Annotated in this window: 64 protein-coding genes and 1 tRNA gene (2 of these 65 only partly in view); 30 read left to right on the forward strand and 35 right to left on the reverse strand. The window is 69.2% G+C overall.

What is annotated here, in order from left to right; genetic code table 11:
- From pheA to OG841_RS23885, 7 genes are all read right to left on the reverse strand, one after another.
- Positions 1–660: the 5' portion of a prephenate dehydratase gene (gene pheA / locus OG841_RS23855; protein WP_328639635.1), read on the reverse strand. 273 nt of this gene lie to the left of the window's left edge; the window shows 660 of its 933 coding nt (coding positions 1–660); its start codon is at positions 658–660; its stop codon lies beyond the left edge, outside the window.
- A 124-nt stretch (positions 661–784) separates the two neighbouring features.
- Positions 785–2086 (reverse strand): iron uptake transporter deferrochelatase/peroxidase subunit, encoded by a 1302-nt coding sequence (gene efeB, locus OG841_RS23860; RefSeq protein WP_328639634.1) that lies wholly within the window; start codon positions 2084–2086, stop codon positions 785–787.
- An 8-nt stretch (positions 2087–2094) separates the two neighbouring features.
- Positions 2095–4026 (reverse strand): copper resistance CopC/CopD family protein, encoded by a 1932-nt coding sequence (locus tag OG841_RS23865; RefSeq protein ID WP_371566814.1) that lies wholly within the window; start codon positions 4024–4026, stop codon positions 2095–2097.
- A 13-nt stretch (positions 4027–4039) separates the two neighbouring features.
- A complete protein-coding gene (locus OG841_RS23870; RefSeq protein WP_328639632.1) occupies positions 4040–4492 on the reverse strand; it encodes a copper chaperone PCu(A)C in 453 nt (150 codons plus the stop codon).
- Positions 4489–5145, reverse strand: coding sequence for an SCO family protein (locus OG841_RS23875; RefSeq protein WP_365116379.1), 657 nt, complete (start codon positions 5143–5145; stop codon positions 4489–4491). The genes OG841_RS23870 and OG841_RS23875 overlap by 4 nt, the downstream gene beginning before the upstream one ends.
- A gap of 77 nt (positions 5146–5222) precedes the next feature.
- Entirely contained in the window at positions 5223–5960 is a 738-nt protein-coding gene (locus OG841_RS23880) for a YcnI family protein (RefSeq protein ID WP_371566815.1), read from the reverse strand.
- 149 nt (positions 5961–6109) lie between these two features.
- On the reverse strand, positions 6110–6940 hold the full coding sequence (locus tag OG841_RS23885) for a hypothetical protein (RefSeq protein WP_328639629.1): 831 nt from the start codon (positions 6938–6940) through the stop codon (positions 6110–6112).
- Between the two features lie 230 nt (positions 6941–7170).
- Here OG841_RS23885 and OG841_RS23890 point away from each other — a divergent pair, with 230 nt between their 5' ends.
- From OG841_RS23890 to OG841_RS23900, 3 genes are all read left to right on the forward strand, one after another.
- Positions 7171–7611: an ATP-binding protein gene (locus OG841_RS23890; RefSeq protein ID WP_328639628.1), complete on the forward strand. Its 441-nt coding sequence runs from the start codon at positions 7171–7173 to the stop codon at positions 7609–7611.
- 88 nt (positions 7612–7699) lie between these two features.
- Positions 7700–8638 carry an intradiol ring-cleavage dioxygenase gene (locus OG841_RS23895; protein WP_371566816.1) on the forward strand — a complete coding sequence of 313 codons (939 nt, stop codon included), beginning with the start codon at positions 7700–7702 and terminating at the stop codon, positions 8636–8638.
- A 9-nt stretch (positions 8639–8647) separates the two neighbouring features.
- Positions 8648–9490, forward strand: a complete 843-nt coding sequence (locus tag OG841_RS23900) for a triphosphoribosyl-dephospho-CoA synthase (RefSeq protein ID WP_328639626.1) — start codon at positions 8648–8650, stop codon at positions 9488–9490.
- Here the strand turns inward: OG841_RS23900 and OG841_RS23905 are convergent.
- The 4 genes from OG841_RS23905 to OG841_RS23920 form a co-directional block, all read right to left on the reverse strand.
- A complete protein-coding gene (locus tag OG841_RS23905; RefSeq protein WP_371566817.1) occupies positions 9487–10713 on the reverse strand; it encodes an MFS transporter in 1227 nt (408 codons plus the stop codon). The two genes, OG841_RS23900 and OG841_RS23905, sit on opposite strands and share 4 nt — an antisense overlap.
- 43 nt (positions 10714–10756) lie before the next feature.
- Positions 10757–12106, reverse strand: a complete 1350-nt coding sequence (gene pdxR / locus OG841_RS23910; protein WP_371566818.1) for a MocR-like pyridoxine biosynthesis transcription factor PdxR — start codon at positions 12104–12106, stop codon at positions 10757–10759.
- A 49-nt stretch (positions 12107–12155) separates the two neighbouring features.
- Positions 12156–13622, reverse strand: coding sequence for an aminopeptidase P family protein (locus tag OG841_RS23915; protein WP_328639623.1), 1467 nt, complete (start codon positions 13620–13622; stop codon positions 12156–12158).
- 82 nt (positions 13623–13704) lie between these two features.
- Positions 13705–15216 carry a PP2C family protein-serine/threonine phosphatase gene (locus tag OG841_RS23920; RefSeq protein ID WP_328639622.1) on the reverse strand — a complete coding sequence of 504 codons (1512 nt, stop codon included), beginning with the start codon at positions 15214–15216 and terminating at the stop codon, positions 13705–13707.
- 452 nt (positions 15217–15668) lie between these two features.
- Here OG841_RS23920 and OG841_RS23925 point away from each other — a divergent pair, with 452 nt between their 5' ends.
- Together OG841_RS23925 and OG841_RS23930 are read left to right on the forward strand one after the other, a co-directional pair.
- Positions 15669–16334 (forward strand): bifunctional DNA primase/polymerase, encoded by a 666-nt coding sequence (locus OG841_RS23925; protein ID WP_326666927.1) that lies wholly within the window; start codon positions 15669–15671, stop codon positions 16332–16334.
- A 56-nt stretch (positions 16335–16390) separates the two neighbouring features.
- Positions 16391–17041: a hypothetical protein gene (locus OG841_RS23930; protein ID WP_371566819.1), complete on the forward strand. Its 651-nt coding sequence runs from the start codon at positions 16391–16393 to the stop codon at positions 17039–17041.
- A gap of 244 nt (positions 17042–17285) precedes the next feature.
- Here OG841_RS23930 and OG841_RS23935 read toward each other — a convergent pair whose 3' ends face one another.
- The 3 genes from OG841_RS23935 to OG841_RS23945 all read right to left on the reverse strand — a co-directional run bounded on the left by OG841_RS23935 (position 17286) and on the right by OG841_RS23945 (position 19896).
- Positions 17286–18251 carry a DUF5926 family protein gene (locus tag OG841_RS23935; protein ID WP_328639620.1) on the reverse strand — a complete coding sequence of 322 codons (966 nt, stop codon included), beginning with the start codon at positions 18249–18251 and terminating at the stop codon, positions 17286–17288.
- A 123-nt stretch (positions 18252–18374) separates the two neighbouring features.
- Positions 18375–19010 carry an ATP-binding protein gene (locus OG841_RS23940; RefSeq protein ID WP_328639619.1) on the reverse strand — a complete coding sequence of 212 codons (636 nt, stop codon included), beginning with the start codon at positions 19008–19010 and terminating at the stop codon, positions 18375–18377.
- A 58-nt stretch (positions 19011–19068) separates the two neighbouring features.
- Positions 19069–19896, reverse strand: coding sequence for a glycerophosphodiester phosphodiesterase (locus OG841_RS23945; protein ID WP_365116357.1), 828 nt, complete (start codon positions 19894–19896; stop codon positions 19069–19071).
- A 257-nt stretch (positions 19897–20153) separates the two neighbouring features.
- On the opposite strand from OG841_RS23945, the gene OG841_RS23950 reads away from it, so the two are divergent.
- Together OG841_RS23950 and OG841_RS23955 are read left to right on the forward strand one after the other, a co-directional pair.
- Complete coding sequence (locus OG841_RS23950) at positions 20154–21659, forward strand: S1C family serine protease (protein ID WP_365116354.1); 1506 nt, start codon at positions 20154–20156, stop codon at positions 21657–21659.
- Positions 21660–21722: 63 nt separating this feature from the next.
- A tRNA-Ser gene (locus OG841_RS23955) sits at positions 21723–21807 on the forward strand.
- A 137-nt stretch (positions 21808–21944) separates the two neighbouring features.
- On the opposite strand, the gene OG841_RS23960 is transcribed toward OG841_RS23955, so the two are convergent.
- From OG841_RS23960 to OG841_RS24025, 14 genes are all read right to left on the reverse strand, one after another.
- On the reverse strand, positions 21945–23321 hold the full coding sequence (locus OG841_RS23960) for a tyrosine-type recombinase/integrase (protein ID WP_371566820.1): 1377 nt from the start codon (positions 23319–23321) through the stop codon (positions 21945–21947).
- Between the two features lie 60 nt (positions 23322–23381).
- Positions 23382–23567 carry a helix-turn-helix transcriptional regulator gene (locus OG841_RS23965; protein ID WP_371566821.1) on the reverse strand — a complete coding sequence of 62 codons (186 nt, stop codon included), beginning with the start codon at positions 23565–23567 and terminating at the stop codon, positions 23382–23384.
- Between the two features lie 164 nt (positions 23568–23731).
- Positions 23732–24961: a DUF3631 domain-containing protein gene (locus OG841_RS23970; protein ID WP_371566822.1), complete on the reverse strand. Its 1230-nt coding sequence runs from the start codon at positions 24959–24961 to the stop codon at positions 23732–23734.
- A complete protein-coding gene (locus OG841_RS23975) occupies positions 24958–25293 on the reverse strand; it encodes a hypothetical protein (protein ID WP_371566823.1) in 336 nt (111 codons plus the stop codon). The genes OG841_RS23970 and OG841_RS23975 overlap by 4 nt, the downstream gene beginning before the upstream one ends.
- Before the next feature lie 83 nt (positions 25294–25376).
- Positions 25377–26282 (reverse strand): bifunctional DNA primase/polymerase, encoded by a 906-nt coding sequence (locus OG841_RS23980; RefSeq protein ID WP_371566824.1) that lies wholly within the window; start codon positions 26280–26282, stop codon positions 25377–25379.
- 89 nt (positions 26283–26371) lie between these two features.
- Positions 26372–26674 carry a hypothetical protein gene (locus OG841_RS23985; protein WP_371566825.1) on the reverse strand — a complete coding sequence of 101 codons (303 nt, stop codon included), beginning with the start codon at positions 26672–26674 and terminating at the stop codon, positions 26372–26374.
- A 233-nt stretch (positions 26675–26907) separates the two neighbouring features.
- Complete coding sequence (locus OG841_RS23990; protein WP_371566826.1) at positions 26908–29001, reverse strand: hypothetical protein; 2094 nt, start codon at positions 28999–29001, stop codon at positions 26908–26910.
- 1 nt (position 29002) lies between these two features.
- Positions 29003–30562 carry a hypothetical protein gene (locus tag OG841_RS23995; RefSeq protein ID WP_371566827.1) on the reverse strand — a complete coding sequence of 520 codons (1560 nt, stop codon included), beginning with the start codon at positions 30560–30562 and terminating at the stop codon, positions 29003–29005.
- Positions 30563–30653: 91 nt separating this feature from the next.
- Complete coding sequence (locus tag OG841_RS24000; RefSeq protein WP_371566828.1) at positions 30654–30884, reverse strand: hypothetical protein; 231 nt, start codon at positions 30882–30884, stop codon at positions 30654–30656.
- Between the two features lie 14 nt (positions 30885–30898).
- Positions 30899–31204 (reverse strand): hypothetical protein, encoded by a 306-nt coding sequence (locus tag OG841_RS24005; protein WP_371566829.1) that lies wholly within the window; start codon positions 31202–31204, stop codon positions 30899–30901.
- A gap of 27 nt (positions 31205–31231) precedes the next feature.
- Positions 31232–31615 carry an RRQRL motif-containing zinc-binding protein gene (locus OG841_RS24010; protein ID WP_371566830.1) on the reverse strand — a complete coding sequence of 128 codons (384 nt, stop codon included), beginning with the start codon at positions 31613–31615 and terminating at the stop codon, positions 31232–31234.
- Positions 31615–32622: a DUF2637 domain-containing protein gene (locus OG841_RS24015; RefSeq protein ID WP_371566831.1), complete on the reverse strand. Its 1008-nt coding sequence runs from the start codon at positions 32620–32622 to the stop codon at positions 31615–31617. Before OG841_RS24015 ends, OG841_RS24010 begins: the two co-directional genes overlap by 1 nt.
- On the reverse strand, positions 32619–32909 hold the full coding sequence (locus OG841_RS24020; protein WP_371566832.1) for a DUF6303 family protein: 291 nt from the start codon (positions 32907–32909) through the stop codon (positions 32619–32621). Before OG841_RS24020 ends, OG841_RS24015 begins: the two co-directional genes overlap by 4 nt.
- Positions 32906–33169, reverse strand: coding sequence for a DUF6284 family protein (locus OG841_RS24025; protein WP_371566833.1), 264 nt, complete (start codon positions 33167–33169; stop codon positions 32906–32908). Before OG841_RS24025 ends, OG841_RS24020 begins: the two co-directional genes overlap by 4 nt.
- A gap of 777 nt (positions 33170–33946) precedes the next feature.
- Here OG841_RS24025 and OG841_RS24030 point away from each other — a divergent pair.
- Both OG841_RS24030 and OG841_RS24035 read left to right on the forward strand, forming a co-directional pair.
- Positions 33947–34714 carry a GntR family transcriptional regulator gene (locus tag OG841_RS24030; RefSeq protein ID WP_371566834.1) on the forward strand — a complete coding sequence of 256 codons (768 nt, stop codon included), beginning with the start codon at positions 33947–33949 and terminating at the stop codon, positions 34712–34714.
- The gene (locus OG841_RS24035; RefSeq protein WP_371566835.1) at positions 34711–35280 is read left to right on the forward strand and encodes a GNAT family N-acetyltransferase; all 570 of its coding nucleotides are present in this window, start codon (positions 34711–34713) and stop codon (positions 35278–35280) included. Before OG841_RS24030 ends, OG841_RS24035 begins: the two co-directional genes overlap by 4 nt.
- Before the next feature lie 44 nt (positions 35281–35324).
- On the opposite strand, the gene OG841_RS24040 is transcribed toward OG841_RS24035, so the two are convergent.
- From OG841_RS24040 to OG841_RS24060, 5 genes are all read right to left on the reverse strand, one after another.
- On the reverse strand, positions 35325–37070 hold the full coding sequence (locus OG841_RS24040; protein WP_371566836.1) for an ABC-three component system protein: 1746 nt from the start codon (positions 37068–37070) through the stop codon (positions 35325–35327).
- Positions 37060–37311, reverse strand: coding sequence for an ABC-three component system middle component 6 (locus OG841_RS24045; RefSeq protein WP_371566837.1), 252 nt, complete (start codon positions 37309–37311; stop codon positions 37060–37062). Before OG841_RS24045 ends, OG841_RS24040 begins: the two co-directional genes overlap by 11 nt.
- Positions 37295–38266, reverse strand: a complete 972-nt coding sequence (locus OG841_RS24050) for an ABC-three component system protein (protein ID WP_371566838.1) — start codon at positions 38264–38266, stop codon at positions 37295–37297. Before OG841_RS24050 ends, OG841_RS24045 begins: the two co-directional genes overlap by 17 nt.
- A gap of 653 nt (positions 38267–38919) precedes the next feature.
- Positions 38920–39417 carry a GNAT family N-acetyltransferase gene (locus tag OG841_RS24055; RefSeq protein WP_371566839.1) on the reverse strand — a complete coding sequence of 166 codons (498 nt, stop codon included), beginning with the start codon at positions 39415–39417 and terminating at the stop codon, positions 38920–38922.
- 547 nt (positions 39418–39964) lie between these two features.
- Positions 39965–40438 (reverse strand): NUDIX hydrolase, encoded by a 474-nt coding sequence (locus OG841_RS24060; RefSeq protein ID WP_371570805.1) that lies wholly within the window; start codon positions 40436–40438, stop codon positions 39965–39967.
- Positions 40439–40456: 18 nt separating this feature from the next.
- Between OG841_RS24060 and OG841_RS24065 the strand changes: the two genes are divergently transcribed.
- The 16 genes from OG841_RS24065 (at position 40457) to OG841_RS24140 (ending at position 49252) form a co-directional block, all read left to right on the forward strand.
- Positions 40457–41236, forward strand: a complete 780-nt coding sequence (locus OG841_RS24065; RefSeq protein WP_371566840.1) for a GntR family transcriptional regulator — start codon at positions 40457–40459, stop codon at positions 41234–41236.
- Positions 41237–41370: 134 nt separating this feature from the next.
- On the forward strand, positions 41371–41700 hold the full coding sequence (locus tag OG841_RS24070; RefSeq protein ID WP_043433451.1) for an SCO3933 family regulatory protein: 330 nt from the start codon (positions 41371–41373) through the stop codon (positions 41698–41700).
- Between the two features lie 2 nt (positions 41701–41702).
- Complete coding sequence (locus OG841_RS24075; protein ID WP_371566841.1) at positions 41703–43052, forward strand: FtsK/SpoIIIE domain-containing protein; 1350 nt, start codon at positions 41703–41705, stop codon at positions 43050–43052.
- A 77-nt stretch (positions 43053–43129) separates the two neighbouring features.
- Positions 43130–43351 (forward strand): hypothetical protein, encoded by a 222-nt coding sequence (locus OG841_RS24080; RefSeq protein WP_371566842.1) that lies wholly within the window; start codon positions 43130–43132, stop codon positions 43349–43351.
- A gap of 5 nt (positions 43352–43356) precedes the next feature.
- On the forward strand, positions 43357–43530 hold the full coding sequence (locus OG841_RS24085) for a hypothetical protein (RefSeq protein WP_371566843.1): 174 nt from the start codon (positions 43357–43359) through the stop codon (positions 43528–43530).
- Between the two features lie 71 nt (positions 43531–43601).
- Positions 43602–43874: a hypothetical protein gene (locus OG841_RS24090; RefSeq protein WP_371566844.1), complete on the forward strand. Its 273-nt coding sequence runs from the start codon at positions 43602–43604 to the stop codon at positions 43872–43874.
- Positions 43871–44530, forward strand: coding sequence for a DUF2637 domain-containing protein (locus OG841_RS24095; RefSeq protein ID WP_371566845.1), 660 nt, complete (start codon positions 43871–43873; stop codon positions 44528–44530). Before OG841_RS24090 ends, OG841_RS24095 begins: the two co-directional genes overlap by 4 nt.
- A 19-nt stretch (positions 44531–44549) precedes the next feature.
- Positions 44550–44738 carry a mobile element transfer protein gene (locus OG841_RS24100; RefSeq protein WP_371566846.1) on the forward strand — a complete coding sequence of 63 codons (189 nt, stop codon included), beginning with the start codon at positions 44550–44552 and terminating at the stop codon, positions 44736–44738.
- 16 nt (positions 44739–44754) lie between these two features.
- Positions 44755–44910: a hypothetical protein gene (locus OG841_RS24105; RefSeq protein WP_169808255.1), complete on the forward strand. Its 156-nt coding sequence runs from the start codon at positions 44755–44757 to the stop codon at positions 44908–44910.
- 25 nt (positions 44911–44935) lie between these two features.
- The gene (locus OG841_RS24110; RefSeq protein ID WP_280858049.1) at positions 44936–45247 is read left to right on the forward strand and encodes a SpdD protein; all 312 of its coding nucleotides are present in this window, start codon (positions 44936–44938) and stop codon (positions 45245–45247) included.
- A gap of 92 nt (positions 45248–45339) precedes the next feature.
- Complete coding sequence (locus tag OG841_RS24115; protein WP_371566847.1) at positions 45340–45522, forward strand: hypothetical protein; 183 nt, start codon at positions 45340–45342, stop codon at positions 45520–45522.
- 5 nt (positions 45523–45527) lie between these two features.
- Positions 45528–45743 carry a hypothetical protein gene (locus tag OG841_RS24120; RefSeq protein WP_371566848.1) on the forward strand — a complete coding sequence of 72 codons (216 nt, stop codon included), beginning with the start codon at positions 45528–45530 and terminating at the stop codon, positions 45741–45743.
- Between the two features lie 50 nt (positions 45744–45793).
- Positions 45794–46435, forward strand: coding sequence for a DNA methylase (locus tag OG841_RS24125; protein WP_371570808.1), 642 nt, complete (start codon positions 45794–45796; stop codon positions 46433–46435).
- Complete coding sequence (repSA, locus tag OG841_RS24130; protein ID WP_371566849.1) at positions 46432–47847, forward strand: replication initiator protein RepSA; 1416 nt, start codon at positions 46432–46434, stop codon at positions 47845–47847. The genes OG841_RS24125 and repSA overlap by 4 nt, the downstream gene beginning before the upstream one ends.
- 2 nt (positions 47848–47849) lie before the next feature.
- Complete coding sequence (locus OG841_RS24135; protein WP_371566850.1) at positions 47850–48074, forward strand: excisionase family DNA-binding protein; 225 nt, start codon at positions 47850–47852, stop codon at positions 48072–48074.
- Positions 48074–49252: a tyrosine-type recombinase/integrase gene (locus OG841_RS24140; protein ID WP_371566851.1), complete on the forward strand. Its 1179-nt coding sequence runs from the start codon at positions 48074–48076 to the stop codon at positions 49250–49252. Before OG841_RS24135 ends, OG841_RS24140 begins: the two co-directional genes overlap by 1 nt.
- Before the next feature lie 162 nt (positions 49253–49414).
- On the opposite strand, the gene OG841_RS24145 is transcribed toward OG841_RS24140, so the two are convergent.
- Both OG841_RS24145 and OG841_RS24150 read right to left on the reverse strand, forming a co-directional pair.
- Complete coding sequence (locus OG841_RS24145) at positions 49415–49846, reverse strand: hypothetical protein (RefSeq protein WP_328639597.1); 432 nt, start codon at positions 49844–49846, stop codon at positions 49415–49417.
- Between the two features lie 48 nt (positions 49847–49894).
- Positions 49895–50767 (reverse strand): bifunctional DNA primase/polymerase, encoded by an 873-nt coding sequence (locus tag OG841_RS24150; protein WP_328639596.1) that lies wholly within the window; start codon positions 50765–50767, stop codon positions 49895–49897.
- 347 nt (positions 50768–51114) lie between these two features.
- Between OG841_RS24150 and OG841_RS24155 the strand changes: the two genes are divergently transcribed.
- The 5 genes from OG841_RS24155 to OG841_RS24175 form a co-directional block, all read left to right on the forward strand.
- Entirely contained in the window at positions 51115–51429 is a 315-nt protein-coding gene (locus OG841_RS24155; RefSeq protein WP_328639595.1) for a hypothetical protein, read from the forward strand.
- Between the two features lie 198 nt (positions 51430–51627).
- Entirely contained in the window at positions 51628–52602 is a 975-nt protein-coding gene (locus OG841_RS24160; RefSeq protein ID WP_371566852.1) for a bifunctional MaoC family dehydratase N-terminal/OB-fold nucleic acid binding domain-containing protein, read from the forward strand.
- A complete protein-coding gene (locus OG841_RS24165) occupies positions 52599–52988 on the forward strand; it encodes a MaoC family dehydratase (protein ID WP_328639593.1) in 390 nt (129 codons plus the stop codon). Before OG841_RS24160 ends, OG841_RS24165 begins: the two co-directional genes overlap by 4 nt.
- Positions 52985–54151 carry a lipid-transfer protein gene (locus OG841_RS24170; RefSeq protein WP_328639592.1) on the forward strand — a complete coding sequence of 389 codons (1167 nt, stop codon included), beginning with the start codon at positions 52985–52987 and terminating at the stop codon, positions 54149–54151. The genes OG841_RS24165 and OG841_RS24170 overlap by 4 nt, the downstream gene beginning before the upstream one ends.
- 146 nt (positions 54152–54297) lie before the next feature.
- On the forward strand, positions 54298–54667 hold the 5' portion of the coding sequence (locus OG841_RS24175) for a SigE family RNA polymerase sigma factor (protein WP_328639591.1). The gene runs 188 nt beyond the window's last position; the window shows 370 of its 558 coding nt (coding positions 1–370); the start codon lies at positions 54298–54300; the stop codon falls past the right edge of the window.

A 54667-nucleotide genomic window follows, 5' to 3' on the forward strand; every position in this document is an offset into this window, starting at 1 on the left:
ACCGCGGGTGGCGAACTCGCCCAGCAGGTCACGCAGCCCGCCGGGGTGGTCGTCGCGCTGCCACAGCACGACAGAGGTCTTGTCGGCGCCGGTCGGTGCGGCGGGCCGGGCCGGGCGGCCGACCAGCACGAACCGCGTCTGCGCGTTCTCGGCGTCGTGGATCCCGGTCTCCAGCGCCTGAAGGCCGTACCGGGCGGCCGCGAACTCGCCGGCGAAGGCCGCGTCGTACTGGCCCTCCTGGACCAGCCGGGCGGCGTCCGCGTTCGAGGCGGCCGACTCCCAATGGGCGTCCGGAAGGTGCGTCTTCAGCCAGTTGCGCACCTGAGGCTGGGCGGCAGGGTGCGCCGAGACCGTCTTGATGTCGGTGAGCTTCGTGCCCGGCCTGACCAGCAGCGCGAAGGTGATCGACAGCAGCACCTCGCGGTAGATCATCAACGGGGCGCCCGCGACCAGTTCGTCGAGGGTGGTGGTGATGCCGCCCTCGACGGAGTTCTCGATCGGCACGAACGCGGCCTCGGCCTCACCCACGCGCACCGCGTCCAGCGCGGACTGCACCGACACGTAGGGGATCAGCTCCCGGGTCGCCGCCTCGGGAAGCGTCCGCAGCGCGACTTCGGTGAAGGTGCCCTCAGGGCCGAGATAGGCATAGCTCGCTGGCATGACCTCACCCTAATGGCCCTTGTGGAACAGGGCGCGGGTGTCTCACGACTGCCCCTCCGCTGAGTGAAACGGCGTGACCAAGGGCCGCCCTCGGCCGTTCGCGTGACCCGCCCCACCCGAAACCTCACCCCTCCAGCAGCCCCTGGCCCACGTACTCCCCCTCCGCCGCCCCGCCCGGCACCGCGAACAGACCGCTCGACTCGTGCCGGATGTACTGGGAGAGTGCGTCGCCGCGGTCGAGCTTGCGCTGGATCGGGACGAAGCCGCGCAAGGGATCGGCCTGCCAGCAGACGAACAGGAGCCCGGCGTCCGGCACCCCGTCCGTGCTGATGCCGTCGTGGTACGAGAACGGGCGGCGCAGGATGGCGGCACCCCCGTTCTGGTCGGGCCGGGTGATGCGGGCGTGCGCGTTGATCGGCACCGCCAGATCCCCCTTCGCGTCCGTCTTCTCCAGGTCCATCGCCGTCGTCTCGGTGCCCCCGGACAGCGCCGCGCCGTTCGCCTTCCGGCGCCCGATGACGGCCTCCTGGGCCCCCAGGGACAGCTGCTCCCAGTCGTCCAACAGCATCCGGATCCGTCGTACGACGGCGTAGGAGCCGTTCGCCATCCACGCGGGGGTGCCGGATCCGGGGACGAAGATGCGCTGGTCGAAGTCGGGCTCGCCCGGCTTCGGATTGCGCGTGCCGTCCAGCTGGCCCATGAGGTTGCGGGCCGTCATGGGGTGGGCCGTGGCCCCCGGCGTCCGGTTGAAGCCGTTCATCTGCCAGCGGACCTTCGCCGCGCTGCCCGTGTCCTTCTGGATCGCGCGCAGGGCGTGGAAGGCGACCAGGGCGTCGTCGGCGCCGATCTGCACCCACAGGTCGCCGTTGCTGCGGGTCCTGTCGAGCTGGTCGGAGGAGAAGTCGGGCAGGGGGTCGAGGGCGACCGGCCGCTGCTTCTCCAGCCCGGTGCGGGCGAAGAAGCTGTGGCCGAAGCCGATGGTCAGCGTCAGTGAGGAGGGCCCGGCGTCCCGGGCGACATCCGTGTCGCCGGACCCGGAAGCCTCCCCCGCCATCAGCCGTCGAGCCGTTTCTGACCAGCGGCGCAGCAGCGCGGCGGCCTCCTTACGGCCCGCGCCCGCCGCCAGGTCGAAGGCGACGAGATGGCCGCGGGCCTGGAGGCCTTCGGTGATGCCGGGCTGATGTTTCCCGTGAAACATCACCTCGTCGCTGCCCACCGAGGTCAGCGGAGTCGCCGCGGCGGGCGCGGAGGCGTACCCCACGGCTCCGCCGGCCGCGCCCAGGACGAGTCCGGTGGCACCGGCGGTGCCGAGCAGGGCGCGCCGCGAGATGCCGCTGCCGACCGGGACGCCCCCCTCGGCGGAGGTGCTCCCCTCGGCGGAGCCGCCCTCTTCGGTGCCGGCGACGGGAATGGACTGTTCAGCCATGGTGCGGTTCAGCCGATCTGCGCGTTCTTGGAGACGGTCGTCTGGTCGATGTCGGAGGTCCGTACGGTCACGGCGACCTTCCAGTCACCCGCCATGGGGATCTGCACGTTGCTCGCCGACCAGTGGCCCGTGGCGATGCGGTCCGGGGTGATGGCCAGCGGCCCGATCTTCTTGGCCTCCAGGGTGAGGGCGACCTTCACCTCGGGGATGTCGAAGGCGCGGCCGTTGGGCCGCTGGACGTAGACGTGCATCTCGTTGCCGCCCACGCGCGCGGGGTCGAAGTCGACGGTCACGACCCCCTTGCCGTCCGTGCCGCCGGTGTCGAAGGACATGTCCAGGGTCACCGCCCCGGACCCGGCCGACGCTGAGGAGGACGACGAAGAAGAGGAAGCCGCCTTGGACGCCTTGGCGTCCTGCTCCGTACGGCCGGGCTCGGTCTGCGTCAGCACGGTCGTGACCGCCAGCAGCACGACCGCGACACCGGCCTCGGCGAGCACCGAGCGGCGCAGCCCGAACCGGTTCGGATCCGCGTCCCGCGTCCGCTTCTGCCGCGCGGTGTCCATCGCGGCCTGCTGCCGGGCGAGTTGAGCGGCTCGCTTGGAGCCGGCCCCCTTGGCCTTACCGGACCCGGACCCGGACCCGGATGCCGACCCCGATCCGGAGGCATTCGCCGCGACCCGCTCCTTCTGCTGCACCCGTTTCCCTCGCTGCACCGCGGTGTCCGCGAGCTGCGCGGTCCACCGCCGCGAGATGAACGCGATGCCGACCAGCAGCGCCACCAGCCCGATCTTGACCAGCAGCAGCTGCCCGTACCGGGTCTCGGTGAACGCCGACCAGGAGCCGAGCTGCCGCCAGGACTGGTAGACGCCGGTCGCGACCAGTGCGGCCACGCTGCCGAAGGCGACCTGGGAGAACCGTCGTACGGCGGCCGACTCGATCGGCGCGTCGGAGCGGTACAGCGCGACGAGCAGCGCGGTCAGCCCGCCCAGCCAGGTGGCGACGGCCAGCAGGTGGACGACGTCGACGGGCATCGCGATGCCCGCCTGGAGCCCGACCGAGGCGTGCTCGGCCATCGCCCAGCTCGCCGCGAGTCCGGCCGCGACGACGGTCCCGCCGACCGCGAGCCCGAAGGTGAGGTCCCGCTTCTCCTCGTCCTCACGCTTGTCGTAGGCCCCGAAGAGGACGGAGATGAACAGCGCCGCCGCCGCGAGCAGCAGCAGCCGGGACACGAGGGCCGCGCCCGCCTTGGTCTGGAGCACGTTTCCGAGCAGGTCCAGGTCGAAGATGTCCCCGACCTTCCCGGATCCCGTGTAGGTGCCGCGCAGCAGGAGCAGCAGCAGGGTGGCCGAGGTGAGCGTGAGCCAGCCGCCGACGACGAGCCGCTGCATGGGCTTGACTCCGGCGCCGCGCTGCCAGCAGCCGAGCACGAACGCGGCGCCGCCGACCAGCACGATGAAGCCGGCGTACGACATGTACCGCCCGAAGCCGTACAGCCAGCCGACGACCCCACCGCCCGCCGTGTCCCCGGAGACGGAGACGGAGGTGGTCGAGGGGGCGCCGACGGAGAAGGTGTAGGCGCCGGCGACGGGATGGCTGTCGGCGGAGACGACCTGGTAGGTGACGGTGTACGTGCCGTCCGGCAGGCCGCTGTGGACCTTGATGCCGTACGTCGTGCCGCTCACCTCGAACGGCTTGCCCTGCTGGACGGCCTTGCCCTTGGGGTCGAGGACCCGCAGCGAGTCGTTCGACAGGGCGACCTTCTCGGAGAAGGTCAGCGAGACCTGGTCGGGCGCCTTGTCGACCACCACCCCCTGCTGGGGGTCGCTGCCGGTGAGCGCGGCGTGCGCCGAGGCCGGCCCGGCCGTGGTCAGCAGCAGGCCGCACGCGGCCAGGAGCAGCAGTACCAGGGTCCGGACGCGGGGGGCGATGGTCTGCGTCAAGGTGATCCCTCCCTCAGTGTCCGGTCTTCGGGACGTACGTCGCCGACTTCACCGGCATCTTCACGACGACGGGGTCGGACTGGGCGAAGTGCAGTTCGACGGTGACCGTCTGCCCCTGCTTCGGAGCCTGCTTCAGCTTGTCGAACATCAGATGGTTGGCACCGCTTTTGAACACGAGTTGACCGTGGGCGGGGACGGAGAGGCGGGAGACCTCCTCCATCGCGCCGCCGTTCGTCTCGTGCATGGTGACCTCGCCGTCGTCGCTCGTGACCGAGGTCAGCTCGGCCTTCGACGAGCCGGAGTTGGAGATCGTCATGAACCCGGCGGCCATGTCGGCGGAGACGGGCTGCGGGATGTAGGCGCCGGAGACGGTGAGGCCTCCCGAGGAGCCGTCGGCATCCGAACAGCCGGCCAGCAGCAGGACAGCCCCCGTCAGTACGGCGAGCCCGGTGGAAGAACGCTTCACGGGTTCTGCCCCTTGATGAGCTTGGGCAGGTCCTTGGTGTAGTCGTCGACGGAGGCGTCCTCGCCGTAGAGGACGTACCCCTCGTCGGTCTTCGGGGAGAAGGCGACGACCTGGGTGCCGTGCACCGAGACGGTCTTGCCGGTCTTCTTGTCCTTGTGGGACGGCTCGATGGAGATGCCGAGGGTGCGGGCGCTCGCCTGGATGGTGGCGAAGTCGCCGGTCAGGCCCACGAACGCGGTGTCGATGCCCTTGAGCCACTTGCCGAGTTCGGCCGGGGTGTCGCGGGCCGGGTCGGTGGTGACGAACACGACGGTCAGCTTGTCCTGCTCGGACGTGGGCAGCTGCTTCTTCGCGACGGCGATGTTGTTCATCGTCAGCGGGCAGATGTCGGGGCAGTGGGTGTAGCCGAAGTAGATCAGCGTCGGCTTGCCGGCGGTCTCCTTGCGGAGGTCGTACTTCTCGCCCTTGGTGTCGGTGAGGACCAGGTCCGGCTTCTCGAACGGCTGGTCGAGGACGGTGGCGGCCTTGTCGGAGCCGGCCTCCTCCGAGACCACGGAGACGGGCGAGCTGCTGTCGTCACCGCTGCCGCAGGCGGAGAGGGTCAGGGTGGCGGCGGCGATCAGCGCGGCCGCGGCGAACGTCTTCTTGCGCATATCAAAATGTCCCAGAGGTAAGAATTTCGGTGCGCGCCGGGGCCGTACGACCCCGGCGCGCGTCCCGCGAAACAGGGTCAGGCGTCGCTGCGCCGACGGCCGGCGAGCACCCCGTAGGCCACGCCCAGGGCGCCGACGACGATGCCCACCACGCCGAGGACGCGGGCGGTGGTGTCACTGCTGTCGCCGGCGTCGGCCTCGGTGGTCGCGGCGGCGTTCTCGGTCTTGGCGTCCGCCTCCTCGGCGGCCGTCGAGCCGTGGTGTCCGTCCTCGGAGGCCGCGGACAGGGCGAGCACGGGAGCCGGCGTCTCGGGCTCCTCCGCGCCGTCCTCCTGGACCTCGATCCAGCGCACGACCTCCTTGTTGGAGTACGTCTGGATCGCCTTGAAGACCAGTTCGTCGGCGTTCTCGGGCAGGGCGCCGATCGAGACGGGGAACTTCTCGAAGTAGCCGGTCGGGATGCCGCTGTCCTTGGTGGCGGCGGTCCAGGTGACCTTGGAGACGGCCTCGGTGATCTGCTCGCCGTGCAGTTCGAGCGGCTTGGCGAGCTTGGACTTGGTGACGTCGATCTTCCAGCCGGGCATCGGCTCCGGCATGACCGAGGCCAGCGGGTGGTCGGTCGGGAAGTTGACCTCGAGCTTGGTGGTGGAGGCGTTGTCGCGCTCGTTGGGGACCTTGAAGTCCACGACCGCGTAACCGCCCTTGGCGGCGGTGCCCTCGGCCTGCACGCTGACGTGTGCGAAGGCGGGTGAGGACAAGACGATGACGGCGGTGGCGGCGACGGCACCGGTGGCGGCGAGACGAGAAGCCTTCATGAAGAGCACTCCGCTTCGAAAGGGATTCCGGTGAAGAGGGGTACGCGTGGGTACACGCGCGTGCCGCGCGACGGCGGCCCCTTCCACACGTCCCTCGGGAATGTCCCTCAGGAATGTCCTTCAGGAAGTGGAGTGGTGATCGCGTCGCGTCAGGCGGCGAGAACGAGTCCGGCGGCGGCCGGGGGACCGCGCCTGATCACCGTGTGCTGGAGTGCCGCGGTACGCGGTCGGGGCGGCGCGAGCGACGCCGCCAGCGGGGCGCGTGGTCCGGCCTCGGTCGCCCCCGGCAGCCCCGCACGCAGGGCGCGCACCAGCGCGAGAGCCCCCCGCAGAGACCGTACGAGCGCCCCCTCCGCGACCGAATGCGCCGAGTACGTGGACAGTTCGGCCAGCCGCAGCAGCGCCAGGTCCCCGTGCCGCAGCAGCCACCCGGCGGCGACGGCCGCGAGGACGTGCCCGAGGACCATCGGCAGGGACGGCCAGACGGAGGAGCCGGTCATGGCGTCCGCGGAGTGGTGCACCGCGGTGGTGCCCGTCCCGGGACGGAGCCGGGCGTCGGTGAGGATCTTCTGCGCCTGCGCCGGGCTGATCGCCGCGGCGGTGGTCCCGCACAGCAGCCGTGCGGCCTGCTGGACCAGCGTGGCGTCGGACGCCGGCTGCGCGGACGACATCGACGACATGGACGACGACATCGACGACATCGCCGTCGTGCCGTGCTGCCCGAGCCCGAACAGCACATGCAGCACGGTCTGTCCGACCGTCAGCAGCGTCGCGATCCCCGCCAGTGAGCGCTCGCGCCCGGCAAGAGGTGCCACGACGAGAACGGCCCCGGCGAACCCCGCACCGAGCGTCCACCACGGCACCGTGGCGCAGGAGGCGATCGAGTGACCGGCCGCGGCCAGCACGACGCAGACCGCGGCGAACACCGCGGCCCGCAGAACCCGGAGATCCCCTCCGGAGCGCGCGTGGGGGGCAGTCATGGCGGGCTCATCATCGCACTGGGCCGATGAGCGCCATACGGCAGGTCCACAAGATGACGTACGGGGGGTACGACCGAAAGGTCACTTCTGACCCGGGCTGCCCCACATACACCGGTCATTGCCCCCGGCGCATCCCCCGTATGGGCGGCATCACGTCAACGATGTGCTTACAGCGGGGCATGGGCGGCAATACGTAACGGTATGTCGAGCCGCGGCCAGGAGGCTGGAGCATGAGCATCTGGTGGTCACTCCATCTGCGGCGCGAGGCTGCGAGCGTTCCGCTCGCCCGGCGCCTGCTGCTCGGCACCATGGAGACCGCGGGCGTCGACCCGGACGTCTCCTACGACCTCTCCCTCGCCCTCAGCGAGGCCTGCGCCAACGCCGTGGAGCACGGCGGGGAGAGCGGGGTGCCGGACTCCTCGGCGGCGTACCGGGTCACCGCCTACCTCGACGGCGAGAAGTGCCGAATCGAAGTCACCGACTCCGGCCCGGGCTTCCCGCCCGTGCGGCCCCGCCCCACGCCCATGGAGGCGGAGAACGGCCGCGGCCTCTGTCTCATCCGCGAACTCGCCGACCACGTCCAGATCGGCAACACACCGGGCCGGGGCGCCGTGGTGAGCTTCGACAAGATCCTCAAGTGGAGGAAGGACGCGCCGCTGATGGCGGTGTGAACAGGAGACTTCAGCTTTTTCAGCATCCTCAGGCTGCGCACAGCGTCCCCTCAAGGTCCTGACGGACAGGATTCCTACGGTCCTGGTCATGACGGGAAACCACAGGAACTCCAGCATCACGCGGCGCCGCGCCCTCGCGGTGACCGGCGGAACGGTCGCGGCCGGCGGGCTCGCCGTCACCGGGTACCAGTCGGCCTTCGCCGACACCACCGACACCGCCGAGGCGACGGCCACCGCCTCGGCGACGAGCACCGGCGCGTGCATGACGCTCATGTCGAGCGTCACCGAAGGTCCGTACTACCTCGACGGCGCCCTGGTCAGAAAGGACATCACCGAGGGCAAGAGCGGCGTCCCGCTGACGCTGCGGCTGACCGTCGTGGACGCCACCGACGGCTGCACCCCGGTCAAGGGCGCGGCCGTGGAGATCTGGCACTGCGACGCCTGGGGCTACTACTCCGGCTACACCACCGCCAATCCCGGCGGCTCCGCGCCCGCGGAGAGCGAGGACGGCTCGACCGCGAACGACAACACCTACCTGCGCGGCTACCAGATCGCGAACGCCAACGGGGTCGTGAAGTTCGAGACGATCTTCCCGGGCTGGTACACCCCCCGCACCTGCCACATCCACGTCAAGGTGCACACCGGCGGCGAGAAGGAGGACGGCACCTACGAGGGCGGCACGGTCAATTACACCGGCCAGCTGTTCTTCGACGACACGATCACCGAGGAGATCTTCGCTCTGGAGCCCTACTCCCGGCACTCCGGCAGCTACACGGCCCTCGACGACGACATGGTCTACGACGGCGGCGGCGCCTCCAGCGGCCTGCTCACCCTCAAGGCCGTGCACAAGGCCGACCCGTCCCGGGGCTACAAGGGCTCCCTGAGCCTCGCCGTCGGCCCGGACGCCGAGAACACGGGCGCGGGCAGCGGCGGTGGCGGCACGCCTCCCAGCGGGGCCCCGTCGGGCGAACCGCCGAGCGGCGCTCCGTCCGAAAGTGCCAGTCCCTCGGCCTCCGCGTCCTCATAAGGTACGGCCATGAGCAGCCGCGAGGACGAGGCGCTGGCACTGGCCGCCGTAAACGCGCTGACCGGTCAGCTGGCCCTGGCTCCCAAGCCGGGCCTGCCCGACCCGCGTGACCTCGGCGCCCGCGCCACGAGCCCGGACCACTCTTCCCTGCGCTGGTCGGCCAAGGCGCTCGCGCCCGGCCTCGCGGCGATGGCCGCCGCCGCCCGCCGCACCGGCGAGCCCAGTCCCCAACTGCGTGCCGAGCTGGGCGCGATCGGCCGGTGCACCGAGCACTCGGTGGGCCTGGCCGGCGGCGGCCACCGCGGTGCCCTGTGGACCCTCGGTCTACTGGTCGCCGCGGCCGCCCTCGACCCGGGGGCGCGGTCCAAGGACGTGGCCACGGCCGCCAAGAAGATCGCCGCGCACAGCGACAGACGGGCCCCGCGCCGGCCCTCCCGGGGCTCCTCGGTGTCCGCGAAGTACGGCGCGGCGGGCGCCCGGGGCGAGGCGCGGGCCGGATTCCCGCACGTACGGCGGGCGTTGGACGCGCTGGCCGCGTCCCGCAGGGCGGGCGCCGACGAGGCCGAGGCCCGCCTGGACGCCCTGCTCACCGTGATGTCCACCCTCCAGGACACCGAACTCCTCTACACGGCGGGCCCGTCGGGCCTCCGCCACGTCCAGGCGGGTGCACGCGCCGTCCTGGAGGCGGGCGGTACGACGACGGACGCGGGCCGCGAGGCCCTGCTCGCCCTCGACACCGACCTCCACGCGCGCGCGTGGAGCCCCCGAGGCAGCGCGGGCCTGCTCGCGGGGGCCCTGTTCGTGGACACACTCCCGGTGCAGGCCTTCCAAGGGCGGCCTGACATCGGCTAGTCCACGAGCACAGCCCGCCCCACGCACGGCTCCGAGGCGCGGCCGGCGGCCCTCCTGGTGGCCGGTCCCATCGCGTACGACGCCATCAGGGTCACTCCGCCGAGCAGCAGCCACCCGGGCGTGCCCCACTCCACGAGCAGGGTGGTCAGCACCAGCGGGCCGAGCGTCCGGGCCACCGTCACCCCGGTTCCGAAGAACCCCTGGTACTCGCCGACCCGCTCGGCCGGAGCCAGATCGAAGGAGAGCTGCCAGGACCCCGCCGACTGCCCCATCTCGGCGACCACCTGCAGCACGGCACCGACGACCAGGGCCCCCACGGCCACCCATGGCGAAGCCCCCGCGGACAGCGCGAACACGGCGCAGGCCGCCAGCATGATCCACCCGGACCGCCGCACCGCGCGCGTGGCCGACGCGAGCCCGGTCACCCCGCGGGCCATCCGCACCTGGAACACCATCACGGCCCCGGTGTTGAGCACGAACAGCGCGGAGACCAGATAGGTCGGCGCAGCGGTCCGCTCGGCGATCCACAGCGGAATCCCCAGGCTCAGCAGGGGCATCCGCAGCAGCAGGACGGTGTTCAGCAGGGTGATCACGGCGTACGGCCGGTCGCGCAGCACCCCCGAGCCGTGATGTTTCTCCACGGGCACGCGAGGCGCCACCGACGGCAGCCGCAGCACCGCACACATCACGAAGCTCACCGCGTCCACCGCGAACACCCCGAGGTACGCGGCCCGCGTCCCGGCGTGCAACGCCAGCCCGCCGATCCCCGCACCGACCGCGAGCCCGGCGTTGAGCGTCGCCTGGAGGTGGGCCAGCAACCCGGTCCGTTCCCCGGCGGACACCAGCCCCGCGAGCAGTGCCTGCCGGGCCGCGGCGAGCCCGGACTGCGCGGAGGCGTAGGCGCAGGCCGCCAGGACGAACGGCGCGAAGTCGCGCACCACCAGGAAGGACGCCACCGCCAGCCCCGTGGCCAGCGCCAGCAGCACCGCCGTGCCGCGCGCTCCACGCCGGTCCGCGAGCCGCCCGAGCGGTACCCCCACCACCGACCCGACCGCCCACCCGACGGTCAGCCCGAGCCCCACGCGCGCGGGGTCGAGCCCGACGACGTGGGTGAAGTAGAGCGCCGACGTCACGTAGTAGGCGCCGTCCCCGACGGAGTTGCTCAACTGGGCGAGGGCCAGGACGCGTTGCGGCCCCGCGGGCGGGACGAGTGAGTTCGTCATGGGAACGACATTAGGAGCGCGGTGGACCGATCGGCAGGCCCAATCAGTGCCCTTGGGAGTGGCCCAATTCCAGAACCCGGACGAGTGTCTCCAACGCCTGCGGATAGGCGCGTTCCCGAGGCGTCCCGTACCCCACGACGAGCCCCGCGCGCGATCCCGCCGCGTGCCAGTGCTCCCGCAGAGACCCCACCGCGAGCCCCTCGGCCGCGGCCCGCGCCAGCACCGCCGCCTCGTCCCCGACCTCGACCAGCGCGTGCAGCCCGGCAGCGATCCCCTGTACCGGCCACCGCGGCCCCAGCCGCTCCACCAGCCGGTCCCTGCGCCGCCGGTATCCGAGCCGGCACGCGCGCACGTGACGGTCGTAGGCATGGCTCCCGATGAGCTCGGCGAGCGCCAGCTGCCCGATGGTCTCGGTGCTGTGGTCGCTGTGCAGCTTGGCGTCGGCCACGGGCCCGACGAGGTGTGGCGGCAGCACCATCCACCCGAGCCTGAGCGCGGGCCCGAGCGTCTTGGACGCCGTCCCCAGGTAGACGACCTGCCCGGGTGCCATCCCCTGCAGAGCCCCGACGGGCTGCCGGTCGTACCGGAACTCCCCGTCGTAGTCGTCCTCGACGATCAACGCCCCACGCGCGCGTGCCCAGTCGGTGAGCGCCCGTCGCCGTGAGGGGTGCAGCGTCACGCCGGTCGGGTACTGATGGGCGGGAGTGACGACGACGGCGTCGGCGGCCCCCAAGTCCTCCGGGCAGGCCCCCAGTTCATCGACCCGCACCGGCACCACCCGTCCCCCACCACGCCGTACGACATCCCGGTGGAAGGGCAGCCCGGGGTCCTCCATGGCGATGACCCCGCCCTCCAGAACCCGGGTGAGCAGCGCGAGCCCCTGCACGGCCCCGGAGGTGACGACGATCCGCTCGGGAGAGGCGACGACCCCGCGGGCCCGCCCGAGATACTCCGCCAGGGCGGTCCGCAGTTCGACGCGCCCCAGGGGATCGCCGTAGTCGTACGCGGAGACGGGCGCGGTGGCGACGGCCCGCCGTAGGGCCCTGAGCCAGGCGGCGGCGGGAAAGGCGCCGACGTCCGGACTCCCGGGCCGCAGATCGAACAGCGGCGCACGCGCGCGTGGACCGCTTTCCGGCGGTTCGGCTTCAGCGGCGGGCAGGGGAGCGACGACCGTCCCCGATCCCTGCCGAGCGGTCAGATAACCCTCGGCGATCAACTGGTCGTAGGCCGCCTTCACGGTCCCCCGGGAAACCCCCAGCTCCTCGGCGAGCCGCCGAGTGGCGGGCAACCGGGCCCCAGGAGCGAGCCTCCCGTCCCGAACGGCGTCGCGCAGGGCCCGTTCGAGCCCGACGCGACGCCCTTCGACAGAGCCGGCTTCTAGATGGAGGTCCACAGAACCCACCCGGGATCGTGACCGGCCACGATCCACGCGCAGCCGAGACTCAACCCTTGAGCCGGGCCATCCACGCCTCGACCTCGTCGGACTGCCGAGGCAGCCCCGACGACAGATTCCGGTTCCCCTCCTCGGTCACCAGGATGTCGTCCTCGATCCGCACCCCGATACCCCGGTACTCCTCGGGCACGGTCAGATCATCGGCCTGGAAGTACAGGCCGGGCTCGACGGTCAGCACCATGCCGGCCTCGAGAACCCCGTCGACATACGACTCCACCCGCGCGGCGGCGCAGTCGTGGACGTCCATGCCCAGCATGTGCCCGGTCCCGTGCAGCGTCCACCGCCGCTGGAGCCCCAGCTCCAGCACCCGCTCCACAGGCCCCTCGACCAGCCCCCACTCCACGAGCCGCGCGGCCAGCACCCGCTGGGACGCGTCATGGAAGTCCCGGTACTTGGAGCCCGGCTGCACGGCCGCGATCCCGGCCTCCTGGGCGTCGTACACGGCGTCGTAGATCTTCTTCTGGATCTCGCTGAAGCGGCCGTTGATCGGCAGGGTCCGCGTCACGTCGGCGGTGTAGTACGTGTGCGTCTCGACACCGGCGTCGAGCAGCAGCAGCTCACCCGACCGCACGGCCCCGTCGTTGCGCACCCAGTGCAGCGTGCACGCGTGCGGCCCGGCCGCGGCGATCGTGCCGTAGCCGACGTCGTTGCCCTCGACACGTGCGCGGAGGAAGAACGTGCCCTCGATGTACCGCTCGGAGGTGGCCTCGGCCTTGTCGAGCACCTTCACCACGTCCTCGAAGCCGCGGACCGTCGAGTCGACCGCCTTCTGCAGCTCGCCGATCTCGAACGCGTCCTTGACGAGCCGCGCCTCGGACAGGAAGACCCGCAACTCCTCGTCCCGCTCCGCGGTGACCTTGTCGGTCAGCGCGGCCTCGATGCCGGCGTCGTACCCGCGGACGACCCGCACCGGGCCGGTCGCCTCGCGCAGCGCGTCCACCAGCTCGCGGACGTCGGAGACGGGGATGCCGTACAGCTTCTCGGACTCGGTGAGCGAGTGCCGCCGCCCGACCCACAGCTCGCCCTGGCCGGAGAGCCAGAACTCACCGTTCTCGCGGTCGGAGCGCGGCAGGAGGTAGAGCGTGGCGGTGTGACCGCCGGACGCGGCCGGCTCCAGGACGAGCACGCCGTCCTCGGTCTGGTTGCCGGTGAGGTAGGCGTACTCGACGGAGGCCCGGAACGGATACTCCGTGTCGTTCGAGCGCGTCTTCAGGTTGCCGGACGGAATCACCAGCCGCTCGCCAGGGAACCGCGCGGAGAGCGCCGCACGGCGGGCCGCCGTCTCGGCGGCCTGCGCGATCGGCTCCAGGTCGTGCAGCTCCGTGTCGGCCCAGCCGGACTTCATGCTCTCGGCCAGCTCGTCGGAGACGCCCGGGTACAGGCCGTTCTTCCGCTTCTTGATCGGCTCTTCCGACTCTTCCGGGGTCTCCGGGGTGAGTTCGTCGGCCACGGTCATCCTCCTAGATACGGCACTGGACCCCCTCCATCGTACGGTCGTACGGAAGGGGGCCCAGGGCCGAAAGACCCGTTACCACCTGCTACTCGAAGTGAGCCGCGAGTAGGACGACGTCCTCCTCGGAGTCCGCCTCGTCCTGTCCGTCCGGCAGCACGGTCCGCAGCACGTGGTCGGCGACGGCACCGGGGTCGCCGCGCAACGCCCTCGGCACCCCGGCCGCCGCCGCGTGCAGACGCGCGAAGGCCCGGTCGGTGGCGTCGCCGGTGCGGTGCAGCAGCCCGTCGGTGTACAGCAGAACCGTCTCTCCCGGCTCGGCGAACAGCTCCACGCTCGGCGCCTCCCAGCAGGCGAGCATGCCGAGCGGCGCGGAGACGGTGGTCTCCACGAAGTCGGTGCGCCGCTCGCCGATCAGCAGCGGCGGGCAGTGCCCGGCACCGGCCAGCGTGATCTTGCGCAGCGCGGGCTCGCAGTAGGCGAACAGGGCGGTGGCGGAGCGGGCCGGCTCGGTCAGCCTGAGCAGCAGCTCCAGGTCGGACAGGACCGCGACCGGGTCCTCGCCCTCCATGACGGCGTACGCCCGCAGGGAGGCTCTGAGGCGTCCCATCGCGGCGATCGCGCTCGCGCCGCTGCCGGTCACCGAACCGACCGCGAGGCCCAGCGCCGCGTCGGGCAGCGGCAGCGCGTCGTACCAGTCGCCGCCGCCGCGCGGACCGGTGCGGTGCCGGGCGGCGAGCCGCACACCGGCGACGCGGGGGAGCCGGGACGGCAGCAGCTCCTCCGCCAGCGTCGCCATGCACGCGCGCGTGCGCTCGACTTCGAGGAGCCGGGCCAGGTGCTCGGTGGCATGGCGGGTGTACAGACCGACGAGGTGGCGCCGGCGCTCGGACGGTTCGGCGGGCTCGTCGTAGAGCCACACGGCGGCACCGAGGCGGCCGGCGCCTGCGGTGGACAGGGGAAGCGCGTAGCTGGCGGCGTAACCGAGGCGGGCGGCCACCTCGCGGTGGCGCGGGTCGAGGCCGTCCTCGGCGAGCAGGTCGGGCTGGGCGATCTCGCCGTCGCCGCCCGGCAGTCCGTCGAGGATCTTTCCGTACGACATGGAGCTGCGCGGGACGGTCTCGATGTGCCCGAGGTCGGCGCGGGCGAGTCCGAGGCCGATGGTGGTGTCGGGGCCGAGGCCGTCGTCCGGTTCGAGGACGACCAGACCGCGCCGGGCTCCCACGAGGGCGGCGCCGGCGCGCAGGAGTTCCTGGAGAGCGTCGGACAGGGCATCCGTGCGGACGAGGCGTTCGGTGAGTTCGTGGAGGGTCGTGAGGTCGGAGACCCAGCCGGCGAGCCGGTCCTGGAGCAGGGCGCCGGGTGCGTTCGGCGGGGAGACCGAAGGGGTGGCCGGGGCGGCTGGCGCGGGCGCGACAGTGTGTGCGGGTGCGGGAACCGTTGAATCGATTCCAGCCACTTTCGGAGGGTGAGGGGCGTTCATGGCGTCCGGCTTTCCGACCGGTGCGTATTGCTCAAAAGCATCGCAAACCCCCATGTCATTCTGCGCCGCTAGCAGTGTCTCCACATCTACACGCACTCGTAAGGGGATGTCCAGCATTGTCCTGCCGGGATTCCTGGTGTCCGTGGGTAACTGGTGGAGAGTGGGTCGGAGGGCAAAGTTGGCTAAAAACTGCCTCGGGTTACGGTGTATTGAGGTCGACTGGCCTTGCTCCACAGAGCGTCACAGCGGTCGTGATGGGTACGTACTCGGTAAGGACCAGGGGTGATGGGCAGCCACCCGGAACCTGGTGACCGACCCGGGCGTCTTAGCCACCGACGACCGAGCCCCATCCTCCCGTGGCGGAGGCGGAGAGAAATACGCGGGACGGCAAAACGCCAGACTTCGCCACCCCCCGCCACGCCCAGGCTTTTGATAGACGCAGTATGGGGTTCCCCTTGTCTCGGACAAGGGTGTGATGCGCCAACAGGTACGCACAGTGAAGTGATCGACACATGGTGTGATGTGGTCCTCGGTGTTGCCAGCGGTGCAACGGAAAGGAACGAGCGCTCATGCGCGAGATCCTCGGAAGGCGACGCAGGCTCCTGTCCCAGCGCAGCGACGGAAGGCCTGAATTGCTCGGCGCGGCCCTGACCTTCGCGAAGGAATGGCAGTGGCCCGTACTCCCGGGCGTGGCACCGGACCCGGAGGGCCGGGCCCGCTGCGGATGCCCCGACCCGGAGTGCACGGTCCCCGGCGCCCACCCCTTCGACCCGGGCCTGCTCGCGGCCACCACCGACGACCGTATGGTGCGCTGGTGGTGGACCAACCGCCCGGCCGCGCCGATCATCCTGGCCACCGGCGGCAAGGCTCCCTGCGCGGTCAGCCTGCCGGCCCTCCCGGCCGCCCGCGCCCTGGCAGCGCTCGACGCCCAGGGCATGCGCCTCGGCCCGGTGATCGCCTCGCCGACCCGCTGGGCGATCCTCGTCAAGCCGTACTCCCTGGAGCAGCTGGGCGAACTGCTGTACGCCCAGGACCATGTCCCCGGCTCCCTCCGCTTCCACGGCGAAGGCGGCTACCTCGCCCTGCCCCCGTCCGAGACCGGTCACGGCGACATCACCTGGGAGCGGGCTCCGCTCCCCGGCTCGGCCTCTCCGTGGGTCCCCGACGTCGAGGCCGTGGTGGACGCCGTGGTCGAGGCCCTCACCCGTACGGGTGTGAGCGCACCCGAGTTGTAGGGGTGTCGGGCGCGGGCGGGGCCGGGCGCCCGCGCCAGGTCGTTATCGTCCGCTTCATGCTGCGTCATTCCGGGGGACGACCCCCAGACCCCCGATGGGTTCGTCTGCTTGCCCTGTCGGGCGTCGTGGCGTGCGCGGTCGCGCTGCCGCTGGCCGTGGCCTCAGCGGGACAGGTGGGCGACGGAGGCCATAGGGTCGTACGCGATCTCGTGCGTCCTTCCGCGGAGCCTTCCTCTGTACGGCGTTCCGCCGCACGGGCTTCCGCAGAGCCTTCTGCCGTACGGCCTTCCGCCGCCGATGACCACAAGGCGCCGCTCGCCGACGCCAGCCGCTCCCCGCTGCTGCTCGGCCTGGGTCTGGCCACCGCCGCGCGCTGCGGTCCCGAACTGATCTCCCCCGACGGCATCGAGGCGCAGACCTGTGTGCTCACGCAGGGCGAGGAGATCTGGGCGCGCACCTACTACCGCAATGCGACCGGCGCGGTGCTGGACGCCGTGCTCAGCTTCATGGGACCCGGCGGGCGCACCGTGCAGATGCACTGCCCGGTCGGCGCCGGGGACGAGCCGGACAGCTGTGAGACACCCCGGGATCGCGTCCAGGGGGCGCCGGCCGACTACACGGCGGTCGCGGAGTTCGCCGCCCGGCGGGGCAGCGGACCACTGCTGCTGCGGGCCGGGAGCAACTCCGGGGAAACTATGGGCAGTTGACGCGCGGCGGCGTTCCGTAAAGCTGCCCGGACACAGAAAGACCCGGTTGCTGGCGACGGGGGATGCACCAGCAACCGGGCTATGGGAACCGTAACAAGAGATCGGCCGTTCGCAAATTCGACCGTGACGCTTCGTGGCTAATTCGGACACCGATTCGCCTTCTCCTGGGGGGAGTTGTGAGCGGATCCGGTGGTTCCGTGAAGATGAGGTGCTGCTGACCGGCCGGTCAGCAGCACCTCATCCGTCAACTCAGCGTGACCTGGCGGTTGGTGAGGCCGCCACGGGCGCGGCGCTCGTCGGCGGTCAGCGGTGCGTCCGTGGCCAGGGCGCCTGCGAGCCGCTCGGCGAACTCGGCGGCCGGCTTCTCGACATCCTCCGCGGTGACCCCGCTCGGCAGGTCCCAGACCGGCACGGTGAGGCCGTGGGCACGGAAGGAACCGACAAGCCGGGTGCCCTCGCCGAGGCTCGACTTCCCGGCCGCGTGCAGTCGCGCGAGCGCGTCCAGAAGTTGCTCCTCGGGGTGCGGCATGACCCAGCGCAGGTGGTTCTTGTCCGGCGTCTCGCACCAGTAGGCGGCGTCGACACCGGTCAGCCGGACGGTCGGGATGGCTGCGGCGTTGGCCCGCTCCAGCGAGGCGGTCACCTCGGGTGTGGCGTTCTCCGCGTCCGGCACCCAGAACTCGAAGCCCTCGTGCACAACTGGCTCGAACGCGCCTTCGGGATCGAGCAGATCCTGCAGCCTCGGGCCGTCGGCGGGAGCGCGTCGGCCTTCCACCGGGGTGCCCGGAGCCGCGGTGAGCGCGCGCTGGAGGGTGTCGGCGAGGTCGCGGCTGATGTCGCCCGACGCGGTGTCGTTCTGCAGGCCCAGCAGCACCGAGCCGTCGTCGCGGCGCAGGGCGGGCCAGGCCATCGGCAGCACTGTGGCCAGCGTGACCGACGGGACACCTTCGGGGAGGCCGCTCTTGAGGGTCAGCTCGACCGTGGCGGCGGGGACCAGCTCGCGCAGGGCCACCCAGTCGCCCTCGCCCGCGAGGCCCTCGAACGGGCGGTGCACCAGCTCCGTCGCGGCCTGTGCGGCGGCCCTGCCGTGGCAGGCCTTGTAGCGGCGGCCGCTTCCGCACGGGCAGGGTTCGCGGGCGCCGACGACCGGGACCTCCCCATCCGTGAGCTGCGGGCTCTTGGCCTTCGTCTGGGGTCGCTTCTTGGCCATCGTGGCTGTCTCCCGGTTACGGCTCGTCTCGTACGGGCGCGAGCCTAGCCGCTTGCGACTTGGCCGACGGGAGCCTGTGGACAACCGCCGGGTGTCCTTCACGGATGCTCGGTCCGGGTCGCCTCAGTCGAGATCGTCGAACGCGTCCGAGAAGTCCAGGTCGGGTATCGCCACCGATGGGGCCACGACACGCGTGGCGAAGTCGTCCCGGCGGCACCCGGCGTCCGGATCGTGAACGTCCGAATGGACGATCACCCAGACCGTGACCTCGCCCCGGGCGTCGTCCCTGACGCCCCAGTCGTCGGCCAGCGCGGTGATGATGTTCAGCCCGCGGCCACCGTGCGCGGTGACCGAGGGTGTGGCCGGAGCCGGGCGGGTGGGCCCGCCGCCGTCCGTCACCTCGACCGTGAGCCTGCCGCCCGTGTCCACCCGCCAGGCGGCGCGGACGTCACCGTCCCCGGCCAGGGCGTCGCCCAGCGGCCGACCGTGTTTGCACGCGTTGCTCAAGAGCTCGGAAAGAATCAGTACGGCGTCGTCGATGACCGATTCCGTCACGCCACCCCTGCGCAGCTGCACGCGCATATGGTGTCTCGCTTCCCCCACGCCCGCAGGGCCATGGGGTATGGCCATGCTCGACGACGTGGGCACCTCCTGTGCCACCACCAACGCCACCCCCGAGACCTCCTTCGCCCCACGCCACGGTGTGGATGCCCCATTGGCCTGTACCGGAAACCGGCCAATCACGTTCCGCCGACGCATTCGTCACGATCGAACACGCACCGAACGCGCCGGGGCACACCCTGTGACGGAGGGGACGTCAGCGGCCCAGTCGGTCGAGCACCGCGCGAGGGCGATTGGTGATGATGGCGTCGATGCCGAGCTCGACGCAGAGGTCCACGTCCTCGGGCTCGTTCACGGTCCACACGTGCACCTGGTGACCCGCCCGCTTCAGGCGTTCGATGTAGCCGGGGTGGTTGCGCACGATGCGGATCGAGGGGCCCGCGATCCCCACCCCCGCGGGCAGCCGGCCGTCCCGCAGCCGGGGCGAGACGAACTGCAACAGATAGACCGTCGGAAGGGTCGGCGAGGCGGCACGCACGCGATGCAGCGACCGGGCCGAGAAGCTCATGACCCTGATCGGCGACTCGGCGGCCGAGGCGGGGGCGTCCAGGCCGAACCGCTTCAGGAGCACCAGCAGCCGCTCCTCCACCTGGCCGGCCCAGCGCGTCGGGTGCTTGGTCTCGATGGCCATCTCCACCCGGCGCCCCGCGTCGGCGACGAGTTCGAGCAGCCGCTCCAGGGTGAGGACGGAGGTGTCCTCCCGGTCCTCGGGCCGGTACACCCAGTCCGGCTCCTCGTCGCGGGTGCGCCAGAACTCCCGGGTCTTGCGGGAGCCGAAGTCCAGGGCGGCGAGATCGGAGAGCTCGAGGGCCGAGACCGCGCCGCGGCCGTTGGACGTACGGTTGACCCGTCGGTCGTGGACGCACACGAGATGACCGTCGGCTGTGAGACGTACATCGCATTCGAGGGCGTCCGCACCGTCCTCGATCGCCTTCCGGTACGCGGCGAGAGTGTGCTCGGGAGCGTCTTCCGAGGCTCCGCGGTGGGCGACGACTTGAGTCAGCTGCTGCCGTGCGTGGGTCACTGCGTCATGGTGCCACCGCTAAGGGGTACGCGTGCGAACGGAGGCATATGGATTGCGCCTCAATTGTCTTACATGGCCTATATAAAGAGCAGCCACGAACCCACAGGCACCGCTTATGGTGCCCTGACGGCCCGTGGGAAAAGCTGACGGCATACAAAAGGACATGCACAGCTGACGCACGCCGGACACCGAGCGGCACTGGCCGAGCGTGACCGAGTGCGACCGACAACCGACAGCCGTGACCGAGGAGAGAAGCTGTGAGCACCGAGAACGAGGGCACCGCGGTACCCCCGGCCCCGTCCGCACCCCCCGTGCCGGTGGACGCTCCCGCGGCTTCGACGCCCCAGGCTTCCGAGGCGGGCGCCCCCACCACCCCGATCCCACCGGTGCCGCCACACGCCTCCGGCGGCGCACAGGGGCCGGAACTCGTGCATGCGGGGCCGGCTCCGGCGTACTCCTCGGCGGAGGGTGGTGCTCACCAGGGCGCGGGCGGCACCCCGCAGCACCCCGGTCCGGGCCCCGAGGGCGCCTGGCCGCCGCCGCAGGCCCCGGGCACCCCCTTGTACGCCGACGGCGGCGCGGGCGGGGCGGGCGGGGCGGGCGGAGCCTGGGGTTCGGGTTACCAGCAGCCCGCGCCGAAGCCGAAGAACGGCCGTGGTGGTCTCGTCGCCGCTGTCCTGGTGGCGGCGCTCGTCGCCGGCGGCCTGGGCGGCGGCCTCGGCTACACCCTGGCCAAGGACAACGACAACGGCTCCTCGACGACCCTCTCCGCCTCCGACAGCGGCGGCAGCGTCAAGCGGGACGCCGGTACCGTCGCGGGCGTGGCGCAGAAGGCCCTGCCCAGCACGGTCACCATCGAGGCCGAGTCCACCAACGGCGAGGGCGGCACCGGCACCGGATTCGTCTTCGACACCCAGGGCCACATCGTCACCAACAACCACGTGGTGGCCGACGCGGTCGACGGTGGCAAACTGAGCGCCACCTTCCCGAACGGCAAGAAGTACGACGCCGAGGTGGTCGGCCACGCGCAGGGCTACGACGTGGCCGTCATCAAGCTCAAGAACGCGCCGAGTGACCTCAAGCCGCTCACCCTGGGCAACTCCGACCAGGTGGCGGTCGGCGACTCCACGATCGCGATCGGCGCGCCCTTCGGCCTGTCGAACACCGTCACGACGGGCATCATCAGCGCGAAGGACCGCCCGGTGGCATCGAGCGACGGCAGCGGCAGCAACGCCTCCTACATGAGCGCGTTGCAGACGGACGCGTCCATCAACCCGGGCAACTCGGGAGGCCCCCTCCTCGACGCGCAGGGCAACGTGATCGGCATCAACTCCGCGATCCAGTCCACCAGCGGCGGCGGCCTCGGCGGCACCAGCCAGTCCGGCTCGATCGGCCTCGGCTTCGCCATCCCGATCAACCAGGCCAAGTACGTCGCCCAGCAGCTGATCCAGACCGGCAAGCCGGTCTACGCCAAGATCGGCGCGTCCGTCTCCCTGGAGGACTCCACGGGCGGGGCGAAGATCACCACCGAGGGTGCCGGCGGCGCCGACCCGGTCGAGGCGGGCGGCCCCGCCGCCAAGGCCGGCCTCAAGCCCGGCGACGTCATCACGAAGCTGGACGACCACGTGATCGACTCCGGCCCCACCCTGATCGGCGAGATCTGGACCCACAAGCCCGGCGACAAGGTCAAGATCACCTACGAGCGCGGCGGCCAGACCCACACGGTGGATCTCACCCTGGGCGCCCGCACAGGGGACAGCTGACCGGCACGCGCCCGTCCTGACCCGTTACTCTGGTCCCCGCGCCACGGTCACCCGTGGGCGCGGGGTGGGTTGCCCGAGCGGCCTAAGGGAACGGTCTTGAAAACCGTCGTGGCGCGAGTCACCGTGGGTTCAAATCCCACACCCACCGCTTCGCAGGTCAGAAGCTTGCAGGTCAGAAGGGGTGCCACTCTCCGAAGTGGCACCCCTTCTGCATGACCTTGTCTCACCCTGATTCGGCGGTATCCCACCTCTGACCAGTGCGTGTGGCCAACCTGCGGCCAGGATTCAGGCCTCCTCGGCCTCTCCCTCCTGCTCCGCCAGCCCCTGCTCAATAAGGGCGTTCATCTTCGCTTCCTCGCCGTCCAGCACCTTGGCGTAGTAGCGCTGAAGAACGGCGACGCTCTGCCCCGCGCGACGGGCGGTCTCGGCAAGACTCACCCCTGAGCGGAGCCAGAACGACACACAGGCGTGCCGTAGGTCGTACGGGATTGCGGCCAGAGGGGAGGCGACTTGGGCGGGCGTGAGCACCTTCTTGCGGGCTTCCTTCCAGGCGGCGCCATACTCCTGTGAACGAATCGGCCCGCCGCGTACGGCGCTGAAGAGTCGGCCCTCAGGAGTGGTCCCGAACGTGTCTAGATGGGTGCGCAGGATGGCGACCAATACCGGCGGGATCGGCACTGGCCGTACCGCGCGGCGGGCCCGATGCTTCAGTTGCCGTTCCTCGTACGGCTTGCCATCGTCCGTCCATGCGGAACCCACCTGAGGCCGGGCACCAGAGAGCATGAGTCGGCCCCACCCTTCCTCCGGTAGTTCGCACTGGTCAGCACTCAGCATCGACACCTCTTCCGGGCGCATCGCCGCGTAGTAGATGCAGGCGAAGAACGCGACCAGGTGGGCGCCGCGAGTGCCCTGTGCACGTACCGCGTCGAGCAGGGCTCGTGCCTGTACGGGTGTGGCGACGCTGCGCACGTCGAGTTCTTCGACTGCCTTGGGCGTCTCCCAGTGGACCCGGAGCAGGGGATTACCGGGCAGCAACTCGTGCTCCACGGCCAGCCGTAGGCAGTTGCTCAGCACCGCACGGCGCCGCCGGAACGTGTTGGCTGCCGCGGGCTTCCCATTCAGTCGCTTGGCCAGGTGTTCCAGCACCGTGCGTACGCGCTTGGCACTGTCCAGATCGACTACCGCCGGCGCGTTGCGTTCCACCCATGCCAGGGCCTTGGCTTCCGCTTCCGGCGGTTCCTGGTCACGCCGCCCGGCATTGAAACCCCACTGGTAGAGGGCCCGGCGCAGGAGGGCGTCTTCCGGGCGTCCCTTACCCGCCGGGCACAGAGCCATGGTGGCGATGGTCAGGCTTTCCGCAATGCTCGCGCGGTGCTTCGCTGCCGCTGTCGGCCACTTGCGGGCGGCGTGTGCACGAGCGTGGGCGTACCAACTCGTGCGGTTCCGCTCCCGTACTTCGGAGACGGGTAGCCCTGTCTCCGTGTCGAACGGCTCGCCCTTACGAGTCGCCGTCAGCAGCTCCGCCCGGCGGGCGTCGGCGAGCGTCTTGGTCGCGAACCTCTCACTGAACTCCGTCCCATCAACCTGCCAACGCAGTTGGAACGGAGACGTCTTGCTGGGGCGCTTGCGGACGCTCCAGAGGCGCACGTCGTAGCTGTGCATTGATCTCCCTCGCAGAAGAGGGGCCCCGCCACTCAGCGGGGCCCCTCCGGGCGGTTTGGTTCAGACGCTCATCTCGTGCTTCGCCCACCACGCGTCGAGATCGCTGCGGCGGCAACGGAGCTGCCCGTTGGGGAGTTTGATGAGCTTGGGGGCCTTGCCACGGGCGCGCATGCGGTAGAACGCGGCACGACTCATCTTGATCTCTTTGAGGACTTCGCGGAGTTCGAGCTTCTCGGTGCTGGCCAAGGCGGTAACTCCTCTTGTCTTCTTCACTTCTGGGGTATCCGCCACGTCCGCCACGCCGCCACATCGCAGGTCAGAGCCTTGATCGTGTGGCGGATAGCGGTTTTGTGGCGGATAGCTGCCGCCACACCCCGGCTTGGTGCGGCGGCATTGAGGCGCCGGTTCGGTCAGCCGGAGAGAACGGGCTGTGTGGCGGTTTCTGCGGACGTGTGGCGGATGACTGTGGCGGTATCCGCCACGGATTCACCCCCGTTGACCTGCGGTGTGGCGGACGTGGCGGACGTGGCGGATTCTCCGGGGTGCGGAGGGCAGTACCGGGTCCAGGCGTCCGTGAGGTCTTCCGCGTAGTAGCCCTTGGGGAACCCCGAGGGGGTGCGGATGCCGCGCGGCTTGATCGGCTTGTTGGCCGGGGTGACGTACTGGCCCAGCATCTTGGCCAGAGTGCGGGAGTTGATCGGCTTGTCGTCCAGGTCTCCCCACGGGGCATCGTCCATGCGCAGCAGGCATTCGATGATGGCCGCCGTGGGCATGCGGTCCGCTCCGCAGAACACCTTGTCTCGCAGATCCGTCAACAGGCGCACGCCCAGGGAGGCTTCGTCGTTGTCGTGAACGGCGGCGATCAGTTCCACGCACGCTTTCCGGGCCCGCACGGGCCAGTCACCGCCGGCTGCGTCCGCGACCGCGAGCAGGGCCTCCCACACGTCGGCCGGCCGGTCGGAGACTCCTTCGGGCATCTCCGGCCAGGCACCCGCAACCTGGTCGCGGACGGTGTCGGCCCACTTGGCGAGCCTGTCCCGCAGTGCGTGACCCTGCTTCTCGTGTGAGCGCTGCCGGTAGGGCTCCACCTTCTCGTTGGGGGCGCGCTTGCGCATGCGGATGATGACGGATCGGGTCAGCACGGTGTCGGGCAGGGAGCCGAGCCCGGCCATGGCCACGGCGCAGTAGGAGTTGAAGACCATCGCATTCTGGTTGGAACCCTCACCGACGCACCGCAGGGCCCCGCCGATACGCCGGTATCCGGCGTTCAGGAAGCCTCGCAGGGCCTCATCGGCGCCCGCCTTGGGTCCGAAGATGGTGTCTACCTCGTCGAACAGCACGGTCGGCAGACCCTCAGCGGAGTCGACGAGCCTGTACAGGGCATTGGCGGATGCGGACACGGTCGCTACCGGGCGGGGCGTGAGGAGTTCCACGATCTCCAGCGCCCGCGACTTGCCCGATCCCGGCTCCGGGGACAGGAACGCGATCCGGGGCGTGGTCTCGAAGCAGTCGATCAGGTGGGCGTGCGCGTCCCACAGCACGACGGCGACGTAGGCGGATTCGATGGGGAAGACGTTGAAACGGCGGTGGAAGGCTTCCACCTCGTCCAGCAGCGCGGCCCCGTCGATGATCTCGGTCATGCGGCGGCCCTCCTTTCGGGCAGTACTGCGGGAGCTCCCGCGCAGGCGGATGTGTGGGCTGCGTACTCGGCTGCCAGGGCGGCCACGTTCGGTGCTCCGGTGGCGGTGCCGGTCTGTCCGCAGGTGCAGGCGTAGGCGGCGTTGGGGATGTCGCCGGGGCGGGTGGACCAGCGTGCGCCGTCCCAGTGGTGCCGGTAGAGCGGTGGGGCGTAGATGCGGATACCGGGCTGCTCCGGGGTCGGGTCGGGGGTGCTGTGGCGGGCCTGATCGCTGCGGAACTTCTCAGAGCGAACAGCAGTGGGGACGCCCTTGCGGGCGGCGACCTTCGGCACGCCTACGGCTACCGTGTCCACAGGCTGTGGAGCGGCCGCCGCCCCGTCGTGGAGGGGGAGGCTCTTAGTAGGCGGGGGGCTGGTCATGCGGCCCTCCCACCGGGGCTGTTGTGGGCGATGGACCAGTCCAGACCACGTGTGATGACGTCGTCGTAGTAGCGCTGGGGCTGTGTCGCGTTGGCCGCTGCCGCCCTACTAAGAGCCTCCTCGACCTCCCCGCGGGCGAGGTCGCCGGATGCGACCAGCCGCCCCAGGGCGCGGGCGGCCCGCAGCAGTACGGCGTTGCGGGTGCCGGGCGCGGCGGTGGCCACGTTGTCGGCTTCGCCCCGCAGCGCCGCCGCGGAGTATCCGCTGGCGCTCTTCATAGAGTTCGGCATGGCGTAGTGAGGGCGCTGAGGGGGCTTCAGGGCGTCGTGCAGCCACGTGGGCAGCGGGATGGGCGCCCGGTCGTCGAGGACGCTGTACCGGCCCTCGGGGGTGGTACTGCCGGCGGCGACGACGTAGCCGCCCCACCCGCGGGTGTCGATCTTCTTCGCGAGCCGTCCGGCACTGTTGTGCAGCCGGACGCCCGGGGGTTGAGTGAAGTACAGGTGCTCCCCACCGCGCGCAGTCCGCACCCGGTAGGTGTCGGGGGCGGCCTGTCCGGCGCGCTCGCAGAGCGCCGCGAAGGAAGTGGCGCCGTCAGGCGTTCCTTTCGGATCTTCGGGCTTGAGCGTGTCCAGGTCGACGACCAGCAGCCCGGCGGGGCCGGTGGCGATGCCGACGTTGTAGGGCCGTTGGGCCCATGCGACGGTGAGCAGTTCGGGGTCGGTGGTGGCGCGCTGCTCGGGGGTCTTGTGCCCGTCGACGCAGCGGCCGGTGTGGGGGCAGTACTTCTCCGCGTGGCCAGCGGGCCGCTTGTCGCGGGGATGCAGCAGGATGACGGGCCAGCCGCGTCCTGCAGCGTCCAGCGCCGCGCAGAGAAGCGCGGCGCGGGCGTCATGAGTCATGCTGGATGCCTCCAACAGGTCTGTTGTGGACTGGTTGGCAAGGGCGGCCCCGCTTCTTTGGCGAGAGGGAGGGGCCGCCCTTGGCGTAGCTACTTCTTCGAGAAGAGCTTGAGCGTGATGCCGCCGGCCCCGATGGGTCCGGCGGCCCCGGCGATGACGGTCGCGGTGTGCGCCGCGACGTCCATCAGCCAGCACAGGGCGGCGACCACGCCCCACGTGCCGAGCGCCGCGGCGCCGGCGATGGCGAACGGGATCAGTAACTGCTGCCAGGGGAAGGCGGGCGGGGTGTCGTTGACGACGAACACGACCGGCTGTCCGGTCGCCTGTGCGCGCTGGTAGATGTCGGCGGGGATGTGCGGGGCCATCTGGCCGGGCGGGGTGTGCTGGCTCATTTCTGGCTCCCTCGGGGTGTGCCGCGGGCCCGCGCCGAAGGTGGCGCGGGCCCGTGCGGATGGATGCTGTGCTTGTCGCGTTGCTTGTCGTCTCTCTTGTCGTGCGGCTTGTCGTCTGGCTTGTCGCTTGTCTTGTCTTGTCGCTTGTCGCCTCCCAGGTCACAGGCCGTTTCCGGGGCTCTAGGGCCAGGCAGCGGCTTGTGCTGATGCCGAGGGCGACAAGCGACAAGTGATCAGTCGTCGGAGGCGTGAGAGCGGTGGATGTAGCGGGCTTTGGTGCCCTCCCCGACCCGGACAGCGGTGCCCTCCTCCGCCCACGTTTTCAGCCAACCGACGACTGTCTGACGAGTGGTGCCGTAGGCGTCCGCGAGCGCGCGGGCGATCGCCGATGCTCCGGTGCCCTCGGGCCCGGCGGCGAGCAGCGCGGCGAGCGCGGCCTGTTGCGCGGGGCTGTCCTGCTCGCCCCGCAGCGCCGACAGATTCAGCCCGGCCGGCCGCTGCGCCACGTCGCCCGGGTCGTCGGTGTGCGGGTCAGGGGCGGTGCCGAACTGCGCGTCGATCTCCTCACGGAAGCGACGCGCCAGCTCATCCTCCGGCGACTGCGGCTGGCTGCTCAGCGCAGACAAGCGCAGCCCCGCCCCGGGCCCGGCCGGGGACACCTCGCCTGCGGGGCCGGTGGTGGCCTGGTCGCGCATCCATGCGGTGCGCTCGGCATCCCAGCGGCGCGCGTAGGCGGGGCCGGCGGCCTTGGCGGACACGTCGTCCAGGACGGGGTGGCGGTCGGAGGTGGCGGCGATGATGTCGCGGATCTGGTTCGGGAGGATCCGCCACGTCTTGAACAGCGCCGCCGGGGACTCCGGGGTGCCCATGAACCCAGCGCCCTTGTAGGGGGCTTGGTCCACGCGCAGTCCGCGGCTGCCGGGGAACATCTTGGACAGGTCCATGCCCTCGGTCTCACCGCCGGTCAGCGCGACGCGCACCTTGCCTTCCCGGCGGATCATCAGGTTGCCCAGCACACTCCCGGTCGCCCCGAGCGCGGTGAGCACCGTGCGCACGCCCATGGCGCGGGCGATCCGGATGACTTCCAGGATCTTCTCTCCGAGCTTGCGTACCTGCCGGTCCGGGCTGGCCAGGATCTCCGCGCCCTCGTCGATGACCAGCATGATCTGAGGAATCCGCGCGCTGATCGGCAACAGGTCGGTGTTGGCCTTGGACAGCAGATCCTGATAGCCCATCTTGCGCTGTTTGGCCACGCGCACCGCGGTGTCCAGCATGGTCATGGCCTCGTCGAACGTGCCGGCGAGCCAGTCGATGCCGGGCCGGACCGGCTTGCCGTCCTCCCGAGTGATCTCCCCGTTCAGCGCGGGCAGCACCCACGGCAGACCTGCGCTGCCCGCGTTGAGGTCGATCACCCAGGTCAGGATGTCCTCTGCGCGGGCGAACCCGGCGAGGATCGCGTGGACCATGTTCGTTTTGCCCGATCCGGTCGGGCCGACCACCAGGGCGCACTGCTCGCGCAAGTAGGCCAGTATCTGCTGTGCGTTCGTGCGGTAGCCCCACGGGATGCCGGTGTGCACGGACAGCGGGCCGTAGTCGGTGGGGTACGTGCGCTCCTGCTCCAGGACGTTGACGGTGGTGACGTCGATGATGACGCGGCCCTGGTGGATGCCGGGGGAGGCGGTTGCGGTGCAGCCGTGCGGCAGCTTCGCGTCCGCGGACAGCCGCGGCGACTCGGCAGCAATCTTGTTCCAGGTGGCGCCGCCGGTCGGGAGTTCGGCGTCGATGGAGTACCCGGCGCCGGTCTCCCACATCTCCACCCCCAGCACCCGCACGGTGATGGAGCACACCCGCTGGATACGGTCCACCCACTCGGTGGCGATCGCGCGGCGTTCCGCGGACAACTCCGCGGCGATCTGCCGCTGTTCAGCCGCAAGTGCTTCCTCCTCGCGCGCCTCCTCAAACAGGGCGGAGGAGCGGGCGGCGGCGCCGATGCCGACACCGATGGTGGCCAGCGAGCCGAGTGCTGCCCAGGTGAGCGGCCCGTGGGTCATGGCCCACGTGGTCCAGCCCGCTCCGACCAGCCAAGAGGCGGCGCGGGTGGCAAGGGTGCGACCGGCGTTGCGCACCCGCAGGCCCACGACCGTGTGTCCGAGGGCGCCAGCGGCGCCCACGGCCAGGGCCCAGCCGGGGGGCATGTGAGTGGCGGCGCCGGTGGTGGCGACGGCGAAGGCTCCGGTGGTGGCGGACAGGGCGCCGGTCACGGGTCCGTGACCGGCAGTCCAGTCCAGCACCGGGCCACTGTCGTTCTTGGCGGTGGCGGTGCTCATGTCAGACGTTCCAGCCCTTCTCTGCCTCGTGGCCGTTGCGGGGGTCCTCGTGGCGGGCGATGTCCTGCTCGTGGACCTGCCTAAACAGCGGGCCCATGTCCTCAGCGACCGCGACGGCGCTCATCACGGCGCCGAAGATGTCGTTGAAGCAGTTCGCGACTTCCTTCTCCAGGGGGAACTCGGAGTCGGAGCGCTCCGCGAGGATCTTCATCACGTTCGCCACGCTGGTCAGCGCGGCCGGAAGTCCCTCGACCATGGCCAGGATCTCCATGGCGTCCTCGGGGTTGTACTGGTTGGCGGCCTGCTCCATCTCGGAAGCAGCCTCTTCGAACCGGAAACCGGACACGTGCTCTCCTTCACTGACCTCGGATGTCGTGCTGGTCGGGACCGTGGCCGCGGGCCGCTGAACGCTGTCCGCGATACCTTCCGTGCCGTCCTTGGCCGCTTCGGCGTCGGCGGCCGCCTCCTGCTCGCGCAGGTCCTCGCGGGCGGCCTCGTCACGCGCGGCGCGCTGCTCACCCGCGCTCTGCACCATGCGCCGGTACAGGCGCCGGCCCGGATGTATCAGGGCGGGGACGCCCAGCTTGCGGCCGATCCACGTGGACACGCAGCCGAGCAAGCCGACCGGCAGTGCGAGCAGGGCGGCGAGCAGACGCCGACCGTGGAAGCGGGCCGCGGACCTGCGCAGCGCCTTACGCGCCGCCGCACGGGCCGGGGCCTTACGGATGCTGGCGCGCTGCGCCGCGACCGTGCCGCCCCTCTTCGCGTCCCGCTTGGCGCGCTGCTTGGCGATCGCCGCATCCCGCGCCGCCCGCGCCTTACGAGCGGCCCCGCCCATGAGGCGCCCCGCCAGACCAGCCCGCTTGTTCAACCGGGTGTTGCCGGCAGCGGCCTTGGCGTTGCGGCGCGCGTCGGCGACCGCCCGGCGCGCGTTGGTGGTCTGGGCCCGCTGCCCGGCCCGGGAGCCGCTTGCGGCCTTCTCTGCGGCTCGTAGTGCCTTGACCTGCCCGGCCCGGCCCGCAGCCTTACCCACGGTGCGGGATGCCGGGTGCTTGGACGGGCCGTGACTGCTCTTGCCGAGGGTCTTTGTGCCGGTTGCGCTGCGGCGGTGCTGGCCGGGCACCTTGCCCGACCGGCCACTGGAGCGACCGGCACGCGAGCCGGACGAACGGCCCCCAGAGCTGCCGCGGGTGGCTTTCCCGGAGCTGCGCAGCCCTGCGGAGCGAGCAGCCGAACGACCGGCAGCGCGGGCCGCGGAACGGCGCGCTGCCCGGCGGGGATTGGGTTTGCGGGAGCGGGCGGCGGCGACCGTGCCGAGCACCACCATGCCCGTGGCGGCCACGGCAGCGGCGACCGGACCACCGGCCAGGGAAGCGGCGGCGACCGCGCCCACGGTGCTGTTCGCCCCGGACAGGGCGAGCGGAACGACGGGCCAGCCACCGGGCGTGTGCTCCACCTCCGTCACGTCCTGCGCGGCGGGGGGCGGGGCGTCGGGAGGCGGCGGGGGCGGGGCGGTCGCGGGAGCCGGGGCTACTACCGGCTCAGTGCTGAGTTCCGTCATGCTGTGAGCACTCCTTCACGGGAGTCAAAGGGGCCTGGCCGCTAGCTGTGAGAGGTGGGCGGCCAGGCCCGGCAGATGGACTGAGAGCAGGTCAGAGCCGGTTGGGCTCCAGCGAGAAGAACAGGACCGTGGCGCCCCGCAGAATCGGGTCCGCGTCGGTGACGGACAGGTAGATGTCCCGGTAGACGCTCTCGCGGGTGCTGCCGGGAGCCGGGGTGCAAGTGCCGCTGCGGGTGGTGGAGACCCGACCGGGCTTGTCGACGGACAGCACCCAAAAGTGCGTGCCCGACCGGCTGTCGATGATGGGCTGAGCGGTGCTCATGTCGGTCTCCTCGCTCATGCGGTGCGGTGGGGGTGGTGGGCGGCGATCTCCTGCCAGCGCCGGTTTTCCGTAGCGTCCGTGTGGGCGAGGCTGACGCGGAAGTCGCAGCCGGGCCGCGAGCACCGGTGTGTGGTCGTCGACATGGCGCTGATCAGGCGGAAGAGCAGGCTGGAGAAGGTGGCCAGGCAGGACATGCAGCAGGCCAGCAGCAGCGAGAGCGGGACGCCGTAGCCGGACAGCCGCACCCCGATCGCGATGGACAGAGCTGCGCTGACAGCGGCGGCGCCCGCGGTGAGGGCGCGGTGACGCGTGATGTTCACTCGAACTCCCTTACAGAGGTGAGGCGTTCAGGTAGCGGCCTGTTCTTCGGCGACCAGGCACAGGCCGCAGATGCCGTGTGAGGTGGGGATGCAGTAACCGACGTCCAGGCGGCAGCGCGGGCACGTGCGCCGCGCGAGCATCGCCAGCGCGAGGGCGCCCCACTTGCGCGAGGTCATCGGACGGACCGGCATGGCCAGGTCCTCGCGGTAGAGGAAGGCGACGCGGGGCGTCCCCGTCTTGCGGTTGGTGACCATGACCTGTGCGGCGATCGGCTGTCCGCCGGGCCGTAAGCCCTTCGCGCGCAGCTGGCGGCGGGTGGAGTAGCCAGCAGGGGCCATGCGCCACGGGTAGGTCGGTATGCCGAAGCGCACCCCGTTCGGGTCGAAACACTTCGCGTAGGCGGTCGGCATCAGAGCACCGCCCCGTCAGCCTCGAACTCGGGGTGGCCGGCGTCGCGGAACTCCTGGTAGCGAGTGGACACCCACCCCACCGACCAGCCGCACAGCTCGGCAGCCGATCGCACCGGAAGCCCTACCTCGAACGCGGCCTGCACCATCTCGCGGGCACGGTCCTCGGGGAGCTTCTCGGCAGCGGGCCCGGCGGCCAGCAGCGCGGCGCGTTCACGCTCGGCACGGGCCTGACGCTCAGCCTGTTCACGGCGTTCACGCTCTGCCCGCGCGGCCCGCTCCTGTGCGGCCCGTTCAGCGGCCTCGCGTTCACGGCGTTCACGCTCGCGGGCCTGCTGTTCACGCTCGCGCTCAGCGCGTTCATGCGCCTCCCGCTCAGCCTGCTCACGGGCCGCGGCCTGCTCGCGTTCCTCGCGGCGGGCCCGCTCCTCGCGTTCAGCTTGTTCGCGGATCAGGCGGGCTTCGTGTTCACGCTGTTCACGCGCCAACACGGCGGCGTGCTCGCGCTCCTCACGGGCCAGGCGGGCGGCCGTCTCACGCTGCTCGGCAATCGCCCGCTCGCGGGCTTCGCGCTGTTCCTGCTGCCGTGTCTCCAGCTCGGCCACGGCGGCGGCGATTGCCCGCCGGTAGGCGAGCCCGGTTTCCGCGGTGACGATCAGCAGGAGGGGTGCGACCGCGTGCACGGCCACGCCGACCAGGTCGTTGTTCAGGGCGGAGTCGGCGACGTTCAGGGCGAGGGTCATGCAGCCGGTCATCCAGCGCAGCACGACGGGCCACTTCCCGCCGTGTCCTCCGAGCCGGGCCAGCACCGCATCGAGGCGGACCACGATGACCACCGCGGCATCCACCACCAGGGGCAGGATCGGGGCGGTCCACTTCCACTTGTCCGGGGTGTGGGCGGCGGCGAGGGGGGTGACGGTGAGGATCGAGTAGAGCATCGCGCCCGCCACGATCAGCCACGTACCGATGGACAGGGCGCGCTCGGCTGAACGGATCTGAACAGCGTTCACGCGATCGCCCCCGTCCATGGACGCACCTGCGTCGCGGCGATCAGCACGACCGGCGAGGCAGGGTTGTCGGGGTCGTCGCTGTCCTCGGTCCACCGCCACTGAGCGCCCGGAACCGGCTCGAAACCGAGGACGCTGAGCGCCTCCGTACGCTCCGTGAACGTCGGCACCGGAAGGGTCCGGTCGAAGCTGAACTCCGGCCACGGGTCGGTGGTGTTCAGCAGCACCACGTACAGGCGCCACTGGCTCTTGAACACGGACATCTGCGCCGTGAACGTCTGTGCCGTCACGCCCCGACCCCCGACGCCGTGACCGTGTGGTTGATCAGTTCCACCCGCGCGGCCAGTGCCCGGCGCCGGGCCCGGCGGATGCGCCGCTGGTCCAGCTCGCTCGGCGTGCGGTCGAGGGTGGCGATGTGCGCGTCCAGCAGTTCAATGTCCGCGAGGATGAATGGCATCTCGGTCTCGATCGCATCCAGCTCCGCATCCGTCGGCTCGTTCCAGTCGGCGAACGCGGTAACAGCATCCTGAACAGTCACGATGGGGTTCATAGGGTCGTGGTCCTCTCACAGGTGAACGGCCCGAAACAGCACCCCCGGAGGGCCAACTCCGGGGGTGCGCGCCGTTGAAGTCGGAAGATCCGGCTCCCCGCGCTCCCGCCCGTCCCCCGGCCGCAGACGCGGAGCGAGGTACGGGCGGGAGAGGCAGCCGGCCGCAGCATCCAGCGCTGCGAAGCCAGGACGGACCGGAAGAAGCAGGGCGCCGCCGGCCGGTCCATCGCGGCGGCGCCTTGGTATGTCGTCGGCCCATGCCGACCTCCCGCGAATCGCAGGGACACGGCTTTCACCGGTACGCCGTTGCCACAGCGGACCGATCCCGAGCCGGGAAATCGGGCGCGTCATCGTCACTGCTCTGACGCCAGCAGGGCGGCGCGCACCAGGTGGCACCACGAGCGGTTGACCTCCCGAAAGGAAGGGATGATCCGCACGAGTGTTCACCAGAGCTGGCACGCAGCGGCGGGACAGGTGCACCCGCCTCGAAGTGGCCGCCGTCGGCCATCACCCGGGCCGTTGCGGGGACGGGGCTATGACCCCGTCGACTAACACTCTGTTCAGTTTTCAACCAACGGCCGCTTCCTTCGTACTCACCCCCGCGGGCTTTCCTCCGGGCACTGTCAGTGCAGGTAGGCACACTCAATGGTGTTGCACCACCTGCGCAGCTTGTTGGTACAAGCTGATGCAGTGATGCTGCACCCACGGACAGTGAGTCGTCAAGGGGGTTGGGCCTGCATGTACCAACAAGTTGCGCGAGTGCGTCATGATGAGGGCATGAGTAAGCAGCCGAAGTACCGACAGGTCGCGGACGTCCTACGTCGCGAGATCGACAACGGCACCTACGCGCCCGGCGCTCGGCTGCCTTCTGAGAACGACCTACAGGAGCGGTTCGACGCGTCGCGGAACACTGTCAGGAACGGTCTAAGCCTGCTGGTCGGCGAGGGCCTCATTTCGTCCAGTCAGGGGCTTGGCTACGAGGTGAAGTCGCAAGAGGTATTCGAACTCAACGCGTCTCGCTTCGAGAACCTGACCTTCCCGCAGAACGGCGACGCCTACAGCACGGACGTCACCAACGCGGGGCGTCGGCCGCACCAGACGTTCCGAGTCGAGATGCTGCCGGCGCCCCAAGAGATCGCCGAGCGCTTGAAGGTCGAGCCCGGTACGACGGCAGTATTGCGGTTTTGTCATCGCTATGTGGACGACGTCCCTTGGTCCACCCAGGCGACCTACTATCCGTCATGGCTGGTCGACGCATCACCGCGACTGGCTGAGCCTGGAGACATCGCAGAGGGCACAACCCGTTACCTGGCTGCTCAAGGCATTGAGCAGATTGGGTACTTTGACGAAATCGCCGCGCGGATGCCCACCCCGGAGGAGGCACGGTTGTTGGAGGTCGGAGCAGGCGTACCGGTCCTGCTCTGGACGCGAACCGGCTACTCGGCTGACCGCCCGATCCGGTGCACCGTCACCACCTTCCGGGGCGACTTGAACCGGATGAACTACGAGATCGGCGATCTGACCGCCCGGAGCGAGAACACGTGATCATCACGCTTGCTGAGCCGCACGATGTAGCCAAACTGTTGGCCTTCCGTGAGGAGGCTGCGGCTTGGCTACGTGGGCTCGGCTCTGACCAGTGGAGCCGTCCATATCCGGCTGACAAGCTGCTCGCCACGATCGAAGCGGGCACGGTGTTCATGCTTCGCGACGGGCACACAACCGCCGGCACCATCACGCTCACACCGGACGCCGAAGACGGCCTCTGGACTGACGATGAACTGACCGAACCGTCGATGTTCATCAATAAGCTCACTGTCGCCCGCGAATACGCTGGCCAGAATCTTGGTGGTCGACTGCTCGACTGGGCAGGCGATCGGGCGCAACGTGCGGGAGCCCGGTGGATTCGGTTGGACGCATGGACGACGAATGATGCGCTCCAGCGGTACTACCTAGAACACGGCTTCACACACATCCGTACGGTCCGGGGGGGTGGCGCGGTGAACGGCGGCCCACGAGTCTCCGGTTGGCTCGCACAGCGCCCTGCACGGTTGGCAGATCACGGATTTATGGACCGAACGCCAGCCCCAGCGCGGCTTCCCTTTGCTGCCTGAGCTGAACCCTTATCTGATTCGGTGCGAGATGCGGCTAGGCGGGTTTAGTCGAATCGGAAACCGAAAAGTCCCCCTGCGTCGTCCTCGTCCGTCAGTCGAGTAGACAAAATGTAGGGCTCGGCATCGAAGGCGCCATCACTCTGGGTTTCAACAGTCGCAATGAAGTCCGAGTTAAGAGTCACGATATATTGAAAGCCGTGTTGTTCAGCGAGTCGCGCGCCAATATTTAGGCAAGAAGCTACCTGTCGGCCGTCGATGGCGTCGAAAAGATGGCTGTCGTGAACGAGTATCCTCGGCCCTCTTCCCGCCTTGATGGCTGCAATCGTGCAGACGACGTCCAGCATGAAAGTCTCAACGCTTCGCACGCCAATACTCGCATCACCAGAGATATGTGGCTTGACACTAAGAATACCCTTAGGTGTCAGTGAGACCAACAGTGACGCTTCTCGATCCGTATAGATTTCTGCACCAAGCTCACTGAACAATGAGATCGATTCATCGAGCGTATCGTCTCGTTCATTCATCTCAGTTCGGACTGAGGCGATCAGCTCTGCCGTCCGCAGCTTAACCTTGTCATTGATCGTGCTAATCGAGTTTGCGTCTTCGAGTCGGCGTTCCAGATCTGCGATGTTGGCTTCCTGCTTGGCAAGGTCTCGTTGCAGACTCATGAATGTGTCCAGAGCGACCGTTTCTTCAAGAATCTGCATCACTTGAGACCTCGACCGATCCAGCTCTCGACGTTCTGTGTCGATGGCATCGAGGCGTGATCTTACCAACTGGAGTTCTTGTTCCAAAAAGGATCGTCGATTGCGGACGACGGACTCATGAAAGGCTGCCACCTCGTCATAGCGCCTACTGACGACGTCGGGGAGCACAAGACCAATCTCTGCATAAGCGCGGGCTAGCCTGGCAGCGAGAGCGCTGCCCTCGGAAGCCTCTACTTCATCGCGTAGTGCTTCATCAATTTCCCGCAATCGGCGTTGCAGAGCCAGCGCTTCGTCGTTAAGTCGTTGAATGGATGCGCTCAGACTGTCAGCTTCTCGTTGATGGCTGCCATACTGTTCATCGACTTTGAAAGAACGCATATCAGCTTGCATGCGATCCCTCTGGCGTCGCGCGGTTGCGAGCTGTGCACGAAGTGCCGGTTCATCGAGCGAAAGATGCGAAATCGCACCTTCCTTAACCGCTCTGCGGATCGCCTTCCCTTGTTTGGTTAGGCGATCCAAATCACCAGATTTTCCAAGTATTTCGGGAGACAGGCCAAGCATAAATCCGATTCTTACGCCGGATTCCCAGTCGGCTTCGGCCTGGTGGCCCTTGATGGGGTTGCCAAAATAGGTGCGAATAAGCTGTCCCCAGAGCTGGCCTGCGGTTGGGCGGCTGGCATTCTCGGGAATTCGGAATACATGGCGGGTTAGCAGCTCGCGCCAGACATCAACGTGTAGGTCTCGACTACCTCCCGATGCAGACCAACCAGATACGTCGACTCGCGTCGTGGGGGAGACAGCACGCGTAACAGTGGCCGTCTCACATTCGTGTTCGTTATCGGCAGGGAGTGAGAGGGTGGCCGTAAATTTATGGGCTGATAGTTTAGGATCTTTGAAATCTGAGGGTAGGTCGCCGCCCAGGACGTATCGCAAGATCTTGACGAAACTCGTCTTACCAATACTGTTCCGACTATCCCCTTGATCTGATGCTTCCGTGCGATCAGCGACGAGGATATTCAATCCGTCATGGAAACTTAGGGTCTTAAATCTATCGTCAGACGAGGCGAGTCGGCTAAGAAACATGGGCGGTCCTGATGTAGCCACCATCCGATACATCCACAACCTTCATCGCGTAGAGGGTTGCCAACGCGAGCGAGAACCAGTCAAACGTGATTCGATGAGACCGGTTTGCAGAATCTTGCTTTGTGTTATAGCGCTCCCAAAGAGCAGATACTGACGTTGGGTCGCGCAAGTCTTCGAGAATTTCTGACCCGATTGTCAAAAGGGCACGCTCAGGCGACACCCCCCTAGTTGGCAAGAGCATCCGGATCAACTCCAGTCACAGATCCATCATTCGGTGGCATCTCAAAAATGTGGCATGAGTCAAAAAAATACGAAACTACCGCAAAAGCTGCGTTGGCGCGCTTTCCGTCCATGCGGAAGTTTACGCCCGCTACTGATACATAGAGACGCTCTAGAATCTCCGCAGGCTCTTCTGTGACCGATCGAGCCTCTTGGTAGAGGGTGCGGAATCTCTCTCCCTGTGCGTCGTAGAGACCAGGGTCAGAGGATTCTTCGTACCAGCGGTCGATGCGGGGGGCCAGGAGTCGACCAGAGTTGAACTCTATACGGCTCGCTTCAGGGAGTTTATTAAAATCCATTTTGGTTGGTGGTACCGGCAATACTCTTCCACCAGTCTCGCTCGCTGATTCAGCAGTGCCGAGTGCATCTAGCAACGGTAGCAAATCTGCGAGTTCCACGTTCTCGATTCCCGGCGCACCCGGGAAAAGGGAATCGAGAATCGGTACGTCGAAAGTTCCGACGACGTCTGTCCAAAGTCTTTCTGGTCTAACCGCGCGTATCGTGAGTGGCCTGTCTGCGGTTGGCCCGTGGGCCTGTTGAAGTGCAGAAATGATTTTCAAAGATTCGGGACCGATGGGTGCATTCGTCACAAACTTCCAAGTGTGGAAGGTATCCCATTGATCCAGGCCCCGCGCAAAGTCACCCTGAATCTTATTCGCGAGTTCGCGCTCCGCGTTACGGCCCGGCCTTTGTCCGTAACAAGCGTAGAAGATTGTTCCAGACTCGGCGAGTCCATCGCAGCCGCCGTCCCCTAGAGAACCAGATGGGGCAGGGTTCAAAAAGTCATCATGAAATTTCTCTAACACTTTAGAGACGTAGTCTTCGAAAGCAGTTCCAGATTCGAAACAGGCCTGCTGGTGACGGAAGTGATACCAGTCGCGCCAGTTTGGCGTTAGCAGCATCATTACCTCCGTCATACGTACGATCGACCTTCATAGGTCGCCTCTTTCAAGACTACCGTCGACTGCACCGTGTTCAACCTGCGAATCGGTGAACCTGGCAAGCCAGGAGAGGCGGCGCTAGACGGAGCGATCCATCCAACCTGAGGGGCTGACGGACGGGTTGACCCTGGGGCAGGGTCGGCACTCCGTCTGCTGCCACACGATCCAGGCTCTCGTCGATGGCACGGGCGTCTCCATACCTCGTACATACCCACACCCTGATGGAGACCATGGGCAAGCGCTTGGCTGGCCCACATCTGGTTCCCTCCCCGTCTTGGCCATCCTGCGGCCAATGTGGGCCGCGCGGGGCGACAGAACCGGTCATAGGCGCAGGTCAGACGAGATGGAGCACAGGGGAACCCAGCGGCCTTGAAAACCGTCGTGGCGCGAGTCACCGTGGGTTCAAATCCCACACCCACCGCAGGTGAACGGCCCCTGACCAGGTAGATCGGTCAGGGGCCGTTCTCATGTGCGCTGTCCTTCAACCACCGTGGTTCCCCGTCAGTTACCGGTCGATCGGGCACGGCAGGGGCACGTACCTCTGATCACCCACTGAGATCCTCGTCGCGATGTCGCGGCCTGCGCTCGCAACCGCGCCGACTCTCCCATGCTGCGAGTCCGTGCGTAGGTCATCGGCCATGGGGGCCCGGCAGCATCTTCACCATCATCAGACACGGTGTCCCTGGCCACAGATCGTTCGTCTCCTCGATCGGGACGAATCCGATAGCCCGGTAGAACACCCTCGTGAGCGCGTACCCGCTGTCAGGATGCGAAGGCCCCAGAGTCTTCACATGCAGCATCCGACACCCGTCCGTCTGCAACTTCGCCTCCACCGCACTGACAAGTGCCGCCCCGATGCCCCGCCGGTGCCAGTCCGGGGCTACCGCCATCAGGTGGATCTCTGTCGCCTCCGCAAAGTGCCGCCGATGCAGCAGGATCCCGATCGGCTCGCTGTCTGAGCTGCGGGCAAGGACTCCGGGCAGAGTACGAGCCGACTCCACGTACTGCGCGTTCGCTTCCGGTCTACCGAACCATGCCGGGAGTTGGTCGAGGAGCCTGGCGGTGATCGTCGCCAGCTCGGTAGAAGCCACCACATGCGAGATCTGGAACGCCGCTTCCTCCTGCATCTCGCGATCATGGCAGCCTTCCTCAACCCCGTACATCTGATTTCGCGCGACCCGGGAGCAGGCTCCCCCATGGCAACCCCTGATCTTCGAGTTCGCCGAGGACGGCATCATGCCTTCACCACCCCTCACCCCAGCTCCCATCCCGTCTGCCGTCGACCCACACACCGTGGAGCGGGCGTGGTTCATGGCGTCCAGGTGGAGCGCGCCACTGTACGAACGACCTGGACGCCATGGGCCGCGTCTGCTCGGCTTCGCCTGGGTCGATGGCAGACGGGATGGGAGCTCCCCCGCGCACGCCACCATTCGGCCGGCACTCGCGAACGGTGCCCCGTCCATCTCGGAGCCTGAGTGCCCCCGCCGGAGGCTCGTTCTGACCGTGGCCGTTGTGCGTCCAGGTTCTACTCAGGGCCGTAACTCGCTTGCGGCCCCAGGGGCACGGCCCGGCGCCGAAGGCGCAGAGGGCCGGGCCCAAGGGGCCAGCCCGCGCTTGCGCGGGCCCTTGATGAGGTAGAGAAACCTGTAACAGGTCGGGGTCCCCGGCCGAAGGTCAGTTGCCTACCAGCGGTGTCAGCTTGCGGCCGTCATGCGTCCGGACATGCGGCGCCTCGTCGCGCAAAGCGTCCGTGATGCGCACCGCGTAGACCTCGCTCATCGCCGCTACTGCCTCGTCCGGGGTGAGCCATGCAACAGCGGTCGACTCGTCCGAGAGCTGTTCGTGACCGCCTTCGGGCTGACACCTGAATACCAGGGCGACAACGCCGACTGTCATGTTCTTGTAGACGCCGGTCAAGCGCTCTACGCGCACCTTGATCCCGGTCTCTTCGTACACCTCGCGACAGACCCCATCTTCGATGGCTTCCGTACGTTCAAGCACCCCGCCGGGCGGCTCCCACGTTCCGTTGTCGGCACGGCGGATCACCAACACACGCCCGTCCTCGCGCACAACGACTCCCGCCACGGACACCGAGTGGAGCGGCGTTGACGGGTTCTGTGGGCGGCTGTTACTCATGTACAGGAGAATAGGGGAGACTGTAGGACTATGGCGACAGGCGACGTGACATCTTCGGCCAAGGCGAAGTACCTCCAGATCGCGGATGATCTCGCAGCACAGATCAGGTCAGGGGCATTGAAGCCTGGGACTCCGGTACCCAGCGAGACCGAGCTAATGACTCGGTACAGCGTCGCCTCAGGAACCGTACGCAAGGCGGTTGCCGAGCTGCGCGCGGCGCAGTTGATCGAGACCCATCACGGGCGGGGTTCCTTCGTCCGCTCGCGGCCCCCTGTCCAGCGGAAGTCGTCCGATCGTTTTCGTCGGGCGCACCGCAAAGCCGGCAAGGCTGCCTATCTCGCGGAAGCTGAACAGTCTGGCGGCACTCCCTCCGTGAACGTGCTGTACGTCGGCCCTGTCGACGCGCCGGCCGAGATCGCGGAGCGATTGAACGTCGCGACAGGAACCAAGGTTCTTGCCCGCAAGCGCAGGTACTTTCGCGATGGCATCCCCACCGAAGAGGCAACGTCCTACCTGCCATGGGACGTGGTGAAGGACATCCCCGAGATGTTCGCCGAAAACCCGGGCGGCGGCGGTATCTACGCTCGCCTCGAAGAGCACGGCCACATGTTGGCGGAGTTCATCGAGACCGTGAAGGCACGACTGGCCACCAAGGCAGAGGCGACCGCCCTTGCCCTGAGCCCCGGCGCCCCGGTTATCCACCTGGTCCGCAGTGCCTTTTCAGACGATGAACGAGTGGTTGAGGTCTGCGACACCATCATGGCTGCTGACCAGTTCGTTTTGGACTACCGCTTCGCTGCAAGGGACTGACGGACCCGTCTCTTTCAAGCCACTTCGCGGCTGTCACCTCCACTGCGCTTGACTCCTGTACATGAGTTGGGCACTCTTCTACATGTAACTCCTGTACATGAGTGCAGGAGATCAGCTCTGCTAGAGGAGACGCAATGCCGTCCTTCAAGATCGACACTTCGACCGCTGTGGTCTTCGTGGCGACCGCCCCGGAGCCCAAGATGGTCAACAAGAAGACCGGTGAGCGGGCCGTGGACCGGGAGACCAACGCGAGCCTTTCGACCGTGGGCCTGCTGGTCTCGGACGAGGGGGAGGGCAACCTCTACCAGGTGACCGTTCCGGAGACCGGTCTCCCCGAGGGTCTGGCGCCGGGCATGCCGGTCAAGGTCATCGGCCTGAAGGCGCGGGACTGGGAGAACGAGTTCAACGGCCAGAAGCGGCACGGCATCTCGTTCCGCGCGGTCGCGATCACCCCGGCGGCCTGATCATGGCTGACTGGACGGTGTGGCTGGAGGCCACGGGGACCGCGGCAGGTGTCGGCGGTGTCGCAGGCGGTGTCGGCTACGCGAAGGTCCGCGTGCCGCGCGTGTACTGGTCGATGGTCGGACTGCCCGCCACCTGGGGCCGGTTCTCCTTCTCCTACCGCTCGACGATGGACGTGTGCGGTCTGACGGTGCAGCCGTCCGGCCTGCGGGCGTTCATGGCCCGCAACGTGGCCCGCCGTGAGGTGCAGCCGATCGCGCCGAAGATCCGCCGGGTGCGTCCCACCTCGACGGGGCTGCGGGTGACGCTGCGGCTTCCGGCCGGTCTGGAGCCCGCCGACGTGATCGCCTCGACGGAGCGTCTTCGGCACGCCTGGGGTGTCCACGCGATACGGATCGTGGCGACCAAGCCGGGCTTCGTCGAACTGCGGATGACCGGCTATGACGTGCTGCGCCGGGTGCGGATGCCGCGCAAGGCACAGCCTCATGACATGGTCGTGCCGGTGGCCCTGCGGGATGACGGGACCGTGTTCGAGCGGGACTATCGCAAGGTGCCGATGGCGCTCACGCTCGGCGCCAACTTCTCCGGCAAGTCGATGTATCAGCGCAACCTGATCAACGGGCTTGCTCAACTGCCGGTCGCGCTGGTGGGAATGGACTGCAAGCGCGGAGTGGAACAGTCCCCGTTCGCGCCCCGCCTCTCCGCGCTGGCGACCAACCCCGATGATGCCGCCTCGCTGGCCGATGTGCTGGTGGCGGAGATGGAAGCCCGCTTCGACCTGCTGAACCTGCACGGTGTCTCGGACATCTGGGAACTGCCGGAGGACTCGCGGCCGGCGCCGATCGTGGTGCTGGTCGACGAGATCGCCGAACTCTTCCTGATCTCCCGCCGGGAGGACGAGGACCGCCGTACGCGGATCGTCACGGCGTTGATCCGCCTCGCGCAGATGGCCCGCGCGGTCGGCATCCACCTGGAGATCTGCGGGCAGCGCTTCGGCTCCGACCTGGGCAAGGGCGCCACCATGCTCCGTGCCCAGCTCACCAGCCGGGTCGTGCACCGGGTCAACGACAAGGAAACCGCCGAGATGGGGCTCAAGGACGTGGCCCCGAGCGCCGTGCCGACCGCGTGCATGATTCCCGCCAACCGGCCCGGTACGGCCGTGGCCACCGATGCGGGCGGCGGCTGGTGCAAGATCCGTACCCCTGAGATCTCCCGCGAGAAGGTCGCCGCGACCTGCCTCGACTTCGCGCACTTGGTGCCGGACCTGCCGTTCCTCGACGCCTTCCGGCCGCACGTGCCCGTGTCGGCCGCCGGTACTCCCTCGCTGGTCAAGCCCGCTCCGGCCGCCGACTAGCACCCGTTCCATTCCGGCCGGCGCGACCGCCTCGCGCCACGTCCCTACCCGAGTCATGCCGAAAACAGGAGGAGATCATGCCCGGCAAGCCCTGGTTCGAGTTCACACCGATGGAGCGAGACGACGCCAATCGGCTCGGCTTCCTCTTCGAGACCTTGCAGAACGACCTGCACCTTGGCCTGCCCGTGGACCACTTCGTCACGGTCATGAGTGAGGCCCTGGACTCCGAGTTCGCCGCTCGCGCCGACGGGGACTACCCGCCTATCGGTCACGGCTACCCCCGTCTCGACGACTACTGACCGCCATGGCCGCGCCCAAGACCACCGTGCCCGCGCCGGCCGAACCGGCGAAGTGCCCGACCTGCAAGGGCTCCGGTGAGGTCTCCCGCACCGTCCACGTCGGCCGCAAGCGCCGCCCCGTCGGCCAGCAAACCGGCCTCTGCCTGGCCTGCCTGGGCTCCGGCGAAGCCACCGACTGAACCCCGCCGGGGCCGGGCGGCCGGACACGATCCCCGCCCGCTCCTGGCCCAATCCCAGGAAGGAACCTGTCATGTCTGAGCCGCTGACCGCCCTGGACGACCTTGCTTCGGACGACTTCCTTCGTCAGCTCGCCGCTCTGCGAGCGCAGCGCGACCAGATCGACCAGCACATCCGCGCCCAACTGGCCTACGCCCGGGAGTTCACCGCCCCTCGGCCCTACACGCTGGCCTCCCTGGCGGAGGCGGCCGGGCTGTCGATCTCCGGAGTACGCACCGCCTACACCGCGGCCGACTGCGACGCCGTGGCCCACGCCTTGGGGCGAGCCCCCCGGAGCCGGTCATGAAGGGGCTCCGCGTCGACGCCGTACTCGTCCAGGCCGTCATCGCCGGCGCTCTGTCCTTCGCCCACCTGCACGACCTGGCCGAAGCCGCCGGGCAATCCGGCTGGAAGGCCTGGGCCTACCCGATCAGCGTTGATCTGCTGCTGGTCGCCGCGTGGCGTCGGCTGCGTACGGCACGCCGGGACCGCTCCGCCTGGACCTGGTTCGTGATCGCCCTGTTCGCCTCGCTCGGCGCGAACATCGCCACTGCCGGACTCCTCGACCTCAAAGACGTGCCCGCCTGGCTGTGCATCCTCGTCGCAGGCTGGCCCGCCCTCGCCTTCCTCGGCGGCACCCTCCTCGTACACGCCCCGAACCAACCGGCCGAACCGGCTGCTTCTGCACAGGCTGTGGATGAACCTGTCGCGCTGGACGTTGACATGGACCGCGTCGACGAGCCCGCCCCGCCCCCGGTGCCGGAACTGGCACCCGCGACCCCCAAGACGCCCCCGGCCCAGACGCCGGCGGTTCCGGTCGCGCTGCTGGATCACGCCCGCAAGATCGCCGACGCGCACCGCGCTTCCACCGGATCGCCGATGCCCGCCGACGCTCTGTCCGCCCGCCTGCAACTGCCCGCCCCGATGGCAGATGCGATCGCCACACAACTCCAACTCACCTGAAACGAAAGGAAGTCCACCCGTGTCCGCCTACCGCCGCTTCCGCGACCGGCGCCGTATCGGCCCCGTTGAGGTCGCCACCTACTACGACGGCCGTGGCCGCGACAAGCACACCGCCGCCTGCACCGCCCCCGGCTGCGGCTTCTCCGCCGACTACACCGACCGCTCCGCCGCCGAACTCGCCGCCAACACCCACCGCTGCAAGGCCTAGAAGGGAAATCCCCGTCATGGACGTTCCGCTCTGGCTCGCTGTGATCGTCGTCGGCTACCTCGGCATCAAGCTCACCCGCCCGCCCATCTGGCTGGTCGTGCTGCTCCTGCTGGGCGGCTACCTCGTCGCCGGAAGCTTCCTCGGCCCCACCGTCGACTCCCTCGTCAAGTAACCCCGGCCCAGAAGGGACAACATCCGTGTTCACCCCGAAGTACCCGCCCCAGGACACCGCCCCGCCGGCCACTCTGCAGGTTCCGGCCTCCGACCTCCCGGCCCCCGCCGCCCCGGCCCCGGCGCCCATCGTGGCCGCGCCTGTCTCCAACCGGCCCACCGTCCAGCTCACCCCGGGCAGCGCGCTCGCCCTCGCCGCTGGCGGTGGCGCCGTGGTCCTCGTCGTCGGCGCCGTGCTGGTCTCCCTGCTCCTCGCGGTCGCGATCACCGGCATGTCCGTCGCCGTGGTCGCGGTCGTCCTCCGCTCGCTGCTCAAGGACCTCGACAAGCACCGCTAACGGCCCCCGGGACGGCTCTCTCGCCAAAGAACCGCCGTCCCGGACGCCTGCACCTCTTCCAGATCCAACGGACCCGAAAGGGAAGCCTCATCATGCCCCAGCACGCCCCGAACACGCCCGTCTGCCGCGATTGCGACGGCTTCCCCGTCGTCGCCATCACCACCGGAACCCGCGAGGCTGACGGCACCCGCGCCACCCTCCCCGTCACCTGCCAGACGTGCAAGGGCACTGGCCACGCGACCTCCACGGTTGCCCTCGTCCGGGTCGGGAGGTGACGGGCATGTTCCGCAAGCTCCCCGCCGACCTCACGCCGACCGAGGAAAGCCCCGGCCTGCGCGTCAAGGGCGCCACCAAGTACACGCGATCGCAGGGCGACTACGTCTGCGGTGGCTGTGGCGCTGAGGACCACGCCAACGGCAACGACGACGTCAAGGGCCTGGTCGACGACTACACCAACAACCACGGCCCCGCCCACCGGAACGGGGGCCGTCAGTGAGCATCACGCCTCGGGTCCTGGACTTGTTCTCCTGCGCCGGCGGGGCCGCCATGGGCTACCACCTGGCCGGGTTCGACGTCGACGGCTGCGACATCGCCGACCGCCCCCGCTACCCCTTCACCTACCACCAGGGTGACGCCCTCGAATACCTCACCCACCTGATCACCACGGGTGAGATCAAGCGGTACACCCTCGCGCACGCCTCCCCGCCCTGCCAGGCCGGCTGTGCCCTCACCGTGGGCACCAACCAGTCGCAGGGCTGGGGCGGCGCGCACGAAGACCTCGTGGCCCCCACACGCGCACTGCTCGACGCCTCCGGACTGCCGTACGTGATCGAACAGCCCAACGGCCGTGCCGAGATCCGCAAAGACCTCACCCTGTGCGGCGAAATGTTCGGCCTCGGCGTGCTGCGCCACCGCAACTTCGAGCTGGGCCGTTTCGGCGTCATGCAGCCGGCCCACCGCCGCCATCGCGGCTACGTGCGCGGCTGGCGCCACGGCGTCTACCGCGACGGCCCCTATGTGGCCGCGTACGGGGAGGGCGGCGGCAAGGCCACCATTCCCGAGATGCAACAGGCCATGGGCATCACCTGGACCGATGTTCCGGAGGAACTGACCGAGGCGATCCCGCCCGCCTACACCCAGTGGATCGGCCGTGCCTTCCTGACCGCTCGCCAGGAGGTGTTCGCGTGACCGACACCGCCACCATGGCGGGCCTGGACCCGGCCACCCTCGCCGACGTGCTGAGGCTGGCCGGGTCAGATGGCTTCGACCGCATCCAAGACCAGATCCGCCGTACCGGCGGCTGCTCCGACCCGATCCACCTGCAAGGCTCGACGGTCACCCGCGACGCCGCTTCCGGACGGGTCCTGCACAACTACTCAACCGACACCGAACCGGGTGGACGTCTCCGCATCGCGTGCGGCAACCGGCGGGCCTCCCGCTGCCCCTCGTGCGCCTGGACCTACGCCGGCGACACCTACCACTTGATCCGCGCTGGCCTCGTCGGAGACTCCGCCAAGGGCACCCCGCACACGATCCGCGACCACCCCCGCGTCTTCGCCACCCTCACCGCGCCCTCGTTCGGGCCCGTGCACAATCGCCCCGGCACCCGTGCCTGCCGCTGCGGTGCACGGCACTCCGAGGATGCTGCGGAGCTCGGCACGCCCCTGGACCCGGCGTCGTACGACTACGCGGGCGCGGTGCTGTGGAACAACCACGCCTCCGAGCTGTGGCGCTACTTCACGATCTACCTTCGCCGCGAGATCGCCAAGCGGGCCGGGCTCACGCAGAAGGCCGCTCGGGAACAGTCCCGGGTCTCGTTCGGCAAGGTCGCCGAATACCAGAAGCGCGGAGCCGTGCACTTCCATGCGGTGATCCGCTTCGACGGACCGGACGGACCCGATGATCCGCCCCCGGCCTGGGCCACCCTCGGCCTACTCACCGGCGCCATCGGTGCTGCCGCCGCCCGCGTCACGGTCGACGTGCCCCCGGCCTCGTATCAGCCGGACCCCGACCAGCCGGCCCGCGTCGAACCGGCCCGCACGCTGCACTGGGGCACCCAACTCGACGTGCAGCCGATCGGCGCCTTCGGCCACGGCGAGGAGATCACCGAAGCGGCCGTGGCCTCCTACGTCGCCAAGTACGCCACCAAAGCGGCTGAAACCACCGGCACAGTTGATCGCCGGATCGGCAACAAAGAAGCCCTGGTCCTGCTCGACGTGCCCGATCACCCCGCTCGGCTGATCGCGGCATGCCTCGACCTGCACGCGCTGTACCCGGACCGCAAGCTCCGCGACTGGGCTCACATGCTCGGCTTCCGCGGCCACTTCTCCACAAAATCCCGCCGCTACTCCACCACCCTCGGCGCCCTCCGCCAGACCCGCGCCGACTACCGCGCCGCCCAACAACGCGAAGCCCTCGGTCTGCCTGACCCCGACGACAGCCCAGAGGCAACCACGCTCACGCTCGCTCACTGGTCCTACGCCGGCCACGGTCACACCCCCGGCGAATCCTGGCTCGCCGCCAACATCCGCCGCGACATCCAACACAACCGCGAGATCGCACGCGAAGAACTGCTCAATGACGACCTTGGGGAGGCGTGAGCATGGCTGATCGTCTGCTGACGGTGGCGGAGGTCGCCGTACGGATCGGGACCTGGGAGGAGAGCGGGGAGCGTTTCCCGCGTCGCCTGATCGAAGAGCGCCGGATCGCCTTCGTCAAGGTCGGCCGGTACGTCCGGATCAAGGAGAGCGTCGTAGAGGCGTTCATCGAGGCCAATACCGTGCAGCCGGTGATCCTTCGGCCCACAGCTCTCAGGAGGGCCGCCTAATGGCTGGGAAGCGCAAGTCTCGCCGTGGCTTCGGCCGGATTCGGAAGCTGCCTTCAGGGAGGTATCAGGCTCGGTACCCGGGGCCTGATGGGGTGCTGCGGCCTGCCGATCGCACGTTCGCCACGACTACGGACGCTGATCGTTGGCTCGCCAAGAAGCGCATCGAGATCGAAGATGGTCGCTGGATCGACCCAACAGAAGGTCAGACGACGGTCCGGGAATGGGCGGCTCGCTGGCTGGCCGCAGTGTCCCCACAGCTCAAGCACAAGACACAAGCTACGTACCGATCGCTGATCAACTCGCAGATCAACCCCGTGCTTGGGGATCGTGAGCTGTCGAGCCTGCGGCCGATCACTGTGACTGAGTGGGTCGCCCAGATGCGCACGAAGGGACTCAGCCCGTCGCGCATTCGGCAGGCGTACCGGGTGCTGTCACAGGTCATGGCCTCGGCGGTCGACAACGACTTGATCGTGCAGACGCCTTGTCGAGGTGTTCGCCTCCCTCGGATGTCGCAGACCGAGCCGCACATTCTGACTCCGCTCGAAGCCTCGCGTCTTGTGCGGAAGGCTGAGAAGCCCCATGACCTGTTGATCGCACTCCTGGCCTTCGCTGGTCTGCGGGTTGGGGAGGGGTTCGCGCTACGTCGCAACGATGTGGACGTGTTGGGCGGGACGGTGTTGGTCGACGAGAACCTTGCCGAGGCGAACGGCGCTCTGGTCTTCGACACTCCGAAGTCTCACCAGAAGCGGCTCCTGCGCGTGGCGCCCACCCTCGCGAGGCGGCTCGGGAAGCACCTGGAGACCTTGCCGGACGATGGCGATGCGCTCCTGTTCACCACGCCCGCGGGCAAGCCACTGCGCTACAACCAGTGGCGCAAGGCCTACTTCAACCCCGCCGTGTTGGCGGCCGGCCTCACCGACGTGACCCCGCACGACCTTCGGGCCTCGCACGGGACCTGGGTCGCCGACAAGTACGGTGTTATGACCGCCGCTCATCGCCTCGGGCACTCGAACGCGAGCGTGACCACTCGGCACTACGCCCGCCCGGTCGCCGGCCGCGATGACCAGGTGGCCGAAGCCTCGGACGTGTGGGTCAACGGGCACGATCACGACCGTGGGGCACGTAGCGGGCACGACGACGATGACGACGGCTTGGCGGGGGCACTCGTACCCGTCTGACCTGCGGCGGAGACTTCACCGCCCTTGATCGGCGAAAGGTCTTGAAAACCGTCGTGGCAGCGATGTCACCGTGGGTTCAAATCCCACACCCACCGCGGTAGTTCGTAGGTGCTGGTCAGGAAGGGTGTCCCTCGGTGAGGGGCACCCTTTCCCTGTCGCGGTCTACAGCTCGTAGTCCCACGCCAGTTCCTCCCAGGCGATCTCCCGCAGCCCCTCCTGCGCGTCGCACCCCGACGGCACCCGTGCGTGGGGCTGGAACCAGATGATCGTGAGGTGGGAGCCGTAGAGGATGGGATCGCGGGAGGGTGTCAGGGCCGTGGAGCGGAAGACGCCGACGCAGGCCACCGCCGGCAGCATCTCGACCGGGCCGAAGGCGCCCGGGTAGTGGTCCGGGTACTCGTGCGGGGGCGGTACCAGGTGCACGGGGGCGGTCGGGTAGTCCTGTTCGGCCGATCTCAGCAGGCCTTTGATCCTCAGCTCGTTGACCGGTCTGCACGGGTAGCCGTCCAGCATCCCGCCGTACGTCGACGTCAGGCGCAGCTCCCCGAGGTCGACCCTGCGGCCGGAGGTCAGGACGAGCCGGGACAGGGTCATGATCGGCACTCTGTGGCGCTCCCATGGTGCTGGTGATGCTGTTCCGTTCTATGGCCGACGCCCCGTCATCCGCGCCGCCGACGCGATCGTCGCCCGTGCCTCCCGTTCCGTGAGCCCCGTGTTGAGGGCCGCGTCCACCAGGGGCGCGACCAGCGCGGGGCCGATGCCGTTCTCGTAGGCGCGGCAGGCGGCCCAGAAGAGGCGGGTGTTGCGCTGGCCCTCGTGGGCGGCGAGGACGAACTGGACCAGACCCTGGCCCTGGTCGCCGGCCGAGGGGTGGGTCGCGGGGTGGGTGGGGCGCGGTGGTGGCAGGAGCAGGCGGAGCAGGGCCGGTGGGCAGGCTGCGGGGGCGAGGTGGGCGGTGCCGGGAGCCGTGCCGTAGACGCCGTGGTCGGTGCGGGAGCCGGGGCCGACGAGGTAGCCGCCGGCGCCCCGGATGTCGATGCCGGGGGCGAGGCGGCCGGCCGAGTTGGGGACGGCGGCGTCGGGCGGGCCGGTCAGCCAGAGATGGCGGCCGCCGCTCGGGGTCAGGACGACGACCGTGTCGGGGATCGTGAAGAGGTGGCGCAGGGCCAGTTCGCGCAGGGCTGCCGAGGAGTCCGTGCCCGACTTGGTGTCCAGGTCCAGGCCGATCAGATGGTGGGGCGGGAGACCGCACGCGATGCCGTAGCCGGTCGCCCAGGGGGCCGCCGCGAAGAGTTCGCGGATGCGGACGGGGTCGGTCGAGGCGTCGTAGACCCCGTGGCCGAACGCGCCGCACTCGCCGTGGCAGGGCGCGGCCGAGGAGCTGTCGTCGCGGTGGGGGGAGCGCAGGGCCGGGAGCTTGGTGCCGGACAGGGGGATGACGGCCAGCCCGCGCTCGGCGGCTGACAGGGCGTGCGCGAGGGCCAGCGTCGTGGCCTGCCGGTCGGTGGTGGCCATGTCTCCATGTTCGTACGTACGTTCGAAAAAGGGAAGGGGTGGCGGGCGCGACGCGCCGGGGGCCAAGGATTGGCTGGAAAAGTGCCGGAACGCTTCCCCTGTTGTCCCCCTTGGCGATCTGGTGTCCTTATCGTCCTGATCTGCTGCGTGAAGTCGCGAAAGGGGTTTATCGACTTGTCCTCACGCTTCAGGGGGAATAACCGCTTCCGCTCTGGTTCGCCGGGGGTTCGGTGGGCAACTCTGATCTCGCGACGTCGTGCACAGCACCGGGGCGGTCGGCCAACTGCCCTGGACACAGCCTTACTTGACGTACTACCGGCAACAGGCCGGGTTCTGGAGGAAACACCATGGCAAGCATCCGTACCGCCCGCGTCATCGCCGCCGTCTCCGCCCTCCCGCTCGCCGCCGCACTCTTCACCGGCGTCGCGGCGGCGGACAACGGCGGCTTCGCGGACAACGGATCGAACGCGGGTGTCGCGAGCATCGTGGGCAGCGGTGTCGGGCACGACAACAAGGGCAACTCGTCGACCACGCAGCAGAACGCCGTCGGCTCCGGTGCCTCGGCTCAGAGCAACACGGCCCAGGTCAAGGGCTCCGCGTTCACGGCCGTCAATCAGGGGAACAACAACACATCCGTCAACTTCACCCCGCTGTGGTGGTGATGCGCGAGGCCTGACGGGCTCGACGGGGGGCTTCAGGGGGTGGGCTTCAGGGGGTGGGCTTCATGGGGGTGGGACAGGTCCGCGCGGCGGTGCTTCGGCGCCGCCGCGCAGGCGTGTTCGCGTGCGCGGCAACGGTCTTGACACCGCACTGGATCTGACGGACAGTCAGGAAATCTTGCGGACAAGGAGGTTGTCGTCATGGGCGACGATCCGGACACCCCGCCGCCCCAGCCCGACTCCCACCACTCGGCGGCCAACCTGCTGACCCGGCTCAAGGCCTACGAAGGGCGCCCCGCCGCCGTCGCCGGGGTCGGCAAGGACCCCGTCAACCTCCCCATGATCCGGCACTGGTGCGAGGCCCTGGGCGATACCAACCCGGTCTACACCGGGTCCGACGCGGTCGCTCCGCCCACCATGCTCCAGGCCTGGACGATGGGCGGGCTGACCGGGCACACGGGCAGGTCATCGGCGTACGACGAACTCCTCGCGCTCCTCGACGAGTCGGGTTGCACCTCGGTCGTCGCCACCGACTGCGAGCAGGAGTATCTCCGGCCTCTGCGTCCCGGCGACCGGGTCACCTTCGACACCGTCATCGAGTCGGTCTCCGGCCGCAAGACCACCAGGCTCGGCACCGGCCACTTCGTCACGACCCGGACCGACGTCCGCGTGGGCGAGACCCTCGTCGGCACTCACCGCTTCCGCATCCTGAAGTACGCGCCCGCACAACGGAAGAAGACCCCTCCCCGGCCCAGCCGCCCCCGACCCGTCGTCAACCGTGACAACGCCGGCTTCTGGGAAGGCGTCGAACAGCACCGACTCCTCATCCAGCGCTGCACCTCCTGCGCCACCCTCCGCTTCCCCTGGCTCCCGGGCTGCGCCCACTGCGGCGGCCCCGACTGGGACACGGTCGAGGCGAGCGGCGAGGGGAGCGTCTACTCGTACGTCGTCATGCACCACCCGCCCTTCCCGGCCTTCGACCCTCCCTACGCCGTCGTGCTCGTCGAACTCGCGGAGGGCGTGCGGATGGTCAGCAACGTGGTCGGGACGCCGTACGACAAGGTGCGGATCGGGATGCCGGTGCGGCTCGACTTCCGGACGTACGACGGTGATCTCACCCTTCCCGTCTTCCGCGCCGCCGCCGACGAGGCCGCTGCCGAGGAGGCCCCCGTATGAGAGCGGGCGACGAGCTGCCACCCCTCGAGATCCCGATCACCCGCACGCTGATCGTCGCGGGCGCGATAGCCTCCCGGGACTACCAGGACGTGCACCACGACCCGGAACTGGCCCGGCAGAAGGGCTCCCCGGACATCTTCATGAACATCCTGACGACGAACGGCCTGGTGGGGCGCTACATCACCGACCACTTCGGACCACGGACCGTGCTCAGGAAGGTGGCCATCAGGCTGGGAGCGCCCAACTACCCGGGGGACACGATGGTGTTGACCGGAACCATAGAAGCTCTCGAAGACACCACCGCGACCGTCCGGATCGTGGGGACCAACGGCATCGGCAACCATGTGACCGGGACGGTCACCTTCTGGATGAGGGACGCCGAATGAGCGCACGCGCGCGTGACGCGCTCGGAGGCCGGGCCGCGATCGTCGGCATCGGGGCCACCGAGTTCTCCAAGGACTCCGGCCGCAGCGAACTGCGCCTGGCCGCCGAGGCGGTCCGCGCGGCGCTCGACGACGCCGGGCTCACGGCGGCCGACGTGGACGGCATGGTCACGTTCACGATGGACACCAGCCCGGAGATCACCGTGGCGCAGGCCTGCGGGATCGGCGAGCTGTCCTTCTTCTCCCGCGTCCACTACGGCGGCGGCGCGGCCTGTGCGACCGTCCAGCAGGCGGCGCTCGCGATCGCCGCGGGCGTGGCCGAGGTCGTGGTCTGCTACCGCGCCTTCAACGAACGCTCAGGCCGCCGCTTCGGCTCCGGCGTCCAGCACCGCGAACCCTCCGCCGAGGGAGTCGCCCTCGGTTGGTCCCTCCCCTTCGGCCTGCTCACCCCGGCCTCCTGGGTGGCGATGGCGGCCCAGCGCTATCTGCACACCTACGGCCTCGGTCCGGAGGCCTTCGGCCAGGTGGCGGTGACCGACCGCGCGTACGCGGCCACCAACCCGGCCGCCTGGTTCCACGGCCGTCCCATCACCCTCGCCGACCACGCGGCCTCCCGCTGGATCGTCGAGCCGCTCAGGCTTCTGGACTGCTGCCAGGAGACCGACGGCGGCCAGGCGATCGTCGTCACGTCCCTCGCACGCGCGCGTGCCCTCCCCCACCGGCCCGCCGTCGTCGCGGCCGCCGCCCAGGGCGCCGGCCGCGCCCAGGAACAGATGACCAGCTTCTACCGCGACGACCTCACCGGCCTCCCCGAGATGAACGTCGTCGCCCGCCAGCTGTGGCGCACCTCGGGCCTGACCCCCCAGGACATCGACGTGGCGATCCTGTACGACCATTTCACCCCGTTCGTCCTGATGCAGCTGGAGGAGTTCGGCTTCTGCGCCCGGGGCGAGGCCGCGGACTTCGTACGCCGGGCCGAGCTCCCCCTCAACACCCACGGCGGCCAACTGGGCGAGGCCTACCTCCACGGCATGAACGGGATCGCGGAAGCCGTACGCCAACTGCGGGGGACGGCCGTGAACCAGGTGCCGGAGGCGGAGCGGGCGCTGGTGACGGCCGGGACAGGGGTACCCACGTCCGGGCTCGTGCTCGCCGGGGACGCGTAGCCCCCAGGGGTAATCCCGCAGTAGATGCGCCCCCCTCGTCCACCTTCAGGAGGTGCAGTCAGCACCACCTCTACAACCTGAGGGGGAGTCTTCTTCGGGACCTGTGGCCGATGAGCGGGGGCCGGTCGCGAATCTAGCGTGGAGCCATGACCACACCCGTCTGCACCAGCGCTTCGAAGGCCGCCGTACCGGCGACGCAGACCCTCGCGTACCCCTCGTTCGCCTCGTACGTGAAGGCACGCCAGCCGGTGCTGCTGCGTACCGCCCGGTCGCTGACCGCGAACCCGAGCGACGCGGAGGACCTGCTGCAGACCGCCCTGACCAAGACCTACGTCGCCTGGGAGCGCATCGAGGACCACCGTGCCCTCGACGGCTATGTCCGCCGCGCCCTGCTGAACACGCGCACCTCGCAGTGGCGCAAGCGCAAGGTCGACGAGTTCGCGACCGACGAGATCCCCGAGCCCGACCCCCTGCCCGGCGACGACGACCCCGCCGAGCAGCAGGCGCTGCACGACG

The organism is Streptomyces canus (assembly GCF_041435015.1).
In the GTDB taxonomy this organism is placed as follows: domain Bacteria; phylum Actinomycetota; class Actinomycetes; order Streptomycetales; family Streptomycetaceae; genus Streptomyces; species Streptomyces canus_G.

Coding starts and splice junctions, on each gene's coding strand:
- OG841_RS23985 (WP_371566825.1), bottom strand. CDS start 26,674: ATGAGCCAGCACACCCCGCCCGGCCAGATGGCCCCGCACATCCCCGCC.
- OG841_RS23930 (WP_371566819.1), top strand. CDS start 16,391: ATGCTGCGTCATTCCGGGGGACGACCCCCAGACCCCCGATGGGTTCGT.
- OG841_RS24145 (WP_328639597.1), bottom strand. CDS start 49,846: ATGACCCTGTCCCGGCTCGTCCTGACCTCCGGCCGCAGGGTCGACCTC.
- efeB (WP_328639634.1), bottom strand. CDS start 2,086: ATGGCTGAACAGTCCATTCCCGTCGCCGGCACCGAAGAGGGCGGCTCC.
- OG841_RS24140 (WP_371566851.1), top strand. CDS start 48,074: ATGGCTGGGAAGCGCAAGTCTCGCCGTGGCTTCGGCCGGATTCGGAAG.
- OG841_RS23990 (WP_371566826.1), bottom strand. CDS start 29,001: ATGAGCACCGCCACCGCCAAGAACGACAGTGGCCCGGTGCTGGACTGG.
- OG841_RS24115 (WP_371566847.1), top strand. CDS start 45,340: ATGCCCCAGCACGCCCCGAACACGCCCGTCTGCCGCGATTGCGACGGC.
- OG841_RS24105 (WP_169808255.1), top strand. CDS start 44,755: ATGGACGTTCCGCTCTGGCTCGCTGTGATCGTCGTCGGCTACCTCGGC.
- OG841_RS24160 (WP_371566852.1), top strand. CDS start 51,628: ATGGGCGACGATCCGGACACCCCGCCGCCCCAGCCCGACTCCCACCAC.
- OG841_RS23880 (WP_371566815.1), bottom strand. CDS start 5,960: ATGAAGGCTTCTCGTCTCGCCGCCACCGGTGCCGTCGCCGCCACCGCC.
- OG841_RS23905 (WP_371566817.1), bottom strand. CDS start 10,713: ATGACGAACTCACTCGTCCCGCCCGCGGGGCCGCAACGCGTCCTGGCC.
- OG841_RS23920 (WP_328639622.1), bottom strand. CDS start 15,216: ATGCTGGACATCCCCTTACGAGTGCGTGTAGATGTGGAGACACTGCTA.
- OG841_RS24040 (WP_371566836.1), bottom strand. CDS start 37,070: ATGTTTCTTAGCCGACTCGCCTCGTCTGACGATAGATTTAAGACCCTA.
- OG841_RS24080 (WP_371566842.1), top strand. CDS start 43,130: ATGCCCGGCAAGCCCTGGTTCGAGTTCACACCGATGGAGCGAGACGAC.
- OG841_RS24170 (WP_328639592.1), top strand. CDS start 52,985: ATGAGCGCACGCGCGCGTGACGCGCTCGGAGGCCGGGCCGCGATCGTC.
- OG841_RS24165 (WP_328639593.1), top strand. CDS start 52,599: ATGAGAGCGGGCGACGAGCTGCCACCCCTCGAGATCCCGATCACCCGC.
- OG841_RS23995 (WP_371566827.1), bottom strand. CDS start 30,562: ATGACGGAACTCAGCACTGAGCCGGTAGTAGCCCCGGCTCCCGCGACC.
- OG841_RS24085 (WP_371566843.1), top strand. CDS start 43,357: ATGGCCGCGCCCAAGACCACCGTGCCCGCGCCGGCCGAACCGGCGAAG.
- OG841_RS23895 (WP_371566816.1), top strand. CDS start 7,700: ATGACGGGAAACCACAGGAACTCCAGCATCACGCGGCGCCGCGCCCTC.
- OG841_RS24055 (WP_371566839.1), bottom strand. CDS start 39,417: ATGCAGGAGGAAGCGGCGTTCCAGATCTCGCATGTGGTGGCTTCTACC.
- OG841_RS24070 (WP_043433451.1), top strand. CDS start 41,371: ATGCCGTCCTTCAAGATCGACACTTCGACCGCTGTGGTCTTCGTGGCG.
- OG841_RS23890 (WP_328639628.1), top strand. CDS start 7,171: ATGAGCATCTGGTGGTCACTCCATCTGCGGCGCGAGGCTGCGAGCGTT.
- OG841_RS24095 (WP_371566845.1), top strand. CDS start 43,871: ATGAAGGGGCTCCGCGTCGACGCCGTACTCGTCCAGGCCGTCATCGCC.
- OG841_RS24000 (WP_371566828.1), bottom strand. CDS start 30,884: ATGAGCACCGCTCAGCCCATCATCGACAGCCGGTCGGGCACGCACTTT.
- OG841_RS23935 (WP_328639620.1), bottom strand. CDS start 18,251: ATGGCCAAGAAGCGACCCCAGACGAAGGCCAAGAGCCCGCAGCTCACG.
- OG841_RS23970 (WP_371566822.1), bottom strand. CDS start 24,961: ATGACCGAGATCATCGACGGGGCCGCGCTGCTGGACGAGGTGGAAGCC.
- OG841_RS24045 (WP_371566837.1), bottom strand. CDS start 37,311: ATGCTCTTGCCAACTAGGGGGGTGTCGCCTGAGCGTGCCCTTTTGACA.
- OG841_RS23875 (WP_365116379.1), bottom strand. CDS start 5,145: ATGCGCAAGAAGACGTTCGCCGCGGCCGCGCTGATCGCCGCCGCCACC.
- OG841_RS23915 (WP_328639623.1), bottom strand. CDS start 13,622: ATGACCGTGGCCGACGAACTCACCCCGGAGACCCCGGAAGAGTCGGAA.
- OG841_RS24120 (WP_371566848.1), top strand. CDS start 45,528: ATGTTCCGCAAGCTCCCCGCCGACCTCACGCCGACCGAGGAAAGCCCC.
- OG841_RS24010 (WP_371566830.1), bottom strand. CDS start 31,615: ATGCCGACCGCCTACGCGAAGTGTTTCGACCCGAACGGGGTGCGCTTC.
- OG841_RS23980 (WP_371566824.1), bottom strand. CDS start 26,282: ATGACTCATGACGCCCGCGCCGCGCTTCTCTGCGCGGCGCTGGACGCT.
- OG841_RS23900 (WP_328639626.1), top strand. CDS start 8,648: ATGAGCAGCCGCGAGGACGAGGCGCTGGCACTGGCCGCCGTAAACGCG.
- OG841_RS24125 (WP_371570808.1), top strand. CDS start 45,794: ATGGGCTACCACCTGGCCGGGTTCGACGTCGACGGCTGCGACATCGCC.
- OG841_RS23885 (WP_328639629.1), bottom strand. CDS start 6,940: ATGACTGCCCCCCACGCGCGCTCCGGAGGGGATCTCCGGGTTCTGCGG.
- OG841_RS24090 (WP_371566844.1), top strand. CDS start 43,602: ATGTCTGAGCCGCTGACCGCCCTGGACGACCTTGCTTCGGACGACTTC.
- OG841_RS23940 (WP_328639619.1), bottom strand. CDS start 19,010: ATGCGTCGGCGGAACGTGATTGGCCGGTTTCCGGTACAGGCCAATGGG.
- OG841_RS23960 (WP_371566820.1), bottom strand. CDS start 23,321: ATGCACAGCTACGACGTGCGCCTCTGGAGCGTCCGCAAGCGCCCCAGC.
- OG841_RS24150 (WP_328639596.1), bottom strand. CDS start 50,767: ATGGCCACCACCGACCGGCAGGCCACGACGCTGGCCCTCGCGCACGCC.
- OG841_RS24155 (WP_328639595.1), top strand. CDS start 51,115: ATGGCAAGCATCCGTACCGCCCGCGTCATCGCCGCCGTCTCCGCCCTC.
- OG841_RS24025 (WP_371566833.1), bottom strand. CDS start 33,169: ATGAACCCCATCGTGACTGTTCAGGATGCTGTTACCGCGTTCGCCGAC.
- OG841_RS24030 (WP_371566834.1), top strand. CDS start 33,947: ATGAGTAAGCAGCCGAAGTACCGACAGGTCGCGGACGTCCTACGTCGC.
- OG841_RS24135 (WP_371566850.1), top strand. CDS start 47,850: ATGGCTGATCGTCTGCTGACGGTGGCGGAGGTCGCCGTACGGATCGGG.
- OG841_RS24065 (WP_371566840.1), top strand. CDS start 40,457: ATGGCGACAGGCGACGTGACATCTTCGGCCAAGGCGAAGTACCTCCAG.
- OG841_RS23925 (WP_326666927.1), top strand. CDS start 15,669: ATGCGCGAGATCCTCGGAAGGCGACGCAGGCTCCTGTCCCAGCGCAGC.
- OG841_RS24050 (WP_371566838.1), bottom strand. CDS start 38,266: ATGACGGAGGTAATGATGCTGCTAACGCCAAACTGGCGCGACTGGTAT.
- OG841_RS24075 (WP_371566841.1), top strand. CDS start 41,703: ATGGCTGACTGGACGGTGTGGCTGGAGGCCACGGGGACCGCGGCAGGT.